The sequence below is a fragment of the Verrucosispora sp. WMMC514 genome (assembly GCF_027497295.1).
Classification (GTDB): domain Bacteria; phylum Actinomycetota; class Actinomycetes; order Mycobacteriales; family Micromonosporaceae; genus Micromonospora; species Micromonospora palythoicola.
Genome location: NZ_CP114906.1, coordinates 1,832,907 through 1,889,775, shown reverse-complemented (window position 1 = coordinate 1,889,775; position 56,869 = coordinate 1,832,907). Strand labels below are relative to the sequence as shown.

At 72.6% G+C, this 56,869-nt stretch carries 52 protein-coding genes, 1 tRNA gene and 1 riboswitch (1 of these 54 running past the window's edge); of the genes, 30 read left to right on the top strand and 23 right to left on the bottom strand.

What is annotated here, in order from left to right; genetic code table 11:
* The 3 genes in view from O7597_RS08645 to O7597_RS08635 are tightly spaced (at most 5 nt apart) and all read left to right on the top strand, a layout consistent with a single transcriptional unit that may run on beyond the window.
* Positions 1-387, top strand: the end of a protein-coding gene (locus tag O7597_RS08645; RefSeq protein ID WP_281582416.1) for a helix-turn-helix transcriptional regulator. The gene continues 426 nt to the left of window position 1, outside the view; only the last 387 of its 813 coding nucleotides appear in the window; the start codon falls outside the window, past its left edge; the stop codon is at positions 385-387.
* Positions 378-566 carry a DUF397 domain-containing protein gene (locus tag O7597_RS08640; RefSeq protein WP_281582415.1) on the top strand — a complete coding sequence of 63 codons (189 nt, stop codon included), beginning with the start codon at positions 378-380 and terminating at the stop codon, positions 564-566. The genes O7597_RS08645 and O7597_RS08640 overlap by 10 nt, the downstream gene beginning before the upstream one ends.
* 5 nt (positions 567-571) lie before the next feature.
* Positions 572-958, top strand: a complete 387-nt coding sequence (locus O7597_RS08635) for a TIGR03618 family F420-dependent PPOX class oxidoreductase (RefSeq protein ID WP_269738509.1) — start codon at positions 572-574, stop codon at positions 956-958.
* Between the two features lie 124 nt (positions 959-1,082).
* Here the strand turns inward: O7597_RS08635 and O7597_RS08630 are convergent, their stop codons facing one another.
* Complete coding sequence (locus O7597_RS08630; RefSeq protein WP_269738748.1) at positions 1,083-1,628, bottom strand: CGNR zinc finger domain-containing protein; 546 nt, start codon at positions 1,626-1,628, stop codon at positions 1,083-1,085.
* A gap of 83 nt (positions 1,629-1,711) precedes the next feature.
* Between O7597_RS08630 and O7597_RS08625 the strand changes: the two genes are divergently transcribed.
* Positions 1,712-2,674: an EamA family transporter gene (locus tag O7597_RS08625; protein ID WP_269738508.1), complete on the top strand. Its 963-nt coding sequence runs from the start codon at positions 1,712-1,714 to the stop codon at positions 2,672-2,674.
* Between the two features lie 193 nt (positions 2,675-2,867).
* Positions 2,868-4,508: a vanadium-dependent haloperoxidase gene (locus O7597_RS08620; protein WP_269738507.1), complete on the top strand. Its 1,641-nt coding sequence runs from the start codon at positions 2,868-2,870 to the stop codon at positions 4,506-4,508.
* On the opposite strand, the gene O7597_RS08615 is transcribed toward O7597_RS08620, so the two are convergent.
* Positions 4,470-5,423: an AfsR/SARP family transcriptional regulator gene (locus O7597_RS08615; protein ID WP_281582414.1), complete on the bottom strand. Its 954-nt coding sequence runs from the start codon at positions 5,421-5,423 to the stop codon at positions 4,470-4,472. The genes O7597_RS08620 and O7597_RS08615 overlap by 39 nt on opposite strands.
* Before the next feature lie 171 nt (positions 5,424-5,594).
* Here O7597_RS08615 and O7597_RS08610 point away from each other — a divergent pair, with 171 nt between their 5' ends.
* Both O7597_RS08610 and O7597_RS08605 read left to right on the top strand, forming a co-directional pair.
* Positions 5,595-6,332 (top strand): HAD family hydrolase, encoded by a 738-nt coding sequence (locus O7597_RS08610; protein ID WP_281582413.1) that lies wholly within the window; start codon positions 5,595-5,597, stop codon positions 6,330-6,332.
* Between the two features lie 35 nt (positions 6,333-6,367).
* A complete protein-coding gene (locus O7597_RS08605) occupies positions 6,368-8,107 on the top strand; it encodes a S8 family serine peptidase (protein WP_269738504.1) in 1,740 nt (579 codons plus the stop codon).
* A gap of 76 nt (positions 8,108-8,183) precedes the next feature.
* On the opposite strand, the gene O7597_RS08600 is transcribed toward O7597_RS08605, so the two are convergent.
* The gene (locus O7597_RS08600) at positions 8,184-8,849 is read right to left on the bottom strand and encodes a helix-turn-helix domain-containing protein (protein WP_281583217.1); all 666 of its coding nucleotides are present in this window, start codon (positions 8,847-8,849) and stop codon (positions 8,184-8,186) included.
* A 177-nt stretch (positions 8,850-9,026) separates the two neighbouring features.
* Between O7597_RS08600 and cysS the strand changes: the two genes are divergently transcribed.
* On the top strand, positions 9,027-10,442 hold the full coding sequence (cysS, locus tag O7597_RS08595) for a cysteine--tRNA ligase (RefSeq protein WP_281582412.1): 1,416 nt from the start codon (positions 9,027-9,029) through the stop codon (positions 10,440-10,442).
* Complete coding sequence (rlmB, locus tag O7597_RS08590) at positions 10,442-11,563, top strand: 23S rRNA (guanosine(2251)-2'-O)-methyltransferase RlmB (protein WP_269738502.1); 1,122 nt, start codon at positions 10,442-10,444, stop codon at positions 11,561-11,563. Before cysS ends, rlmB begins: the two co-directional genes overlap by 1 nt.
* Positions 11,564-11,629: 66 nt before the next feature.
* On the opposite strand, the gene ugpC is transcribed toward rlmB, so the two are convergent.
* On the bottom strand, positions 11,630-12,721 hold the full coding sequence (gene ugpC, locus O7597_RS08585) for a sn-glycerol-3-phosphate ABC transporter ATP-binding protein UgpC (protein WP_269738501.1): 1,092 nt from the start codon (positions 12,719-12,721) through the stop codon (positions 11,630-11,632).
* A gap of 321 nt (positions 12,722-13,042) precedes the next feature.
* Here ugpC and O7597_RS08580 point away from each other — a divergent pair.
* The 3 genes from O7597_RS08580 (at position 13,043) to O7597_RS08570 (ending at position 15,894) form a co-directional block, all read left to right on the top strand.
* Positions 13,043-13,119: transfer RNA gene (locus O7597_RS08580), tRNA-Thr, on the top strand.
* 125 nt (positions 13,120-13,244) lie between these two features.
* Positions 13,245-14,126, top strand: coding sequence for a hypothetical protein (locus O7597_RS08575; protein ID WP_281582411.1), 882 nt, complete (start codon positions 13,245-13,247; stop codon positions 14,124-14,126).
* 73 nt (positions 14,127-14,199) lie between these two features.
* Positions 14,200-15,894, top strand: coding sequence for a hypothetical protein (locus tag O7597_RS08570; protein ID WP_281582410.1), 1,695 nt, complete (start codon positions 14,200-14,202; stop codon positions 15,892-15,894).
* Between the two features lie 99 nt (positions 15,895-15,993).
* Here O7597_RS08570 and O7597_RS08565 read toward each other — a convergent pair whose 3' ends face one another.
* Positions 15,994-17,109 (bottom strand): glycosyltransferase, encoded by a 1,116-nt coding sequence (locus O7597_RS08565; protein WP_281582409.1) that lies wholly within the window; start codon positions 17,107-17,109, stop codon positions 15,994-15,996.
* The gene (locus tag O7597_RS08560) at positions 17,096-18,187 is read right to left on the bottom strand and encodes a glycosyltransferase family 2 protein (protein WP_281582408.1); all 1,092 of its coding nucleotides are present in this window, start codon (positions 18,185-18,187) and stop codon (positions 17,096-17,098) included. Before O7597_RS08560 ends, O7597_RS08565 begins: the two co-directional genes overlap by 14 nt.
* Positions 18,188-18,393: 206 nt before the next feature.
* Here O7597_RS08560 and O7597_RS08555 point away from each other — a divergent pair, with 206 nt between their 5' ends.
* The gene (locus O7597_RS08555) at positions 18,394-19,155 is read left to right on the top strand and encodes an enoyl-CoA hydratase/isomerase family protein (protein ID WP_269738496.1); all 762 of its coding nucleotides are present in this window, start codon (positions 18,394-18,396) and stop codon (positions 19,153-19,155) included.
* Between the two features lie 91 nt (positions 19,156-19,246).
* Here the strand turns inward: O7597_RS08555 and O7597_RS08550 are convergent, their stop codons facing one another.
* From O7597_RS08550 to O7597_RS08540, 3 genes are all read right to left on the bottom strand, one after another.
* Positions 19,247-19,690 carry an HNH endonuclease gene (locus O7597_RS08550; RefSeq protein WP_281582407.1) on the bottom strand — a complete coding sequence of 148 codons (444 nt, stop codon included), beginning with the start codon at positions 19,688-19,690 and terminating at the stop codon, positions 19,247-19,249.
* Positions 19,691-20,008: 318 nt separating this feature from the next.
* Entirely contained in the window at positions 20,009-21,535 is a 1,527-nt protein-coding gene (locus O7597_RS08545) for an FAD-dependent oxidoreductase (protein WP_281582406.1), read from the bottom strand.
* A 30-nt stretch (positions 21,536-21,565) separates the two neighbouring features.
* A complete protein-coding gene (locus O7597_RS08540) occupies positions 21,566-22,048 on the bottom strand; it encodes an MSMEG_6728 family protein (RefSeq protein ID WP_269738492.1) in 483 nt (160 codons plus the stop codon).
* A gap of 91 nt (positions 22,049-22,139) precedes the next feature.
* Here O7597_RS08540 and O7597_RS08535 point away from each other — a divergent pair, with 91 nt between their 5' ends.
* The 3 genes from O7597_RS08535 to O7597_RS08525 are packed head-to-tail and all read left to right on the top strand — an operon-like array spanning position 22,140 to position 24,787.
* The gene (locus O7597_RS08535) at positions 22,140-23,930 is read left to right on the top strand and encodes an NAD-binding protein (RefSeq protein ID WP_269738491.1); all 1,791 of its coding nucleotides are present in this window, start codon (positions 22,140-22,142) and stop codon (positions 23,928-23,930) included.
* A gap of 33 nt (positions 23,931-23,963) precedes the next feature.
* Positions 23,964-24,437: a hypothetical protein gene (locus O7597_RS08530; protein ID WP_269738490.1), complete on the top strand. Its 474-nt coding sequence runs from the start codon at positions 23,964-23,966 to the stop codon at positions 24,435-24,437.
* Positions 24,434-24,787, top strand: a complete 354-nt coding sequence (locus O7597_RS08525) for a hypothetical protein (RefSeq protein WP_281582405.1) — start codon at positions 24,434-24,436, stop codon at positions 24,785-24,787. The genes O7597_RS08530 and O7597_RS08525 overlap by 4 nt, the downstream gene beginning before the upstream one ends.
* Positions 24,788-24,792: 5 nt before the next feature.
* On the opposite strand, the gene O7597_RS08520 is transcribed toward O7597_RS08525, so the two are convergent.
* Positions 24,793-26,025, bottom strand: coding sequence for an APC family permease (locus O7597_RS08520; RefSeq protein ID WP_281582404.1), 1,233 nt, complete (start codon positions 26,023-26,025; stop codon positions 24,793-24,795).
* 9 nt (positions 26,026-26,034) lie between these two features.
* Positions 26,035-26,820, bottom strand: coding sequence for a phosphatase PAP2 family protein (locus O7597_RS08515; RefSeq protein ID WP_281582403.1), 786 nt, complete (start codon positions 26,818-26,820; stop codon positions 26,035-26,037).
* A gap of 79 nt (positions 26,821-26,899) precedes the next feature.
* Between O7597_RS08515 and O7597_RS08510 the strand changes: the two genes are divergently transcribed.
* Positions 26,900-28,108, top strand: a complete 1,209-nt coding sequence (locus O7597_RS08510; protein ID WP_269738486.1) for a DUF4032 domain-containing protein — start codon at positions 26,900-26,902, stop codon at positions 28,106-28,108.
* 16 nt (positions 28,109-28,124) lie between these two features.
* Here the strand turns inward: O7597_RS08510 and nagA are convergent, their stop codons facing one another.
* From nagA to O7597_RS08495, 3 genes are read right to left on the bottom strand one after another with little or no spacing between them, the layout of a single operon-like run.
* Entirely contained in the window at positions 28,125-29,234 is a 1,110-nt protein-coding gene (gene nagA / locus O7597_RS08505) for an N-acetylglucosamine-6-phosphate deacetylase (protein ID WP_269738485.1), read from the bottom strand.
* Positions 29,231-30,244 (bottom strand): ROK family protein, encoded by a 1,014-nt coding sequence (locus O7597_RS08500; RefSeq protein ID WP_269738484.1) that lies wholly within the window; start codon positions 30,242-30,244, stop codon positions 29,231-29,233. Before O7597_RS08500 ends, nagA begins: the two co-directional genes overlap by 4 nt.
* A complete protein-coding gene (locus O7597_RS08495; RefSeq protein ID WP_281582402.1) occupies positions 30,241-31,170 on the bottom strand; it encodes a sugar isomerase in 930 nt (309 codons plus the stop codon). The genes O7597_RS08500 and O7597_RS08495 overlap by 4 nt, the downstream gene beginning before the upstream one ends.
* Positions 31,171-31,365: 195 nt before the next feature.
* Between O7597_RS08495 and O7597_RS08490 the strand changes: the two genes are divergently transcribed.
* The 6 genes from O7597_RS08490 (at position 31,366) to O7597_RS08465 (ending at position 36,548) form a co-directional block, all read left to right on the top strand.
* Entirely contained in the window at positions 31,366-32,151 is a 786-nt protein-coding gene (locus tag O7597_RS08490) for a DeoR/GlpR family DNA-binding transcription regulator (RefSeq protein ID WP_269738482.1), read from the top strand.
* Positions 32,152-32,303: 152 nt separating this feature from the next.
* Positions 32,304-33,314 (top strand): ATP-binding cassette domain-containing protein, encoded by a 1,011-nt coding sequence (locus O7597_RS08485; RefSeq protein ID WP_281582401.1) that lies wholly within the window; start codon positions 32,304-32,306, stop codon positions 33,312-33,314.
* Positions 33,311-34,324 carry an ABC transporter permease subunit gene (locus O7597_RS08480; RefSeq protein WP_281582400.1) on the top strand — a complete coding sequence of 338 codons (1,014 nt, stop codon included), beginning with the start codon at positions 33,311-33,313 and terminating at the stop codon, positions 34,322-34,324. Before O7597_RS08485 ends, O7597_RS08480 begins: the two co-directional genes overlap by 4 nt.
* Before the next feature lie 160 nt (positions 34,325-34,484).
* On the top strand, positions 34,485-34,919 hold the full coding sequence (locus O7597_RS08475) for a DUF3263 domain-containing protein (RefSeq protein WP_281582399.1): 435 nt from the start codon (positions 34,485-34,487) through the stop codon (positions 34,917-34,919).
* A gap of 115 nt (positions 34,920-35,034) precedes the next feature.
* The gene (locus O7597_RS08470) at positions 35,035-35,937 is read left to right on the top strand and encodes a hypothetical protein (protein ID WP_281582398.1); all 903 of its coding nucleotides are present in this window, start codon (positions 35,035-35,037) and stop codon (positions 35,935-35,937) included.
* A 104-nt stretch (positions 35,938-36,041) separates the two neighbouring features.
* On the top strand, positions 36,042-36,548 hold the full coding sequence (locus O7597_RS08465; RefSeq protein ID WP_269738477.1) for a GNAT family N-acetyltransferase: 507 nt from the start codon (positions 36,042-36,044) through the stop codon (positions 36,546-36,548).
* A 9-nt stretch (positions 36,549-36,557) separates the two neighbouring features.
* On the opposite strand, the gene O7597_RS08460 is transcribed toward O7597_RS08465, so the two are convergent.
* Genes O7597_RS08460 through O7597_RS08430 form a run of 7 tightly spaced genes read right to left on the bottom strand, consistent with a single transcriptional unit; the run spans position 36,558 to position 44,962 of the window.
* Entirely contained in the window at positions 36,558-38,942 is a 2,385-nt protein-coding gene (locus O7597_RS08460; protein ID WP_281582397.1) for an AAA family ATPase, read from the bottom strand.
* 35 nt (positions 38,943-38,977) lie between these two features.
* On the bottom strand, positions 38,978-39,493 hold the full coding sequence (locus O7597_RS08455; protein WP_281582396.1) for a hypothetical protein: 516 nt from the start codon (positions 39,491-39,493) through the stop codon (positions 38,978-38,980).
* A gap of 42 nt (positions 39,494-39,535) precedes the next feature.
* Positions 39,536-40,306, bottom strand: coding sequence for an ATP/GTP-binding protein (locus O7597_RS08450; protein ID WP_269738474.1), 771 nt, complete (start codon positions 40,304-40,306; stop codon positions 39,536-39,538).
* Entirely contained in the window at positions 40,284-40,766 is a 483-nt protein-coding gene (locus O7597_RS08445; protein WP_269738473.1) for a DUF742 domain-containing protein, read from the bottom strand. The genes O7597_RS08450 and O7597_RS08445 overlap by 23 nt, the downstream gene beginning before the upstream one ends.
* Positions 40,763-41,227 (bottom strand): roadblock/LC7 domain-containing protein, encoded by a 465-nt coding sequence (locus tag O7597_RS08440; RefSeq protein WP_164448556.1) that lies wholly within the window; start codon positions 41,225-41,227, stop codon positions 40,763-40,765. The genes O7597_RS08445 and O7597_RS08440 overlap by 4 nt, the downstream gene beginning before the upstream one ends.
* Entirely contained in the window at positions 41,224-43,803 is a 2,580-nt protein-coding gene (locus O7597_RS08435) for a nitrate- and nitrite sensing domain-containing protein (RefSeq protein ID WP_281582395.1), read from the bottom strand. Before O7597_RS08435 ends, O7597_RS08440 begins: the two co-directional genes overlap by 4 nt.
* On the bottom strand, positions 43,790-44,962 hold the full coding sequence (locus tag O7597_RS08430; protein WP_281582394.1) for a hypothetical protein: 1,173 nt from the start codon (positions 44,960-44,962) through the stop codon (positions 43,790-43,792). Before O7597_RS08430 ends, O7597_RS08435 begins: the two co-directional genes overlap by 14 nt.
* Positions 44,963-45,330: 368 nt before the next feature.
* Between O7597_RS08430 and O7597_RS08425 the strand changes: the two genes are divergently transcribed.
* Both O7597_RS08425 and O7597_RS08420 read left to right on the top strand, forming a co-directional pair.
* Positions 45,331-48,198 (top strand): alpha/beta fold hydrolase, encoded by a 2,868-nt coding sequence (locus O7597_RS08425; RefSeq protein WP_281582393.1) that lies wholly within the window; start codon positions 45,331-45,333, stop codon positions 48,196-48,198.
* Positions 48,198-49,097: an ABC transporter permease subunit gene (locus O7597_RS08420; protein ID WP_281582392.1), complete on the top strand. Its 900-nt coding sequence runs from the start codon at positions 48,198-48,200 to the stop codon at positions 49,095-49,097. The genes O7597_RS08425 and O7597_RS08420 overlap by 1 nt, the downstream gene beginning before the upstream one ends.
* A 39-nt stretch (positions 49,098-49,136) precedes the next feature.
* Here O7597_RS08420 and O7597_RS08415 read toward each other — a convergent pair whose 3' ends face one another.
* Positions 49,137-49,889 (bottom strand): DUF4232 domain-containing protein, encoded by a 753-nt coding sequence (locus tag O7597_RS08415; protein WP_281582391.1) that lies wholly within the window; start codon positions 49,887-49,889, stop codon positions 49,137-49,139.
* 204 nt (positions 49,890-50,093) lie between these two features.
* On the opposite strand from O7597_RS08415, the gene O7597_RS08410 reads away from it, so the two are divergent.
* From O7597_RS08410 to paaN, 5 genes are all read left to right on the top strand, one after another.
* Entirely contained in the window at positions 50,094-50,540 is a 447-nt protein-coding gene (locus tag O7597_RS08410; RefSeq protein ID WP_281582390.1) for a DoxX family protein, read from the top strand.
* A gap of 120 nt (positions 50,541-50,660) precedes the next feature.
* Positions 50,661-50,796, top strand: a riboswitch (SAM riboswitch).
* 9 nt (positions 50,797-50,805) lie between these two features.
* Positions 50,806-52,092 carry a threonine synthase gene (thrC, locus tag O7597_RS08405; protein ID WP_269738466.1) on the top strand — a complete coding sequence of 429 codons (1,287 nt, stop codon included), beginning with the start codon at positions 50,806-50,808 and terminating at the stop codon, positions 52,090-52,092.
* A 236-nt stretch (positions 52,093-52,328) separates the two neighbouring features.
* On the top strand, positions 52,329-53,348 hold the full coding sequence (locus O7597_RS08400) for a GNAT family N-acetyltransferase (RefSeq protein WP_281582389.1): 1,020 nt from the start codon (positions 52,329-52,331) through the stop codon (positions 53,346-53,348).
* 52 nt (positions 53,349-53,400) lie between these two features.
* Positions 53,401-54,420: a GNAT family N-acetyltransferase gene (locus tag O7597_RS08395; protein WP_269738464.1), complete on the top strand. Its 1,020-nt coding sequence runs from the start codon at positions 53,401-53,403 to the stop codon at positions 54,418-54,420.
* Between the two features lie 53 nt (positions 54,421-54,473).
* Positions 54,474-56,147, top strand: a complete 1,674-nt coding sequence (gene paaN, locus O7597_RS08390; RefSeq protein WP_281582388.1) for a phenylacetic acid degradation protein PaaN — start codon at positions 54,474-54,476, stop codon at positions 56,145-56,147.
* 62 nt (positions 56,148-56,209) lie between these two features.
* Here paaN and O7597_RS08385 read toward each other — a convergent pair whose 3' ends face one another.
* Positions 56,210-56,740, bottom strand: a complete 531-nt coding sequence (locus O7597_RS08385; protein WP_281582387.1) for a GNAT family N-acetyltransferase — start codon at positions 56,738-56,740, stop codon at positions 56,210-56,212.
* Positions 56,741-56,869 lie beyond the last annotated feature (129 nt).

Below are 56,869 nucleotides of genomic sequence, written 5' to 3'. Positions count from 1 at the left end.
CAGGAAGTGCTCTACGCCGAGAGATCGCCCCGAATCGCGGCTGTGGTGGACGAGTCGGTCTTACGACGACGGGTCGGTGGCCGGAAAGTCATGCGTGAGCAACTTCTGCACCTCGTCCGCCTCGCTGTCGAGCACCCACACTCTCGGATCCACGTCGTGCCCACGTCCGCGGAGGAGTATCCGGGCCTGAACGGCCCGTTCATACTCGCCAGCCTGGCTGACGGTGTGGAGGTTGCCTTCCTCGGGGGCCAGATCGGCGGGCAGGAGCTGGACCGAGCAGCCGATCTCATGCGACTGCAACGGACCTGGGAGGCTACTCTCGCCGTGGCGTTGCCCCCACAGGAATCGATCGAGCTGCTCAAGGAACTGGCGGAATCATGGAGTTGACCGGCGCACGCTGGCGAAAAAGCCGCCGTAGCGGGTCCAACGACCAGTGTGTCGAGGTGGCGACGAATCTGCCTGGGGTGGTGGGGGTGCGGGACAGCAAGGATCCGGCTGGGCCGGTGCTGAGCTTTGACGCGTACACCTGGCGGGCCTTTGTCGCGGCGCCGCCGCGCCGCACGTGACCGCCGTGCCCGACACGGAGGTGCTGGAGCGGCTGGCGCGGGAGCGGGTGGTCTGGTTCTGCACGCTGCGGCCGGACGGCTCGCCGCATCTGACGCCGGTCTGGTTCCACTATGTCGAGGGTGAATGGTGGATCGGCACCGGCGAGCGCAACCGGAAGGTACGCAACGTCGCCGCCGACCCTCGGGTGTCGCTGGCGCTGCCCGACGGGGATGCGCCGGTCGTGGCCGAGGGTGTGGCGAGCATCGTCCGCCGGCCGTTCCCATCCGAGGTGGTCGAGGCGCTTCGTGACCGGTACGGCGGCTGGGACGTCACGGTGGACGGCCCGGACGGCCGCTACGTGCTGCTCCGGGTCGTGGTGACCCGCTGGCTGATGGCCGGCCGCGCTCGCTGACTGGCGTCGGTCGTTCGAAACGAAGACGTGGGTACATCTGTTGTCGTTCCAGCGACAAGAAATGTACCCACAGTCGGCTTCCGCAGGCAGGCGCTTCGCGCCCGGCCTTGCCGCACACCGGCGTTCAGGAGCGGGCGGCGGCCCGGCGGGCCCGGTAGGCGCTGACGGCGGCCCGGTTGCCGCAGCCGGCCTCGCAGAACCGGCGGGAGCGGTTCTTGGACAGGTCGACAAGCACGTTGTCGCAGTCCGGGTGCTCGCAGATGCGCAGCCGGCGCAGCTCGCCACCGCGTACCACGTCCGCGATCGCCATCGCCGCCTCGACCGCGATCCGGGTGGCCAGCGGGGCGTCCCGGGGTACGGCGTGCAGGTGGTACGGCTCGGCGTCGTGCGTGATGAGCTGGGGCAGCGCCCGGTGCTCGCGGAGCAGGGCGTTGACGATCGACACGATCTCGTCGACCTCGGCGCGCCAGATCCGGCGGAGGCGGGGGCGCAGCGCGCGTACCGCACGGAGCTCGGCCTCGGTGTGCTCGTGCCGGCCGCTGTAGGAGTGGCGGGTGTAGAAGGCGTCCAGGGCGGCGACGTCCGGTAGCCCTTCGCCGTCGGAGCCAGCGGTGTTCACCAGCGCGGCGGCGGCGATCAGCGAACACTCGGTGTCATGGGCGAAAAGCAACTTGACTCCTGTCGTGGCCCCGTCTAGCGTCATCGGCATAATCTATTTTGCCCATGGCGGGCGGTCGTGCCAAGGAGAGCCACATGCGTCAACCGCCCGCCGCGGGTGCCGGTCTCGCACTCGCGCTGCTCTCCGCGATCACCTTCGCCACCTCAGGCACCTTCGCCCGATCCCTGATCGACGCCGGCTGGTCGGCCGAGGCGGTCGTCATCGCCCGGGTCGGCATCGCCGCGCTGATCCTGATGGTGCCGGCCGTGCTCGTGCTGCGGGGACGATGGCCGGTGCTGCGTCGCAACCTCACCTCGATCGGCGTCTTCGGGCTACTCGGGGTAGCGGTCGCCCAGGCGTGCTTCTTCAACGCCGTGCGTTACCTGCCGGTCGGCGTCGCCCTGCTGCTGGAATACCTCGGCATCGTCCTCGTCGTCGGATGGACCTGGCTGGTGCAGGGGCAGCGCCCTCGGCGGCTGACCGTCGCCGGTTCGGTGGCGGCCGTGGCCGGGCTGGTCTTCGTGCTGGACCTGACCGGGGCGGGTCGGCTCGACGTGGTCGGCGTCCTCTGGGGACTGGGTGCGGCGGTCGGGCTGGCCGGGTACTTCGTGCTCGCCGGCCGGGTCGACCCGGCCCTGCCGTCGATGGTCATGGCCAGCGGCGGGATGGCCGCCGGTGCCGGAGTGCTGCTGCTGCTCGGCCTGACCGGCGCGCTGCCGCTGCGGGCCACCTTCGACACCGTGCAGTTCGCCGGCGCGCAGACCAGTTGGCTGGTGCCGATCGTCGGTCTGACGCTGGTGGCCGCGGTCGTCGCCTACCTGGCCGGGATCGCCGCGGTGCGGGTGCTCGGTTCCCGGCTGGCCTCGTTCGTCGGGCTGACCGAGGTGATGTTCGCGGTCCTGATCGCCTGGCTGGTCCTGGGGGAGCTGCCGACGATCGTGCAACTGCTCGGCGGGTTGCTGATCGTCGCGGGTGTGGCGCTGGTCCGCCTCGACGAGATGCGGGCGGCCGCCGCGCCGCCCGTGGTCGGCGAACCATTGCTGGCCGTCGACAGGTGACATCCCGGCTCCGCACGCGATGTGTCGTCGCCGGCCGCTACCGCTGCTTCTGCAGTGCGGTAGCGGCGGCGTAGTGGTGCCGTAGCCGCCCCACCGAGGATCTCGGTGGCCGTGGATCGCCACGGCCGATCAGTTCGCTGACCGAGGAGTCTCATTGGGCTGGCTGCGTACGTCCTCCCGCCGGTGGAGCGCAATGGCGCTCACGGCCGTCAGTCTCGGCACCGTCGCCGCGGTGGCACCCGCCGTGCCCGCGTCGGCCGCCGGTCCCGCCGACCACGTCCTCTACTGGAACGACGTCCTGCTCCGGACCTACCGGCAGGAGGGCGGGGCACCCGGGCCGCTGGCCAGGGCCGGCGCGATGGTGCACGGCGCGATCTACGATGCCGCCAACTCGGCGCTGTGTGCGACGGGTGCCGACCGGTGCCTGGGCCAGCAGTACCGGATCAAGGTCACTCCCACGCCTGGCGTGACGCCGGATCTGGCCACCGCGATCGACTACGCGGCGTACGACGTGCTGCGCAGCGTTTATCCGCAGCGGAACTTCAGCGCCGACCTTGCCGCGGCACAGGAGGGCATCGCCAGCTCTCCCGCCCGGACCGACGGGCAGCGTATCGGCTCAGCCAGCGCCCAGGCGATGATCAGTTTCCGCGTCGACGACGGTGCCCCGGACTTCTCGACCTATACGGACGGCACCGTTCCGGGACAGTGGCGTCGCACCGGCTCCGGCGCGCCGGCCACGCCGAGTTGGGGACTGGTCAGGCCGTTCGCCATGACCTCGAACACCCAGTTCCGGCCCGGCCCGCCGGCCGGTCACTCCAGCTACGCGACGCTGCTGGCGAGCCAGGCGTACGCGGATCAGCTCAACGAGGTGAAGGGACTGGGCCGTTACGACAGCTCGACCCGGACCAACGACCAGACCCAGGCCGCCTGGTTCTGGGCCAACGACCTGGACGGCACCTACAAACCGCCGGGTCAGTTGTTCGCCCACACCCAGATCGTCGCGAAGGCGGCCAAGCTCACACAGGCCGGTAACGCGCGGCTCTTCGGTCTGGTCGGCATCGCCATGGGAGACGCGGCGATCGTGGCCTGGGACGCGAAGTACCAGACCGACGTGGACCTGTGGCGGCCGGAGACCGCGATCCAGCGGGCCAACGAGGACGCTCGCAGCGACACGGTCGCCGACCCGGCCTGGCTGCCCCTGTCGGCCGACCGGAACAACGTGCGCTTCTCTCCGGCATTCCCCGCCTACACGTCCGGACACGCCACCTTCGGCGCCGCGTGGGCCGGGGCGATGAGGGGCTTCTTCGGCGCGGATGCCTTCTCGTTCGCCGCCACCACCGAGGATCCGCACGCGGTCGGGGTCGTCCGCAACTTCTCCACCTTCAGCGCCGCGGCGACGGAGAACGCCCGCAGTCGCATCTGGCTCGGCGTCCACTACCAGTTCGACGCGGACAGCGGAATCTCGTCCGGTACCGCCCTGGCGAATCACGTCACCGCCAGCGTCCTTCGCCCGACCGCCTCCTACACGTTCGACGGCTTCTACGAAAACGGTGCGAAGGTGGGTACCTCGATCCCGGACGCCGCCGCGCCGTCGTCCTTCACGGTCGGCTTCAAGCTGACCGCAGGCAGTACTCCGGTCACCGATCCGGGGGCCGTCGTCGGTGCCTCCTGGAACGGACAGCCCGCCACGGCGGGCGCGGTCACCTTTGCCAACGGCCGGTACGACATCGCCGTCTCGGTGCCGAAATCCTGTGCCGGGCGGACCTGGACCTTCACGGTGCTGCTCCGCGACGGCTCACGCCGCGATCTCGGGGTTCGGTGCTCCACCGTCTGACCTGAGGTGGGTGATCGGCGGCGTGGTCGGATCCTTCGACCGCGCCGCCGATGGCGCCCACCCCAGCAGCAGTCGGCGGATGTCCCCGAGCGCCTGTTCGACCTCGTTGAGTCGGACCAGAGCGTCCGAGAGGTCGACGTCCTGCCCGCCCGTCACCGGGTCGGCGTGGAGCAGGTTCCGGTACGCGGAGGTGAGTTCCGCACCTGGGTCCAACCCCAACTCTTCGCGGAGGAGCATCCGGGCGCGGTGAAAGGCCGCCATCGCCTCGCTGCGTCGGCCGGCACCGTGCAGGGCGATCACCAGATGCCGCCACATCGACTCGCGTAGCGGATGCTCCTCCACAAGTGCGGTGAGCTTCGGGATCAGCTCCTGGTGCCGTCCCTCACTCAGCTCGAGCCCGATCAACTCGGTCAGCACGGTGAGCCGCTCCTCCTCGAGCCGGGCGACCGCCGCCGGGACGAACGGTGCGTCGACGTCACCGAGAGGTGGGCCGGTGTGCAGTCGAAGCGCCTCCCGGAAGGCCTCCGCCGCTGCCTGCGGCCGTCCGAGAGCGACCAGGGCCCGTCCTCGTTGGGCCCGGTGCCGGAACTCGGTGACGTCGATGTCGTTCACGTCGGCCCGGAGCAGGTAGCCGGTCGCGAGCGTGTGCAACTCGACGTCGGGTACCCCACGGAGGAAGCGTCGCAGCAGCGAGATCTGCCCGTGCACCTGGGTACGGACCGTCCGTGGCGGGTCCATACCCCAAACCTCGTCCACGATCTGGTTCATCGGAACCAGCGCGTTGGCATGCAGCAGGAGCAGTGCCAGCAGTGACCGCGCCCGCTTACCGTCGGGCCGTCTCGCACCCGTCTCGCCGCGCACGGTGAGCGGGCCGAGCAGGTAGATCTTCACAGTGCCCGCCAGGCGTCCGGGCATCCGAACGGAACAGCTCCCACATGTCCTCCAGCCCCCGTGTCGAGGAGAACGTCAAGCTGCTGCAACCATAGAAGTTGCATGATGCAGTGGCAATGACACGTTCAGTCAGTACGCGCCGGTGAACCCTCGCCGGGGGTGGCAGCGCGGGAGGTCGGTCGGGACAATGCCCCGGTGGTTACCACTGTGGTGTTCGACGCCGACGAGACCCTGGTCGACCTGCGCCCCGCGGTGACCGGTGGGCTGATCGCCGTACTTGAGGAGATGGGCAGACTGAACCCGGCGGCCCGGATCTCGCTCGCCGACCTGGAGTCGGACTGGCACCTGGCCCTCGGCGCGAACGCCGCAGCACCGGTGTGGGAAGTCCGGAAGGCCGCGCTGGCCCGGTCGTTGAATCGGGCAGGGCTCGGTGCCCACCTCGACGAGATCAGCGCGCTCTTCTTCGCCCGCCGCTTCGCGCTGACCCGGCCGTTCGCCGACACGCTGCCGGCGCTGGCCGTGCTGCGCCAACGCTGGACGCTGGGCTTCGCCACCAACGGCAACAGCCGCGCCGAACGCTGCGGCCTCGTCGGCGAGTTCGCCTTCGCGGTGTACGCGCACTGCGACGGCGTGCCGAAGAAACCGGCCCCGGATTTCTACGCGGCGGTGTGTGCTGCCGCCGGAGCGGACCCGGCACAGGTGGTGCACGTCGGCGACAACCCGGCTCACGACGTGGTCGGGGCACAGCGGGCCGGCCTGCGGACCGTGTGGCTGAATCGCCGAGGCGAGCGGTTGCCGGCGAATGTGGTGCCGGACGCCGTGATCACCACGTTGACCGAGCTGCCCAGCGTGCTGGCTGATCTTTCCGGCGAAGCGGATCTTCCGCCGTTTATCCGGCAGTGCTCTGGCGGAACCTCAAGCATTGATGTCTGATGACGCCACGTCCCTCAACGAGAGGATTCGATGTGGTGAGCAAGCGCTTCACCGTCGGTGCCGTCGCGACCGCGACGGCACTGACACTCACGGTCACGGGTCTGGGAGTGCCCGCCAGCGCCGAACCGGCGGACCTGCGGACCTTCACCGTGGTCGCCGAGGACGGCGTCTCCACCGACGCGGCGCTCGCCGCGATCCGCGCCGCGGGCGGCACGGTGGTTGACCGAGCCGACGAGGTCGGCATCTACCGGGTGGTCAGCGATCGGACCGACTTCCCGCGCCAGGTCCTCGCCGCCGGAACACTTGTCGGTGCCACCGAGCAGCGGGCCATCGGCCGCAAGCCGAAGGCGGACCCGGTCGAGCAGGAAGGCCCGGCCCCGGCCGCTGCGGCCCGTGCCTCCGCCGCCAAGGCTGGTGGCGCCGCGACGAGCCGGGCGCGGGGGAAGAAGATGGACCCCCTCGACGAGAAGCTGTGGGGCCTGGACATGATCCGGGCCGACGACTCCCGCAAGGTCGAACCCGGCGACCGGCGAGTGCTCGTCGGTGTGTTGGACACCGGCGTCGACGCCAGTCACCCGGACCTCGCACCGAACTTCGACTGGCGCCTGTCCCGCAACTTCGCACCGGACATGACCGACGTCGACGGTCCCTGCGAGGTACCCAGCTGCCTCGACCCGGTGGGCACCGACGACAACGGACACGGCACCCACGTCGCGGGCACGATCGGCGCGGCGGCGAACGGCATGGGTGTGTCGGGTGTCGCTCCCAAGGTCTCGATCGTCCAGCTCAAGGGTGGGCAGGACTCCGGGTACTTCTTCCTGGAGCCGGTCGTCAGGTCGCTGGTGCACGCCGGCAAGTCGGGCCTCGACGTGGTGAACATGTCCTTCTACGTCGATCCGTGGCTCTACAACTGCCGGGCCAACCCGGCCGACTCGCCCGAGGCCCAGGCCGAGCAGCGAGCCATCATCAAGGCGATGAAGCGAGCGTTGACCTTCGCGCACAACCGGGGCGTCACGTTGGTCGGCGCACTTGGCAACAACCACGAGGATCTCGGAGCGCCGCGGACCGACACGTCCAGCCCTGACTACGGGCCGATCCCCGCGTACCCACGGGAGATCGACAATGACAGCTGCTGGGACCTGCCGGTCGAGGGCCCACACGTCATCGGGGTGTCCTCCGTCGGCCCGTCGGAGCGCAAGGCGCACTTCTCGAACTACGGCACGGAGCAGATCTCGGTGGCCGCGCCGGGCGGTTTCTCGCTGGACGGATTCGGCACGCCGACCTTCGGCGCCCAGGCCAATCGGATCCTCTCGACCTACCCCAAGCACGTTCTCCAGCAGCAGCCGATCTCGGCGACGATCCCGGACCCGATCGTCGACGCGGACGGCAACATCGACGCGCGGGTGGCGGACCGGGTCTTCAAGGACTGCAAGAGCAACGGTGACTGCGGCTACTACCGCTACCTGCAGGGCACCTCGATGGCGGCGCCGCACGCGTCGGGCGTCGCCGCGCTGATCGTCAGCCGCTACGGCAAGCAGCAGGGTCGGGCCGGCTACGGCATGCACCCGGACCTGGTCGAGCAGCACCTGTACCGGACGGCCGCGGAGCGTCCCTGCCCGCAGCCGAGGCTCCAGCAGTACCGCGACGAGGGCCTCGACGAGACCTACGACGCGTTCTGCGCGGGTGGGCTCAACTTCAACGGCTTCTACGGGTACGGCATCGTCGACGCGTACGCGGCGGTGACCACTCCGCTCAAGCCGAACGCCCGGCCGTAAGGGCCCGGGCGAGCGGTAGGGCCCCGTCGACCGTCGGGTCGGCGGGGCCCTCGCCGATCACCGGGCCGACCCTGGATCAGCGGAGGGCGGCCGCGACAGCCGTCGCCGCCGCGAGGACCTCGGCGCCGACGGCGTCGGCGTCCAGCGGGGCCAGGGCCACCACCCCGACGCTCGCTTCCAGGCCGGGTACCCCGAGCACCGGGGCGGCCACCCCGTACGCGCCCGGTTGCAGCTCACCCTCGGTGCTCACCGGCCCGGCGTCGCCTGACCGGCCGGCCAGGATCGCCCGTCCGGCGGCACCCCGCTCCAGCGGGTGCCGAGCCCCGGTCCGGTACGCGACGTGGAACGACGTCCAACTCGGCTCGACCACCGCCAGCGCGACCCCCTCGCCACCCTCCACCACCGTGAGGTGCGCGGTGGCTCCGGCCTGTTCGGCCAGCCGCCGCAGCGCGGGCAACGCACCCTCGGCGAGCAGCGGCTGGGCACGCCGAGCCAGGTGCAGCACCCCGGCACCCAGGCGCAGCCGGCCGGCGGCGTCACGCCGCAGCATGCCGTGCCCGGCCAGTGGCCCGACCAGCCGGTAGACGGCGGCCCGACCGATGCCCAACCGGCTCGCGGCCTCGCTGACGGTCAAGCCGCCCGGAACCTCCGCCACCAGGTGCAGCAGCCGCAGCCCCCGATCCAGAGTCTGGGAGGTCTCGCCGCCCGCCGCCGATCCGCCCGGCACCGACCCGGCTGGCATCGACCCGGCTGGCACCGAACCGTCCGGCACCGCCGGCCGTGGGGCCGGACCGGGCGTCGCTGGAGTGCTCACGACCAGCAGCGTACGGCCAGCGGGGGCGGCATCGGCAGGCGTGCAGCGGCCGGGCGCTACCAGGCTCGGGCCGAGCGGGCAACAGCGGACGGCTACCCTTGTACGGTGACGCTACGCCTGTATGACACCGCCACCCGATCGGTGCGGGACTTCGTCCCGCGGGAAGCCGGCAAGGTGGGGGTCTACCTGTGTGGTCTCACCCTCCAGGCACCGCCGCACATCGGTCATCTTCGCTCCGGCGTCAACTACGACGTGTTGCGTCGCTGGCTGTCGGCGGCCGGTTTCCAGGTCACCTTCATCCGCAACGTGACCGACATCGACGACAAGGTCCTGGTCAAGGCGCAGGAGCAGGAGCGCCCGTTCTGGTCGATCGCGTACGCCAACGAGTTGAAGCTCGCCGAGGCGTACCGGGCGTTGAACGTGCTGCCGCCCACCTACGAGCCACGCGCCACCGGTCACATCCCCGAGATGCACGATCTGATCGCGTTGCTGATCGAGCGGGGGCACGCCTACCCGGCCACCGACGGCTCGGGCGACGTGTACTTCGACGTGTGCTCGTGGCCGTCGTACGGTGCGTTGTCCAACCAGTCGCCCGACGACATGCAGTCCGCCGGTGACGCACCGGACCGGGGCAAGCGCGACCCGCGCGACTTCGCGCTCTGGAAGGGCGCCAAGCCGGACGAGCCGGCGGACGCCTACTGGCCGTCGCCGTGGGGGCGGGGCCGACCCGGCTGGCACATCGAGTGCTCGGCGATGTGCTGGCGCTACCTGGGCGCGGAGTTCGACATCCACGGCGGCGGGCTCGACCTGACCTTCCCGCACCACGAGAACGAGCTGGCCCAGTCTCAGGCCGCCGGCCTGCCCTTCGCCCGGTACTGGGTGCACCACGGCCTGCTCGGCATCGGCGGGACCAAGATGGGCAAGTCGCTGGGCAACGCCCTCGACCTCGACTACGTCGCCAGCCTCGGGGTCCGCCCGGTCGAGCTGCGCTACTACTACGTGGCCGCCCACTACCGTTCGCGGATCGACTACTCGGAGGAGGCGCTGCGCGAGGCGGCCGTCGCGTACCGGCGGATCGAGGGCTTCGTGACGCGGGCCGTGGAACGGGTCGGCGCGGGTGCGCCCGGCGAGTTGCCGGCCGCGTTCGCCGCGGCGATGGACGACGACCTGAACACCTCGGCCGCGCTGGCGGCGCTGCACGAGGTCCTGCGGGACGGCAACAACGCGCTGGCCGGCGGGGACGATGTGACCGTGCGCACCACGCTCGCCAGCGTGCGCGCGATGCTGGATATCCTCGGGGTCGACCCCCTCGACCCGGCCTGGACCGGCGGAGCCCGGGCGAGCGACCTCCGTGGTGTGGTGGACTCCCTGATCGCCCTGGCTCTGGAACAGCGCGCGCAGGCCCGGGTCCGCAAGGACTGGGCCGCCGCGGACGCGCTGCGGGATCAACTCAAGCAGGCCGGAGTGGTGGTCGAGGACACCCCACAGGGGCCGCGTTGGACTATTGGAGAGCAGGACTGATGGCCGGCAATTCGCAGCGCCGTGGTCGCCGGGTGGCGTCGAAGGCCAGTGCCCCGAAGGGGTCCGGCGGCAAGAACCGGGACTCCCTCGCCGGGCGTGGCCGGACGTTGCCGGCCGACGAGCGTCCCTGGCACAAGGCGTACTCGGGCACCGAGAAGCTGCCGCAGCGCACCGCGTGGAAGCAGGAGAAGGAGCGCCGGGCGGCGGCCGAGGAGGGGCGGGCCCCGAAGATCGGCCAGCCCGGCAGCAAGGACACCACCTGGGGCAAGGGTGGTGGCCGGGGCACGGCCAACGCCAAGCCGGCGCGCGGTAAGCAGCCCGCTGGGCGCAGCGGCCCCCGGGTCGCGCCGGGGCGCAAGTCCAACCCGGCGAAGGACTCCCCGGAACTGTTGGTGGGCCGCAACCCGGTGCTGGAGGCGCTGCGTACCCAGGTGCCGGCGACCGCGCTCTACACCGCGCTGGGCATCGACCTCGACGACCGGGTCAAGGAGATCGTCCGGACCGCCGCCGACCGGGGTATCGCGATCCTGGAGGTCAGCCGGGCCGAGCTGGACCGGATGACCGGGGGCGTGCTGCACCAGGGCGTCGGTCTCCAGGTGCCGCCATTCGCGTACGAGCCGTTCGAGGACCTGGTCGCTGCCGCGCTGGAACAGCCGGCACCGCTGCTGGTGGCGCTGGACGGGGTGACCGATCCGCGTAACCTCGGCGCGGTCATCCGCTCCGCCGCCGCGTTCGGCGCGCAGGGTGTCTTCGTACCCGAGCGGCGGGCGGCCGGCATCACCGCGACCGCCTGGCGGACCAGCGCGGGCGCGGCGGCCCGGGTGCCGGTGGCCCAGGTGACCAACCTCACCCGGTCGCTGAAGGCCTGCCGGGACGCCGGGTTCGTGGTGGTCGGCCTGGACGCCGACGGGGAGACGGACCTGTACGACCTGGAGGCCGCCGTCGGCCCGCTGGTCGTGGTGGTCGGCTCGGAGGGACGGGGGCTGTCCCGCCTGGTCGGGCAGACCTGCGACCTCACCGTCAGCATTCCGATGATTTCCGAGGTGGAGTCGCTGAACGCCAGCGTGGCCGCCGCGGTCACGCTGGCCGAGGTGGCGCGCCGCCGGGCCGTCGAGGGCTGAGAACCGCAGCGCGTACGCGAAAGGGGCGGCCCGCCATCGGCGGACCGCCCCTTCGCTGTTGCTACGTCAGATGCGCTTCCCGGTGGCGGAGTGGAAGACGTGGCTCTGGCCGGTACGCGGCCTCACGAAGATCGTGTCGCCGAGCTTCGGCATCTGCCGACGGTCGGTGCGGACCACGAACCGCTCGGAGGCGCCGTCGAGCGCGGCGTGGCCGTAGACGTTGGCGTCGGAGCCCAGGTCCTCGACCAGCTCGACCACGACCGGCATGCCGCCCTCGGTCGGGCTGACGATGTCGCAGTCCTCCGGACGGAAGCCCACGGTCACCTTGCCGTTGCCGCCCTCGGCGCTCGCCGCCTCGACCTGCTCGCGGGTCAGCGGCACGGACATCTCCGCGAACGACGCGCCCTGCTCGCTGAACGGGACGGTCTTGATGTTCATGGCGGGCGAGCCGATGAAGCCGGCGACGAAGACGTTGGCCGGGGTGTCGTAGAGCGTCCGCGGGGTGTCGACCTGCTGGAGCACGCCGTCGAGCATGACCGCGACCCGGTGGCCCATGGTCATGGCCTCGACCTGGTCGTGGGTCACGTAGACGGTGGTGATGCCGAGCTTGGCCTGCAGCGACGCGATCTGCGTACGGGTCTGCACCCGCAGCTTGGCGTCGAGGTTCGACAGCGGCTCGTCCATCAGGAAGACCTGCGGCTCCCGGACGATGGCCCGGCCCATCGCGACCCGCTGGCGCTGACCGCCGGAGAGCGCCTTCGGCTTGCGGCTGAGGTACTCCTCCAGCTGGAGCAGCGCCGCCGCCTCCTTGACCCGCCGGTCGATCTCGGACTTGGAGGTCTTGCGCAGCTTGAGCGCGAACGCCATGTTCTCGTACACCGTCATGTGCGGGTAGAGGGCGTAGTTCTGGAAGACCATCGCGATGTCGCGGGCCTTCGGCGGCAGGTGGGTGACGTCCCGGTCGTCGATGTAGATCGCGCCGTCGTCGACGTCCTCCAGGCCGGCGAGCATGCGCAGGCTGGTGGACTTACCACAGCCGGAGGGGCCGACGAGGACGAGGAACTCGCCGTCGCCGATCTGGAGGTCGAGCTGGTTGACCGCGGGGCGTTCGGTGCCCGGGTAGATCCGGGACGCCTTCGCGTAGGTGACCGTAGCCATGAGGGGGGACGCTTCCTTTCACCGGCAGGAACGTGCCGGACGATCCGAGTGAAGGAGCGACCGGCACGGGTGCCCGTACCGGCGCCACGGCCAGCGCGGGGCGAACCCGTGTCGGCCGTGTCACTGCACGGTAAACGGCTTTCGCCGCAATGCCAAGGTCCACCGTCGACCGGTACTTCCGAAGCATTCGCATTCCGGTCACTCGGGCACGGTCGGACACGAATCGACGTCCACGGGTCGGGATGTTGACGTTTCCCATGCTCGGGACCCCTGCCGAGCAGGAAAACCGGACGTCGGTCGCTATGCTGGCCACGACACAACGCCCCTGTAGCTCAGCTGGCCAGAGCACCCGCCTTGTAAGCGGGATGTCGCCGGTTCGATCCCGGCCGGGGGCTCCATCCGTATCACGCATGGCACACCGGGCGGACATCTCGGCGTGGCCGGGTGTTCAGACGGGCCGGTTAGGCTCCGCCTCCACCCGTCACGCCGTGACCCGTCACCACGACCAGGGGCGCCCGCCACCGTGCACCATGCCAACCACTACTACGGGCACTCCCACGTGCTGGCCCGCTACTGCGGGCTCGACGACCGGGATCCGCCCCGCGTCCACGGCTACCTCCAGCACGGCTGGAACATCGGCGACGGCATGGCGTACGACCACGAGTTCGTACCCGGCGTACCGCTGTTCCTGTGGTCGGAGCGGACCCGGCGGCGGGCCTGGTCCCTGGGGCGCCGACAGACGTACGTGGTCGGCGCTCCGTGGGCGTACCTGCTGGCGATGGAGCCGGACGACCCGCGACGGCGGGAGGGCACCATCTGGTACCCCTTCCACGGCTGGGAGGGGCAGCGGGTCGTCGGTGACCACGACCGGCTGGTCGACGAGATCCGGGCCGTCGAACCGGGGCCGGTGACGGTCTGCCTCTACTGGCAGGAGTACCGATCCACCCGGGTACGCCAGCACTACGAGCGGGCCGGCTTCCGGGTGATCTGCCACGGCTACCGGGGTGGTCGGTGGCGTGACCTCGACCCGGGTTTCCTGCACCGGCAACTGGCCGAGCTGCGCCGGCATCGTCGGGTCGCCTCGAACCGGCTGTGCAGCGCGGTCTTCTACGGCATCCTGGCCGGCTGTGAGCCGGCCGTCTACGGCGATCCGATGCAGCTGGCCGGTGAGGTGCCGATCTGGGGTGGTCAGCCGCGGATCCGGCGCCAGTGGGCGAGCCTGCATGGCCCGCAGGTCGACCCGGACGCCGCCCGTGCCCTGGCCGTCGCCGAGTTGGGAGCCGACCGGCTGCTGGCACCGGCCGAGCTGCGCCGGCTGTTCCGCTGGCCCGAGCCCACCGGGCGGCACCAGGCCCCCACGGTCCGATCCGTCGACGAGCACCAGGGCACGGAGGTTGGCCGATGAGCGAGCGCAGCGAGCGAATCATTCAGCGCGGCGGGGTGGCTCGTCGTGACGCCGAGCGCAGCGAGGTGGCGCGATGAGTGAGGTGCACCTGCTCGGTGGCGAGATGCTCGGCTGGTCTGATCTCGACGGCGCGCACGGCCCCGGCCCGGTACGCGGTCCGGGGCTGGCGGCCCTGTTGTCCGTCGCGTCCGGCCGCACGCTGGTGGTCGGGCCACACGACCCCGAGCTGCTCGACGCGCTGCCCTCGGCCGACCTGACCGTGCTGGTCCGAGGACTGCCCGACGCCGAGGCGCTGGCTGCCCGCTACGCCGGATCGACCGGGGTGCGGGTGTGCTGTGGCGGCCCGGAGAAGCTCGCCGGCACCGCCGCGTACGACAGCGTGGTCGCCCTGGACGGGCTGGCGCGCCTCGGTTCGGTCGAGGGGACGCAGCTGTCCTGGGGCGAGGCGTTCGACCTGCTGGTGTCGGTGCTGCGGCCCGGCGGTCGGCTGCTGCTCGGGGCCGAGAACCCGCTCGGGCTGCACCGGTTGCTGGCGTCGCCACCGCCGAGCACCGACTCCGACTGGGGGTCGTTCGACGAGTACGACGACACCCGCCCGGCCGGCCCGGCCCGGCTGCGGGCCCGGCTGACGGCGTCGGGCCTGCGGATCGGCGGTGCCTGGGCGGCCTTCCCGTCGCCGGTCGCGCCGGCCGCTCTGCTCGACCCGGAACTGCTGGCCGACCCGGACCTGACCGGCTTCCTCCAGGCCGTGCTCGGCGACCCGGCCGTGTTCGGTGACCCGGCCGTGTTCGGTGACCCGGCCGTGCTCGGCAATCGGGCCGTCCCCGGCGACCAGCCCCTGCTCGGCAATCAGGCCGTCCCCGGCGACCTGGCCGAACTCGGCGACGGCGACGGCGGAACGCGTGACCGCGGCACCGGAGGTGGTGGCCCGGTGCCGGCCGCACCGCCGCTGGCCGACCCGGCTCGGCTGGCCGGATCCGCCGTCCGGAACGGGATCGCCGTCGAACTCGCGCCGGCCTGGGTGCTGCTCGGCGAACGCCTGCCGGGTCCGTCGACCCCGGCGGATCAGCCCGCCGCGCGCGCCCAGCCTGAGGCTGACCGAGCCGGGGCGGTGCCGCCCGCGGCGCTGCTGGTGCTGGACGGTCGGCTCCGGGAGGTGCGCCGCGATCCGGCGGGCGGGTGGCGGTTCGCCGACGACGGGACCGTCCCGTCGGGGCGTACCGTCGAGGATCTGGTGGTGGCCGCGACGTTGCGCCGGGACCTGCCGGCGGTGCGGGCGCTGCTCACCGCCTGGCAGCGCGGTGCGGCGGCGGGGATGCCCGCGGACGCCGTGGTCGTCACCCCGGCCGGCACCTGGCACCGATCTACCGAGGCCGCCGAGCCGCTGGTGGTGCTGCGGCGGCTGGCGTCCCGGCTGGTCGACGCCGGACTGGCGGACCTCTGGCCGGCCGGTGAGCTGGCCGCCATGCTGACCACGATGTCCGGTCGGGAGCCGGGGACGTCGGTGGACCAGGTGGTGGGCGCGGCTGCCGGCGGCTGGCGGGAACTGCTGACGGACCGGGACCGGCTGGCCCGCGAGCTGTCCGAGGCGCGCGCGCTTCAGGAGTGGTACGAACGGACCTTGACCGAGTGCGACGACGAGGTCAAACGGCTGCGCCGGATCGTCGCACTGCTGCACGGCACCCCCACCGCGCGGGCCGGACGGCTCCTGCTGGCCGGTGCCCGCACCGCCCGGTCCGCCGTCCGCCGCCTCCGACCCACCGACTGACGGTCCTACCCCTGACCGCGATCATGCAGTTGTGGCAGCGACAAATGGGGGTGAGAGTGGTGAAAAGACGACCACAACTGCATGATCGGCGGGGCTAGGTCAGGGTGGGGGCAGCAGGGAGTCGTAGAGGGATTCGAGGCGGCGGGTCTGCTGGTGCAGGTCGAAGTCGGTCTCGGCGCGGTGGCGGGCGGCCTTGCCGAGGTGGTCGCGCAGTGGAGCGTCGGTGAGCAGGCGGCGGAGGTTGGCGGCGAGGGCGGGCCGGTCGCCTTCCGCGCAGAGCAGGCCGTTGGCCTCGTGGGTGACCGCCTCGGGGATACCACTGTGGTAGGTCGAGACGACCGGCACGCCGAGACTGAACGCCTCCAGGATGGTGGTGGGCAGGCCCTCGGTGTCGCCGTCCGACGCGGTGCGCGACGGTGCCGCGAGCAGCCGGGCCTCGGCGATGTGCCGCATCACCTCGGGCGGTGGCAGCGCGCCGGCAAACGTCGCGTCCACGCCCAACTGTGCGGCGCGGGCGCGTACCCGCTCGTGCAGCGGCCCGGTGCCGACCAGCAGCACCCGGGGCCGCAGTTCGGAGAGCATGCCCAGCGCCTCGACGAGATCCTCGATCCCCTTCTTCTCCACGAACCGGCCGACGAACACGACGTCCCACCGCTTCGGTCCGGCGGCCGGCTCCGGTGGCACCGGCACCCCGGTGTGGTGCACGCGGATCTTGTGCGGATCCGCTCCCAGCGCCACCGCCCGGTCCCGGATCGCCCCGGAGACGGCCAGGATCAGCGCGGCCCGACCGAACATGGTCCGCAGGTTCCGCCGGTGCCGAGCGCCGCGCGGACCGGGCGCCGCCGCCTGCCGGGTGACGTCGAGGCCGTGCAGGGTGACGACCAGCGGAATGCCCAGCTGTTCGGCGGCCCGGCTGACCAACCAGCCGTCGCCGCCGAAGTGCGCGTGCACCACCCCGGGGCGCAGCCGGGCCAGCAGCCGCCGTAGCCGGGGTGACCCGCCGGTCAACCGCAACCGCAGCCACTCGCGGCGGCCACGCGGCGTGTCCGGGCACAGCACCACGTCGCTGTCCCGGGACAGCGGTGAGACCACCCGGACGGCACCCAGGTAGACCGGACGCCAGGTGGGCAGCGCGTCGGCCTGGTTGCGGACGAACGTCTCCGAGCCCGGTAGCAGGCAGCTGCGCCAGATCACGGCGACCCTATCGCCGGACATCGGCCCCGATCCCCGGCGTCCCAGCCGTTCCCGTCGTCGTGCCGGCGGCGGTCCCCGCCGCGTCGGTCGCCGCGCCACCTGGCGCTCGCCGGCCGGCATCGGGCTCGGTGCTGGCGGGCTGTCCCGGCGAGGGCGGACCGCCGCGCCGGCCAGAGCCGAGGATCCGGTCGCGTACCCGGTGCCGCAGCTGCGGCGGAAGCACCCAGATCTGCAGGAACGTCAGGTAGTCGACGAGGCCGGGCCGCCCGTGCCGGCGCGCCTCGGCGAGCAGCAGCCGGAAGACCCGGAAGCTGCGGGTGGGCGCGGCCATCGAGCTGATGATGCTCATCGTGATCGCCGCGTACGCCCGTGGGGTGATCAGTGGTCGGATCCCGCGGAGCCACTCGAGCTGGGCCTCCCACGGCGAGCTGAGACTGATCCGTGGCCGGTCCTCGTCCTGGTGCCAGAGCACCAGCGGCTCGGCGGCGACCAGCAGCTCGACGTCCGGGTGGCTCATCGCGCGTACGGTCCAGTCCAGTTCCTGCTGCCGGCGCAGCCCGACGGTGAACGGCACCCGGCGCAGCAGCTCGGTCGGCGCCATGATGGTCGAGGTCTGGATGAACCCGTCGCCGTGGAACAGTCCGCGCCGCAGCGTGAGGTACTCGCAGATCGGCTCGCCCGGCTCCGGCAGCCGCCGGGGCATCACGAACTGCGCCCGGGGCGTTTTGTTGATCAGCCGGCTGGCGATGATCGGGCTGCCGACCGTGGCGCTGCGGGCCAGCTCCAGCTGCGCGGCGAGCTTGGTGGGCAGCCACTCGTCGTCGTCGTCGAGCAGGGCGGTCCAGGGGGCACGCGCCTCACGTACGCCGGTGTTGCGGGCGTTGGGCGCGCCGCCCTTGCCAGGCAGGTCGACCACGCGCAGCCGGGGGTCGCCGATCTCGGCGAGGGCCTTGCCGGTGTCCTCGTCCGGACCGTCGACCACGACGATCACCTCGATGTCGGTGACGGTCTGCGCGAGCGCGCTGCGCACCGCGCGGCTCACCAACGCCGGGCGGGCGAAGGTGGGGATGACCACGCTGACCGTGGGTGTGGATGGCATGACCACCTGCTCACTCGTGCCGGCTACGACGTGCGCGCACGGTGACGTTAGGTGGCGCGGGCGGCCCCGAGGTGAATGCCGGGCTGCGCTCAGGCGTACAGCGGTGGTCGTCGGCCGGACCGACCCATCCGGCCCGGCGGGGAGCAGACGTCGCTAAGGTCGCCGCAGGTGGCGTACGGCGTGGTGCGGCGAGGGGATGGTGGGCGGTGACGGACGCGAACCTGGTGGTCGAGGTCGCGGATGCGGTGGCCACGGTGGTGATCCGCAATCCGGGCCGGCGTAACGCGATGACCCCCGCCATGTGGCGACGGCTGCCGACGCTGCTCGACGGACTGGAGGCCGACCCGGCGGTCCGCGTCGTGGTGCTCACCGGTGCCGACGGCACCTTCTGCGCCGGTGCGGATCTCAGCGACCTGGACGAGCTGCTGGCGGCCGGCGACGGCAGCATCGCCGTGGTGGCCGAGGAACGGCTGGCCAGCTTCGCCAAGCCGACGGTGGCCGCCGTCCACGGTGCCTGCGTCGGTGGCGGCTGCCAGTTGGCGGTCGCCTGTGACCTGCGGATAGCCGCGGCCGACGCCCGTTTCGGCGTACCGCCGGCCCGGCTGGGGCTGGTCTACCCGGCGCCCACCACCCACCGGCTGGCCCGGCTGATCGGTCCGGCGGCGGCAAAGTACCTGCTGTTCACCGGCGAGTTGGTGGACGCCGACCGGGCGCTGCGGATCGGGCTGGTCGACGAGGTGCTGCCCGGCGTCGACCTGGCCGCCCGGGTCGACAGCCTCACCGGCGTGATCGCCGAGCGTTCGCAGCTCAGCGTCGCCGCCGCCAAGGAGATCGTCGACGGGCGGGCGGACGAGGATCGGATGGCCTGGTGGCACGGGCAGGTGCGGGCCAGTGACGAGGCTCGGGAGGGCGTGGCGGCCTTCCACGAGCGCCGCGGACCGCGATTCGGTTGGACACCGCCGGCCTGAGACCGGGCCACCCGGACCGACAGGCCGGGGGCCGGCGGGCGCCGCGCCGGGCGAAACCCGACGCCGCCCCCTGTGCCCGCCGGCCGGCCCGTCACCGCCCGGCCAGCGCCGTCCAGCTCGGTACGACAGGTACGCGCCGCAGCGGCATGCCCGCCTCGGCCGGCGTACGGTCCCCCTTGCGCTGGTTGCAGGCGTAGCAGGCGGCCGTCGTGTTCTTCCAGGTGTTCCGGCCGCCGCGCGAGCGGGGCAGCACGTGGTCGATGGTGTCGGCCGGCCCGTCGCAGTACGCGCAGCACCTGCCGTCGCGGCGTAACACCCCGGCCCGGGACCATGCCGGGCCGGCACGCATCCGCCAGCGGGTCACCACGTAACGCACCAGCCGGACCACCCGGGGCACCGGGAACACCCCGATGACCCGGTCCGGTACGGCCTCGTGGATCTCGGCGACCCGGCGGCAGAGCATCCGGATCGCGTGCTGGACGGTGACCCGGTGCAGCGGGCCGAGGTCGGCGTTGATGACGAGGACGGCGTCCACCGGTGTCTCCCTCCACGAACGGTGACGGACGTAGGGGCGGACGGCGGCGAGCGCCCGACCCCGGGCACGGGTGGGCGGCTCGGCGGGCGGCGGTACGCGTCAGCCGGAGCGGTCACCCTGGGGGCGTTCGGTGCGCCAACCGCCGGGCATCCGCGAGCCCGGCCGTCCCGCCGACACGGCGGTGGTGGCGGCGTACGGCCTTGACATGAGGTACTCCCGGATCGGCGGTTGACCTTGCGCGATCACGGTAGGTGCGGCCGAGGTGAGGCGGCAACGCATTTCGATGGCCCGGTCGGCGGTGAGCGCCGCTCCTGGAGGTCAGCGTCGGGCGAGCAGACCACGCGGCCGGATCGAGTGCAGCGGTTCGGCGGCACCACCCTCGGCGCGCAGGATGTGGTTCGCCGCGAGGATGCCGGTGGCCGCCGCCCGCTCCATCAGGGCGCTGGGAAAGTCGGTGCTGATGCCGTCGCCGGCCAGGTAGAGGCCGGTCGCGTCGGTGCGGACCCCCGGACGCCAGGCGTGGCTGCCCGGCGTGAAGGCGGGCGCCTTCGCCTCGACCCGGGCCCGCACTTCGCGTACCCGCAGCCGGGCCGTCTCCGGCCAGAGCACCGCCAGTTCGGCACGCATCCGCTCGGCCAGCTCGGTGGCGGGCACGTCCGGCTCGCAGGCGTACGCGTGCAGCTCGATCACCGAGCCGCCGGCGCGCTCGGCCCAGCGGCGGGACTCGCGCTCCAGCCGGTGGTACAGCGTGACCGAGTCCAACGTGGCCTGTCGGGACACCCCGCTGAAGATCGCCCGATGGGGATCGACGTCGCCGTCGCACCAGTAGCGGGCGACCGCGTACGGCGGGCCGGGCCGACCGTACGCGGGCATCGCCGCCGCCAGCGCCGGGGCCTGCTCGACAAGCGACGGCGAGTCCGCGACCAGGGCGGCGAGTGCGGGCGGGTCGACGGCGAGCACGACGTGCCCGGCCCGGTACGTGCCGTGCGTGCTGTGCACCTGCCAGCCGTCGGGATCGCGATGCAGACCGGTGACCGGCTCGCCGGTGCGGATCCGGCCGCCCTGCCGCTCGACGTGCCGGGTCAGCGGCTCCCAGATCGACCTGGCGTAGTCCTCGTCTGGGCAGTCGAAGGCGAGCCCTTCCGGGTTGCCGAGCAGGTAGAAGTGGAACTGCGCGATCATCTCGGCGGCCGACATCTCCGCCTCGTGATTGAAGAACGAGTGGGAGAAGACCTCGAAGAGCATCGCCCGGGCCCGGTCGGGCAGCCGCAGCGAGTCGAGCAGGTCGTCGGCGGTGGTGTGGTCGAACTCGGCGTAGGTGCGTACCGGGTCGTACGTCAGCAGCGGCAGGGCCGCGTCCCGATCCATCCGGCGCAGGTCGCGCAGGCGCAGGCTGGGGCTACGGGCGAGCAGGGTGAGCAGGTTCGCCGGCGGCGCGGGGGGTAGCCGGCCGAACTCCTCGGTCGGCCACTCGGCGCTGAGCACCGGATAGCCGGGGACGGCCCGCAGGAACCGCAGCGCCGGATCGACCCGGCGCAGGATGTTGCGCCAGTTGTAGTACTGCCGGAAGAAGGCGTGGAAGCCGTGCTCGTTGACCTGATCGGTCCCGTCGGCGAGGGTTTCCGGCCAGGCACCGAGCCGGCCGCCCAGGGTGGGTGCGGCCTCCAGCACGGTCACCTCGACGCCGCGTTCGGCGAGCACCACCGCCGCGGACATGCCGGCGATGCCACCGCCGACGACCACGGCGTCGACCGGACCCGGCACGCGGGGGGCGCCACCCCCGCCGGGGTCGACCCGGTGCCGACGTACGCCGATGAACCGTCCGGCCAACTGCGACAGCGTCATCTGACCTCCCGGCCCAGTGTGCTCCTCAGGTCAGGACAGGCAGCGGCGGGGGCGGTCGGAGGTCGGCCAGACGTACTCCAGGTCGTCGGGAACGTCGTCGCCGAAGATGGGCCGGTAGTGCGTCGGGTCCTTGCGCAGCAGCGACGAGCGGTGGCTCAGGTGCACCTCGGTTCGGCCGAGCCACGGCGGCAGTTCCCCGGCGACGGCGAGTTCCTGCTGGGTGCGGACCTGCTCGACGCCGCACGCGGCGGCCAGGTCGACCGTCAACGTGGTGGCGCAGGTGTCGGCCCGGCCGGCCGCGCACCAGACCGAGCAGATGTCCAGCCCGTACCGGGTCAGGGCCTCCTCGTACCCGGCCCACATCTTCACCGCCGGGTGGTTGCGCCAGCCGTACGTCGGCCAGGTCAGCCCGCGTAGCACCTGGATCGCCTCCACCCGCTGCTTGCCGAGCCGTCGTTGGTCCAGCGCCCGGGCGCTGGCCAGAAAGTCCGGGTACGGCAGGAAGGTCTGCATGCCGCTGCCCTACCCGTCGCCGACCGGGACATGCCGCGACGCGGCGGCCACGATCATGACGGACTGCGCGGGCCGCGACCGACTGACTACCATGCGGGGCATGGCGGAGCCGCTGCTCGATCGGGCCCTGCGGGCCAGCCGCCGGTTGCGGGTCAACGGGGAGTCCCGGGCGCACTACGTGATCTGCGGGCAGGACCCGCTCGCCTACTGGGTGGTGCGGACCATGCTGGCCGGCGAGACACAGTCCGGCCGGGTGAGGATCACCCTGATCGTGCCGGAGCGTCGGCGTTCTCCCGGCCCGGACGGCCGTGACCTGCCGGGCATCGAGGTGATCCGGGCCGACCGGCTGGACGAGGTCACGTTCCGCCGGGCCGGGCTGGTCGACGCCGCCGGGCTGGCCCTGCTGCACCAGGACGACGTGGGAAACATGCACGCGGCGCTCTGCGCGCAGGAGGTGGAGCCCCGGCTGCGCCTGGTGGTGCGGATGTTCAACACCGGCCTGGCCAACGGTGTCCGGCAGATCTTCCCCGACTCGGCGGTGCTCTCCGACGCCTCGATGGCCGCGCCGGCCTTCGTGGCCGCCGCGCTCGGCGAGGTCGCGCCGACGCACTTCCGGCACGGCGGACGCACCCTCTACGTGGCTCGGCGCGACGACGTACGCCCCAGTGAGATCGTCTGCGGGGTGGCCGACACCCGCGACGCCCAGCAGGACCTGGTGCTCCCGGCCGACGACCGGGCCGCCGACGTGGTGCTCGCCGAGGCGGTCGGTCGGCCCGCCGGGACCGAGCTGGCCGCGCGGCGGCTGGTCCGGGCGCGGCGTCGGCGGCGGCCGGTGGCGGTGGTGCTCCGGGCGATCCGCAGCTTCGCCACCCGGAAGATCGGGATCGCGGTGCTGGTGCTGCTCGCCATGGTGGCCGCCCTGGGCGGGCTGTACGCCAACGCGGCGCACGTCGGCTGGGGCGACGCGCTCTACCTGACGCTCGTCACCACCCTCACCGGGCAGGATCCGGACCCCGCCAAGTCGGCCGCCGAGCAGGTCATGCAGGTGGTGCTGAACCTCGCCGGGCTGGCGCTGATCCCGCTGATCACGGCGGTGGTGGTGGACGGGGTGGTGAACGCCCGACTGGCCCTGCACACCGGTCGGATCCTGCCGGAGCGTTCCGGGCATGTGGTGGTGGTCGGGCTCGGCAACATCGGCACCCGGGTGATGGCCCAGCTCAACGACTTCGGCGTCGAGGTGGTGGCGATCGACAAGAGCGCGGACGCGCGCGGTGCCGGGCTGGCCCGGCGGCTCGGCGTACCGCTGGTGGTGGGTGACGCCGCGCAGGAGGAGACGCTGCGGGCCGCCTCGGTGGCGACCTGCCAGGCGTTGGTGGTGGTCTCCACGGATGACGGGGCGAACCTGCGCGCCGCGCTCAACGCCCGGGCCCTCGACGACCAGCTCCGGGTGGTGCTGCGGCTGTTCGACGGCGATTTCGCCGAACGGGTGCAGCGGGCCTTCGGCATCGGCACCTCGCGCAGCGTCTCCTACCTGGCGGCACCGTCGTTCGCCGCCGCCCTGCTGGACCGGGCGGTGATCGCCACCATCCCGGTGGGCCGGCACGCTTTGCTGGTCACCGAGGTCCCGGTGGCCGCCGGCTCGGACCTCGACGGTCGTACGCTCGCCACCGTCGGCCGGGCCGGCAGCGTCCGCCTGCTCGCCCACGCCCGGGCGGGGCAGCGCCTGGACTGGTCGCCGGACCCGCGCATGGTGATCGTGGCCGGTGACCGGCTGACCGTGGTGGCCCGCCGGGCCGGCCTGAACGCGTTGCTGCGCGAGGTCGCGCCACCGGAGCCGGCACCGCCGTCCGGGGCGCCGGTACCGCGCGAGGCGACGGAATGACGACCAGCCGACCTCCACGGTAGTGTGGAAGTCGTGGCCGCAGTCTACGAAGAGCTTCCGTTCAGCGAGTTCCTGCACCGTCCCGCCGCCGCCGCCGAGCGGCTCGGTGAGGTGCGGGCGCTACGGCTGCGCCGACGGGGCGCGGATGATCTGGCCCTGACGTCCGCCGATCAGATGGAACGGGACGCCGTGGTCATCGACTTCACCGCCCGACTGCTGGCTGGCCTCGTCCGGTCGGAGTCGACCGAGGTCGTACGGCGGGTGCTCGGCGAGGCACTGCCGTGGGTCGCCTTCCTGCCGCCCGAGGACGTCACGGAGCTGCTGAACGACCTGATCACGGTTGCCCAGGGCGCGGCATCGCTGGAGAATCTGTCGCCGGTCGCCGTCCTGTTGACGCAGTGGCGGCACACTGCGGAAATCTACGCCGACCCGGTCCTGCTGGAGCGGGTGACCCGGGAACCGGCCGGTGACCTCGGGCCGGTGCCGGCCCCAGAGTCGGTCCGGTGAGCCCGAAGCGAGGCGACCGCGCCGCACCTCCCGCCCTGGCGGGTGAGTTCGACCTCCGCTTCGCGGATTCGGCGGCGGCCGACGGTTGGGAACACCTTGCTCGACAGGCACCAGGAAATCTGCGGCGGGCCTTCGAGACCCTCCGGGGCGCGCCACGTTCGCGTACCGCACCGGAACGTCAGCACCGCCTCAAGGGGACGCTCGCTTCGGCCAGCTGGAAGGGTCAAGAGCTGGAGCGCTGGCAGTACGAGGTGACCGGCGGGGGCCGCATCTGGTACCTCGTCGACGACGAGCGCCGCACGATCTGGTTGACCTACGTCGGCACCGGTCACCCCCGGGAGACAGAGTGACCCGGTCAGCGGTGGGCTGACCGGATCGCGTACCAGGCGGCGCCGAGGGCGAGCACGCCGAAGCCGGCGAGCACGCTGGACAGCGGCAGGTTGACGGCGAGCAGCACGCAGCCGACCAGTCCCGCCACGGCGAGTGCCTGCACCGGCAGCTTCCGCTCCGGCTCCCGTCCCAGGGTCAACGCCGCGGCGTTGGTGATGGCGTAGTAGACGAGCACCGTGCAGGCGGAGAAGCCGATCGCCCCGCGCACGTCGCCGAGCACCACGACCAGGATCACCACGGCGGCCACCGCCAGCTCGGCCCGGTGCGGCACCCGGTGCCGGGGGTGCACCGCGGCCAGCCCGGCCGGCAGGTCCCGCCGACGGGCCATTGCCAGCGCGGTGCGGCCCACCCCGGCCAGCAGGGAGAGCAGCACCCCGGTCACCGCGACGGTCGCGCCGGCCCGGACCACCCACTCCAGGCCGGGCAGTCCGGCCGCGCCCACCACGTCGGCCAGGGGAGCGGCGGAGGCGGCCAGCCGGTCCGCGCCGAGCACGCCGACGGCGACCACCCCCAGGATCAGGTAGATCACCAGCACCAGACCGAGCGCCAACGGCACCGCCCGGGGAATGGTGCGCTGCGGATCGCGTACCTCCTCGCCGAGGGTGGCGATCCGGGCGTATCCGGCGAAGGCGAAGAAGAGCAGCCCGGCAGCGGTCAACACACCCCGGACGGTGCCGCCGGGCTGGTCGATCCGGTCGACGGAGATGCTCGTCGCGCCGGCCACCGCGACGAGCGCGAGCACGGCGAGCACCAGGACCACCAGGATCCGGGTGGCGGCGGCGGTCTTGCCGATGCCGCGCAGGTTCACCGCCGTCACCGCGACCACCGCCAGCACCGCGACGAGCCGGGCCTGCCCCGGCCAGAGGTACGCCCCGACGGTCAGTGCCATCGCCGCGCAGCTGGCCGTCTTGCCGATCACGAAACCCCAGCCGGCGAGGAACCCGGCGAACGGATTCAGCCGCTCCCGACCGTAGACGTAGGTGCCGCCGGACTCGGGATAGCGGGCGGCCAGCCGGGCGGAGCTTGTCGCGTTGCAGAACGCGATGAACCCGGCCAGGGCCAGGGCGACTAGCAGGCCGGTGCCACCGGCCGCCGCCGCGGCGGGAGCGAAGACCACGAAGATGCCCGCGCCGAGCATCGAACCGAGACCGATGACGACGGCGTCCGGCACGCCCAGCCGGCGCGTGAGTCGGTCCACGGCGGCACCCTACCGGTACCGGATGAACGGCCCGTCCCACTGCCGGAGGCGGCCGGGTAGCGGCAGGTCGTCCCAGGGCACCCGGTGCAGCAGCCGGTCCAGCAGCAGCCCCAGCAGCAGGGCGGCCAGCCCGTCGGTGAGCCAGTGGAAGTTGAGGTAGGTGGTGGTGACCAGCAGGATCCCCGGCGGCGCGTACCGCACCAGCCGGTACAGGCCGGCCGGCAGCCGACCGACGGTCAGCGACACCAGCAGCAGGGCGATCACGCCGTACCAGACGATCGCGTTGGCCACGTGTCCGGACGGGTAGGACATCGAGTAGGCGCCGGCCGGCAGGTGGTTGAAGACCTGCACGGCCTCCTCGGGAGGCAGGAACGGTTCCTTGACCGAGGCAGTGGGTGCCGCCCGGTCGGTCCAGAGCTTGAGCGGACCGATGGTCACCATGGTGACCAGGAGGGCACCCGCGACCAGCAGGAACGGCCGGATCGTCCGTCGCCGCCAGGCCACCGCCACCGCCAGCGCGCCGGAGAGCGGCAGCAGCAGGCCGCCGCCCTGACCGAGCAGGTTGAACGCCCGGGCGGTCCAGTACAGCGGGGCCGGGTCGTGGGTGAAGGCCCACTCGCTGACGGCGAGGTCGAGATCGAGCAGTTGGCCGCGGGCGAGCGCGGCGGTCAGCGCCCCGAACCCCGCCAGCAGGACGGCGTCGAACCACCAGCCGGCCGGGCGTACCGGTGCCAGGCCGATGCTCCGGCGTACCGGTGTCGTCTCCCGCACCCCGATCACGCTACCGGCCCGCACGGTGCTCCCGACGGCCGGCGACTGTGGGCCGAGCCACGAAGGGAGGCGTTCCGGCGGCGGAAACGTCAAACTTGACGCCGTGCGGATCACCTCGGCCCTCGTCGACCCGGCGTTGCTCGACCTGCCCTGGTCGACCCCGTTGGAGCAGTGGCCGGCCGAGCACCTGGTCGCGCTGCCCCAGGGCATCTCTCGGCACGTGGTGCGGTTCGTGCAGTTGGGCGGGCACGTCTACGCGGTCAAGGAGACCGGCGAGCGGGTGGCCGAGCGGGAGTACGACCTGCTGCGTGCCCTGGAACGGATCGACTTCCCGTCGGTCAAGGCGGTGGCGATCGTCGCCGACCGGGAGTCCGACGCGGGTGAGCCGCTGGACCCGGTGCTGATCACCCGCCACCTCCAGTTCTCCCTGCCGTACCGCGCGCTGTTCTCCCACACGCTGCGGCCACCGACGATGGGGCGGCTGCTCGACGCGCTCGCCGCGCTGCTGGTCCGGATGCATCTGACCGGCTTCTTCTGGGGCGACTGCTCGCTGTCGAACACGCTGTTCCGGCGGGACGCGGGTGCCTTCGCCGCGTACCTGGTCGACGCCGAGACCGGCGCGCTGCGCAGCGTGCTCTCCAACGGTCAGCGTGGCGAGGACCTGGAGATCGCCCGGGTCAACATCTTCGGCGAGGCGCTCGACCTTCAGGCGGCCGGCCTGCTGCACGACTCGATCGACCCGGAGGTGGTCTGCGAGGAGGTGGTGCAGCGCTACGAGCGGCTCTGGCACGAGATCACCTATGAGCAGCAGGTCGAGCGCGCGGCCCGGCACGACATAGAGGGGCGCATCCGCCGGCTCAACGAGCTGGGCTTCGATGTGGCGGAGGTGGCCATGTCGAGCATCGACAACGGTCGTTACCTCATCCGGCCGAAGGTCGTCGACGCCGGGTACCACCACCGTCGGCTGCTCCGCCTCACCGGGCTGGACGCCGAGGAGAACCAGGCCCGCAAGCTGCTCAACGACCTCGACGCGTACCGGGCGGAGAGCGACCTGACCGACGAGCAGCAGGCCGCGCACCGTTGGCTGACCGAGGTCTTCGAGCCGGTGGTCCGGGCGGTACCCGCGCACCTGCGGCGCAAGCTGGAGCCGCAGGAGCTGTTCGCCCAGATCATCGAGCACAAGTGGCTGCTCTCCGAGCAGGCCGGCCGGGACGTGGGGATGCGCCACGCGGTGCAGTCGTTCCTGTCGGACGTGCTGGTGCACCGCCCCGACGAACAGGCCGTTCTCGGCGTGGAGATCTCGACGGGCTGACCCGGCGGCTGCCGGGTCACTCCACCCAGGTGCCGGCCCGCATCACCCGGACGATCTCCAGGTCGTCGTTGAGCACCACCAGGTCGGCGCGGAGCCCGGCCTGGAGGGTGCCCACCTGGTCGCCGAGGCCGAGGGCCAGGGCCGGCGTGGTGGACGCCATGCGCACCGCGTCGGGAACCGAGGCACCCGCGGCGACCGCGCTGCGCAGCGCCACGTCCATGGTCAGCGTGCTCCCCGCGATCGCCCCGTCCCGGGCGAGCCGGGCCACCCCGTCGGCCACGGTGACCGCCTGGCCGCCCAGCTCGTACTCGCCGTCCGGCATGCCGGCGGCGGCCATCGCGTCGGTGACCAGGGCGCAGCGTTCCGGTCCGGCGTTCGAGGTGGCGAAGGTGAGCGTTCCCTCGTGCAGGTGCACCCCGTCGGCGATCAGCTCGCAGATCACGTTCGGCGCGGTCAGCAGCGCCACCACGGGACCGGGCTCGCGGTGGTGCACCGGTCGCATCCCGTTGAACAGGTGGGTGCCGACTGTCGCGCCTGCCGCCACGGCGGCGCGGGTCTGCTCGTACGTGCCGTCGGTGTGTCCGACGGCGACGACCACCCCGTGCCGGGTGAGCAGTTCCACCGCCTCCAGCGCGCCCGGCCGCTCGGGGGCGAGGGTGACCATCCGGAGCGCGCCGTCACCGATCTTGATGAGCTCGGTCAGCTCGTCGGTGGCGGGATCCCGCAGGAACTCCGGGTTCTGTGCGCCGCACCGGGCGGCGGACAGGTACGGTCCCTCGAAGTGGATGCCGGCCAGCACGCCCTCGCGCACCAGCGGCGCGAAGGCGGCGGTGGCCGAGCGCATCAGCTCGAACGGTGAGCTGACCAGGCTGGCCACCAGGCTGGTGGTGCCGTGCCCCAGGTGGAACGCGGCCGCGGCCCGGGCCTGATCGGCGTCGCCGGTGGTGAAGGTGTGCCCGCCGCCGCCATGACTGTGGATGTCCACGAAGCCGGGCACGATCCAGTGCCCGTCGCGCACCGACGGGTACTCCGCGACCGCACTGATCCGGTCGCCCTTGACCTCGACGCAGCCCTGCGAGATCACCCCGCCGGGGGTCACCACCTTGCCGTTCACCCGTACGGTCATGGCGTCTCCATCTGGTCGAGGGCGAGCAGGGCGGCACCGAGGCAGCCCGCCTCGTCGCCGAGGACGGCCGGGACCAGTCGCGGCTCCCGGTGGAAGGTGAGCCGGTCCCGCAGCGCGGCACGCAGCGGGTCGAACAGCCCGGCGCCGGCCTGGGCGAGGCCGCCGCCCAGGACGATGGTCGCCACGTCGAACAGGGCCTGGGCGGTGGCGAGGCCGTCGGCCAGTGCCTCGACCGTCTCCCGCCAGACCTGGGCGGCCACCTTCTCGCCGGCGTCCGCCCGGGCGGCCACCTCGGCGGCGGTCACCATGGTCCGTCCCCGGCCCGACCCGGCGGCGGACCCGTCGTCCGACGCGCTGCCGGTGCGCCGGGTCGTGGCCGTGCCGGTGTCGCCGGCCGTGCCGGTCCCGGTGAGTTCGGCGTAGCGACGGGCGACAGCCGACGCGGAGGCGACGGCCTCCAGGCAGCCTGGCCGTCCGCAGCCGCAGACCGGTCCGTCGGGACGGACCAGGATGTGACCGAGTTCCCCGGCGGCGCCGTGTGCACCGGTGACGGCCCTGCCGGCCACCACGTGCGCGGCGGCGATACCGGTGCCGATCGCGACGAAGAGCACGTGCCCGGTGTCCCGGCCGGCGCCCAACCGGGCCTCGGCGAGGCCACCGGCACGTACGTCGTGGCCGAGCGCCGTGGGCAGGCCGAGCCGCGCGGCCGCCAGATCGCGCAGGGGTACGTCCCGGAAGCCGACGTTGGCTGACCAGACCGCCACGCCGCGTGCCTCGTCCACGACCCCCGGCACCACGATGCCGAGCGCGGTCGGCGTGAGCCCGTCCGCGTACGCCTTGCCGGCGAGTCCCTCGGCCACCGACAGGATCGTCTCGACCACGGCGTCGGGACCGCGCCCGGCGTCGGTGGGGTGTCGTTCGGCGTGCCGCACGACCCCGTCCACGCCGACCAACGCGCACTTCATCCCGGTGCCACCCACGTCGAGCGCGACGGCAACCTCTTCGGTCACGTGAGTACCACGGAGCGACTCAGGTGCCGGGGCGCGTCGGGGTCGAGGCCGCGACTGGTGGCCAGCGCGACGGCGAAGCGCTGCGCCAGGATCAGGTCGGCCATCGGGTCGACCGGGGTACGCCCGGCGGCCCACCGGCCGAGCACCGTGCGGTAGCCGTGGGTGCGGCTGTGTGCGAAGGACGCGCCGGTGGCGGCGACGTCCTCCGGCAGCCCGTCGGGCAGCTCGCCGAAGGCCCAGACCAGCCGGCCGGGGGCGGCCACCGAGATGGGGCCGTGCCGGTAGTCCATCGCGGGGTACGCCTCGGCCCAGAAGGTGGCCGCCTCGCGGCACTTCAACGCGGCCTCCTGGGCCAGCCCGATGGTCCAGCCGCGACCGAGGAAGGTGACCTGTTCGATCAGGCTCGGATCGATCGGCAGCGGGGCCCGGACGGCGACCTCCGCGTCGGCGGCGAGGGCGTCCATGTTGTCGCCGAGGTGGGCGCGGAGCAGCGCCAACGCGGTGGTGGCGAAGCGGGTCTGCACCACTGAGCGTTCGTCGGCGAACGGCATGGTGACGGCGGCGTCGGCGGTCTCCACCACCGGTGAGTCGGGGTCGCCCACCAGGACCGTGGTCGGGATCCGGCCGCGCAGCGCGGCGATCAGCTCCAGCACCTCGGTGGTGGTGCCGGAGCGGGTGATCGCCAACAACCGGTCGTAGTGGCGGCCGACGGGGAACTCGCTGGCCTGGAAGGCGTCGGTCTCGCCCTGGCCGGCGGCCTCGCGGCGGGCCGCGTACGCCATGGCCATGAACCAGGACGTGCCGCAACCGACGACGGCGACCCGCTCACCGGGGCGCGGGAGGCGGTCGAGCATCGCCGGAGCCAGTTCGCTCGCCTGGCGCCAGCAGTCCGGCTGGCTCGCGATCTCCGCGTGGACGTACGCCATGAGAACTCCTCGCAGGCCGGAGCCTTGCGCATTACGGCTCGCTAATCCCGTCTTTCGCGCGTCATTCTGCGTGAAACCCATCGGAAATGGCAACCGGGGACGCGATCGAGCAGAGCTGGTTTTTGCGTCTTCGTAGTTTCGAGCACTAGTGTGCACGCAACCAAGCACCGATCGTGCAGACACGGGAGGCCCGGGGTGGACCGCTACGCGAGATGGAACGCCCTGCTCGAAATGCTCACCGACTCGGGCCGGGTCACCGTGGAGGAGGCCGCCGAGCGGCTGGACGTCTCCCAGGCGACCATCCGCCGGGACTTCGACCAACTCGCGCAGCAGCAGATGATCACGCGTACCCGGGGTGGTGCGGTCGCCAACGGCGTCTCGTACGACCTGCCACTGCGCTACAAGACGGCCAAGCACTCGGCGGAGAAGCAGCGGATCGGCGCGGCGGCGGCGGCGCTGGTCTCCCCGGGCACGGTGGTCGGCCTCAACGGCGGCACCACGAGTACCGAGGTGGCCCGGGCGCTGGCGGTGCGCCCGGATCTCAACACCAACGCCGACGGTGCCCAGTTGACCGTGGTCACCAACGCGCTGAACATCGCCAACGAGTTGCTCGTCCGGTCCCGGATGAAGGTCGTGGTGGCCGGCGGCGTGGTGCGGCCGAAGTCCTTCGAACTGGTCGGCCCGCTCGGCGGGGCGCTGCTGCGTGAGGTCACGCTGGACGTGGCGCTGCTCGGGGTGGACGCCATCGATCCGCTCCTCGGTGCCGCCGCCCACCACGAGGGCGAGGCGGCGATGAACAACCTCATGGTGGCGCGGGCCAAGCGGGTGGTGATCATCGCGGACTCGTCCAAGCTCGGCGGTCACGCCTTCGCCCGGATCTGCCCGGTCGACCGGGTCGAGACGCTGGTCACCGACTCCGGGGCCGCCGCCGAGGTGGTCGACGCCTTCCGGGCGGCCGGGGTGCACGTCATCTGCGCCTGAGCGTCCCGGACGGCTGACGTCGCGTCGCGCCGTCGACGCTCACGGTATCGAAATCCCTGTTCTCGGCGTGGCGCTGCATACCGGGTATTGCCTGCGGCTGCATACCGCGTATGGTGTCGTCGTCGCCCACACACCAACGGGGGAGGTGCAGCTTGCCAGCTGTCCTGGAAATCGAAGGTCTACGAAAGACGTACCGAAGTCGACGCCGTGGCACCCGCAACGCCCTGGACGGCTTCGACATGCGGGTCGAGGCGGGCCAGGTACACGGCTTCCTCGGCCCCAACGGGTCGGGCAAGACCACCACGCTGCGTACGCTGCTCGGCCTGATCCGGCCGGACGGCGGCCGGATGGCGATCCTCGGTCACGAGGTGCCCGACCGGCTGGACCAGGTCGCACCGCAGGTCGGCGCGATCGTGGAGAGCCCGCAGTTCTTTCCGCACTTCACCGCACGGGACACGCTGTCGCTGCTGGCCGGCGCCGGTGACCTGCCCGAGCAGCGGGTGGACGAGGTGCTGGAGCTGGTCGGCCTGCGCGACCGGGCCGGTGAGCGGGTCAAGACGTACTCGCTCGGCATGAAGCAACGGTTGGCGGTCGCCTCGGCGCTGCTCAAGAACCCGCGACTGCTGATCCTGGACGAGCCGGCCAACGGCCTCGACCCGGGCGGCATCCGGGAGATGCGCACGCTCATGCGCAACCTCTCCGAGGCCGGCATGACGGTGGTCCTGTCCAGCCACATCCTCGGCGAGATCCAACTGATCTGCGACTCGGTCACCATCATCTCGTTGGGTCGGCGGGTCGCCTTCGGCCCGGTCGACGAGGTGCTGGCCCAGCACTCGTCCGGCGCGGTCCGGGTGCGGCTGGAGGCGGTCACCGACCTTCCGGTCGCCGCCACCGCACTGACCCGCTCCGGGGTACGGGTCACCGCCAACGACGATCATCTGATGCTCGGCGGGGTGGACAAGCCCGCCACGGTCACCCGAATCCTGGCCGAGCAGGGTCTCTACGTCAGCGAACTCGCACCGATCGCGGTCGACCTGGAGAGCGTCTTCCTCGAACTGACCGCCACCGCGCCGGTACCCGGCCAGCACCGGCAGGTCGACCAGTCCGTACGAGTCGACGGGACGGCGCCGTCCGCACCCGCCGGAGGAGGTTGGGGCGCGTGAGTCTCTTCCGTACCGAACTACGCCGGCTGGCCAAGCGGCGCTTCGCCCGCTGGATGACCGCCGGTGGCCTGCTGGTGCTGGTCCTGGTGGCGGTGGGCATGTTCCTGAGCAACCAGAAGATCGGCCCGGACCAGTTCGCCGAGGCGCGGCAGGCCGCCGACCGGCAGCATCAGGAGCAGGTGCGCTGGGCCGAGCAGGAACGTGCGAACTGCGAGCGGGCGAAGGCGGCGGGTGAGAACGTCGACTACTACCCGGCCGACTGCGCCGAGATCACGCCACCGCCTCGGGAGTCGATCGAGGAACAGTGGTTCCTGCCCTCGACCTTCGACTTCCGGAAGAGCTTCGGCGAGATGCTGATCCCGCTCGCCGGGATCCTGGGAATGGTCGGGTTCGTGGTCGGTGCCTCGTTCGTGGGCGCCGAGTGGAACACCGGCGGGATGATGAACCTGTTGCTCTGGCGGCCGAAGCGGCTGACCGTCCTGCTGACCAAGTTGGGCGCACTGCTCACCGGGCTGCTCGCGCTGGCGCTGCCCGCCACGGCGGCCTGGTTCGGCAGCATGTGGCTGGTCGCCAACCTGCGCGGCACCACCGAGGGGATGACCTCGGGGACCTGGCAGTCGTTCCTCATCGGTGGTTTGCGTGGCATCGTGCTGACACTGGTCGCGGCGACGGTGGGCTTCGCCCTGGCCTCGCTCGGCCGGCACACCGCGATGGCGCTCGGCGGGGCGATCGCGGTCATGGTGGTCGGCCAGATCGGGCTCGGCATCCTGCTCTCCATGGCGCAGGTGCGTTTCCCCGAGGCCTGGCTGCTGCCCACCTACGCCATCGCCTGGATGACCAAGAAGGTCACGCTCCAGGACTGGCAGGCGTGCAACGCCACCTACACCGGCGAGTGCCAGCCGGCCACGCTGGTCATCACCTGGCAGCACTCGTCGGTGCTGTTCACCGTCGGGATCGTGCTGTTCCTCGGCGCGGCGCTGTGGACGATGCGGCGACGCGACATCACCTGAGTCGGTCGGTGGCGGACCGACCTCGCCGGGGGCGGTCCGCCACTGCCCCTCCTTGTCGCGATGGCCCACGGGTCGGTGGGATGCGGCAGGTGGTGGCCGTCGTTAGGCTGATGGGCCAGGTTGGCCCAGCCGTGCCGGCCGCCCCCGGATGAGGAGCACGATGCAGCCCGCCGACGCCACCCCGGCAGCGCAGACCGGTCCGGACGCCGTCACGGTGCCACCGCCGAGGTCCGCCCCCGAGGTCGAGTCGACGTCGCAGGACCACCCCTGCGACCCCGCGTCGTCCCAGGCCGCCGCGTCGACGGACGCCGAGGAACCACCGACGAGGTCGGATGCGGATGCGGGCGGAGCAGCGTCCCCGGCTGGCGGGCTCGACGAACGCGAACTGGAGATGCTCGCCTTCGAGCGGCAGTGGTGGCGGCATGCCGGTGCCAAGGAGCAGGCCATCCGGGACCGGTTCGGGCTCTCGGCCACCCGCTACTACCAGCTGTTGAACGCGTTGCTGGACAACCCGGCGGCGCTGGCCGCCGACCCGGTGCTGGTGGGCCGGCTGGTGCGGTTGCGCGCCTCCCGGGCCCGCAACCGCCGCCGTTAGGCCTGCGATCTCGACGTGTCGTCCGGTGCTCGACGGGTAGCCGGGGCGCGGGGGGTGGCGAATGAGCGGCGGGGGGCCCAGGCAGCCGGGACGAACGGCGCGTCCGGAGACCGGCGTGCCCGAAGCGGCCTCGGACGAGCGCCGCCGGGGTGCGGTGGTCGGTACCGCCCCCGACATGCGGGTGCGATCCGCGTCCGCCCCGCCACCCGGTCGGGCGGTCAACGAGGACCTGGTGTTCCGGTTCGGGCCGCTGGTGGGGGTGCTCGACGGGGCCACCGTGCCGGAGGGCTTCGACACCGGCTGCGTGCACGGGCCGCAGTGGTACGTCCGGCACCTGGCCGCCCGGCTCGGCCTGGCGGAGGCAGCCCGTCCGGCCGCGACGCTGGTGAGCAACCTGGCGGCGGCGATCCTCGCGGTCCGTGCCGACCATGGCGAGCAGTGCGACCTCGACCACCCCGGCACCCCGTCGAGCACGGTGTGCCTGCTCCGCGACGGCGGCGACCAGGTCGACTACCTGGTGCTCTGTGACAGTCCGCTGGTGCTCGACACCGGCGGTCGCGTCGACGTGGTGGTCGACGACCGACTGGCCAACTCGGCGGCCGACCTACGGAAAAACGCCGACCTGCTGCCCGATTCGACCGACTGGGCCACCCGCTTCCGGCGTGCCGTCATCGCGCAGCGGGAGCGGATGAACCGCACCCACGGCTACTGGGTCGCCGCCGCCGATCCCGACGCCGCCTACCACGCGGTGGTGGGCACGGTGCCCCGGCACGGGCCCGCGGCGTTGCGTCGCGCCGTGCTGCTCTCCGACGGTGCCTCCGCCGTCGTCGAGGAATTCGGGCTGCTCGACTGGTCCGGCCTCCTGGACGTGGTGGCGGTGGAGGGCCCGGACGGGCTGATCGACCGGGTCCGCGCCGCCGAACGGGACCATCCCGACCGACGGCGCCGGCACAAGGCCGCCGACGACGCCTCCGCCGTGTACTGCGAGTTCGCCCGGCCGGACGATCGCGGAGCGTGACCCGGGAGGTGATTCGACCCGACCGGTCGGTCCGCTCCGCCAGAGGGACCGGTCGTCTCCGAACCGGGTGGACGCGCGGCGCCGGGCGCGGAAGACTGCGGCACGTGACTGGTGCGGTCCGGTTGGAGCCGGTGGACGAGCGGAACCTCGAACCGTTGCTCTCGGTGGCGGTGGCCGAGGCGGAGCCGGCCGACGTGATGCCGCCGGTGGAGGCGCCGGCCGGCTGGTCGAACGCGCGACGGGAGGCGTTCCGGGAGTTCCACCGGGCCAGCTTCGGTGGGCTGGACGCGCCCACCCGTAGCGCGATGTACGCGATCGTGGCGGGTGGCGAGGTGGTCGGCATGATCCGGATGAGCCGACGGGACGAGCCCGGTGTCGCCGAGGTCGGCATGTGGCTCGGCCGGTCGGCCCGTGGCCAGGGCATCGGCGCGGCAGCGTTGCGGGAACTGCTGCACCTTGCCGCGGCGGCCGGCATGCGGACCGTGGTGGCGGACACCGCGCCGGAGAACCGTGGCGCGCTATCCGTGCTGGAGAAGTGCGGCGCGAAGCTGCGCGAGGCCGACGACCGGGTGTACGCCGAGATCTCGCTGGACGACGCCGCCGCCTGCTGACCGACGTGCTCAGCCGCGCTGTTCGGCGTAAGCGGCGAGCCAGGCGACCTGGGCCGGGTCCAAAGACGGGCGGACCCGCGACCGGGCCGCCGCGACGTGCTCGGCGGTGACCGTGGAGGCGGTCAGCGACTCCCGCATCGCGGCCAGCGCGGCCTCGCGGACCAGCGCCGCGCAGTCGGCGGCCGAGAACCCGTCCAGCTCCGTGCCGAGGGCGGGCAGGTCGACGCCCTCGGCGAGCGGCACGTTGCGCGCGGCGGCCCGCAGGATCTCCGCCCGCCCCTCGGCGTCCGGCGGCGGCACGTACACCAGCCGTTCCAGCCGACCCGGACGCAACAGCGCCGGGTCGACCAGGTCGGGACGGTTCGTCGCACCGACCACCACGACGTTGCGCAGCGCCTCCACCCCGTCCAGCTCGGTGAGCAGGGCGGCCACCACCCGGTCGGCGGTGCCGCCGTCGGTGGCCTGGCCGCGTACCGGGGCGAGGGCGTCCACCTCGTCGAGGAAGACCAGCGTCGGGGCGGCCTCCCGGGCCCGGCGGAACAGCTCCCGTACCGCGCGTTCGCTTTCCCCGACCCACTTGGACAGCAGCTCCGCGCCCTTGACCGACAGCACGTTCGCCCGGCCGGTCCCGGCCAGCGCGGTCACCAGATAGGTCTTGCCACAGCCCGGCGGACCGTAGAGCAGCACCCCACGTGGCGGTTGCACGCCGAGCCGGGCGAAGGTGTCCGGGTAGGTCAACGGCCACAGCACCGACTCGGTGAGCGTCTGCTTGACCTCCGCCAGATCACCGACGTCGTCCAGGGTGACCCGGGCCAGTTCGAGGGTGGCGGCGGCCATGCTGGTCGGCCGCACCACCTCCAGGGCGGCGGTGAAGTCCGCCATCAGCACCGTGGGCGTCTGCGCCGACTTCTGCCGCAGCGCCGCGCGTACGCCGGCCTCACGGACCAGCGCGGCCAGGTCGGCGGCGACGAAACCGGGGGTACGCGCGGCGACCTCGTCCAGCCGTACGTCGTCGGCGAGCGGCACCGGGCGGGTCAGCACGGTCAGCTGCTCCCGGCGCAGGGCGGCGTCGGGCAGCGGCACGTCGATCCGCAACGAGAGCAGGTCGGGCGAGCGCAGGGCCGGGTCGACCGCCTCCGGCCGGCTGCTGGTGCCGACCACCGCCGCGCCGGCTTGTACGAGCTGGGCCACGCACCGCCGGAACACGGTCGCCACCGGTCCGGGCGCCTCCGCCGGGGCCAGCGCCTCCACGTCGGTGACCAGCAGCACGGCCGGCCCGCCGGCCAGCGCCTCGGCCGTCAGCGCCCGCAGCCGGGCCGCCGCCGAGTCGTTCGTCAACGCCGCGACCTCCGGTGCCCAGAGCGGATGCACCCGGGCACCGACCTGGGCGGCCACCGCCCGGACCAGGGCCGCCTTGCCGGAGCCGGCCGGACCACTCACCAGCACCCCGAGCGACACGGTGGTGCCCAGCCGGCCGAGCACCTCCCGATGGTGGAAACCGAGATCGAGCAGCTCGGTCAGTTCCTCGGCCTGGGCGCGCAGGCCCGGCAGCTCGTCCACCGACGGCACGTCCAGGTCGTCCGTCCGGGCGGTTCCGGCTCGCCCGCCGCTGTCGGTCTGCCGTCCGGCCTCGCCGGCACGCCCGGCGGTCCACGCACTGCTGCCGTCGGGACCGGCCGCGCTCCCGCCGCCGGCCACCGTCCCGGTGCCCGTCGGCCGGCCGCCCGCGGTCCCGGTGACCCCGGTCCCGCCGAAGCCCGGTCGGTTCGTTCCGGCCGGGCTGGGAGCGACCGAGCCGGTACCGGCGCCACCGTGGGTCTGCGGGCCGTGCTCCCAGCCGACGAGGGTGTCCATGGTGACCAGCGCGCCCGGATCCGGCTCGGCGGCCAGCACCCGCAGCAGGGTGCTGGTCCAGGCGTAGCCGACCCGGGTGGCGAGACTGCGCCGGGCCGCCTCGACCAGGGTGCGGGTCGAGGCGTCCGGCAGCACGTCCTGAGGCAGCAGGGAGACGTCGTCGCCGGTGGTCAGCACCTTGCCGAGCAGCGCCAGCCGCAGCATCTCCGGGGAGACCACCGCGACGACCTCGGCCGGCCCGGTGAGCAGCACCCGGCGGGCCGGGGCGACCGGAGCCGGGCTGAGTCGCACCTGACCGCCGTCACGTACGCCGAGGTTGCCCAGCATCAGGTCGTCGGCGAGCAGCAGCGCCGCGCTGGCCGTGCCGTCGGCCGCCGCGACCAGGCCGGCGGTGACCCGTCGGCCGGCCAGCCGGACCGGGTCACCCGGGCGCAGTGCGAGGGCGGTGAGCGCCTCCGGGTGCAGCCGGACGATGCCCCGCCGGGCGTCCAGTGCGGCCGGCCGCAGGCTCGCGATCAGGGTCAGCTCGGGTTCGCCCACCGCCCGACCCTAGCGCCTGCTCACCCGTCGTCCGGTCAGCCCGCCGGCTCCTCCCCGGTGAGCAGGGACGGATCCCGGCGGATCAGCTCGGCCAGCCGGGCCGCCGGGTCGTCGCTGAGCCCGTCCTGCGCGGCGGACCAGCCGGGCACGGTCTTCACCGACAGCGGCCAGGACGGTGGCGGCGCGGCGGGCTGTCCGCTGACCGTGACCTCCCGGTCGACCCAGGCCACCCGCAGGTCGTACGCCTGCCCGTCGTGCTCGACCCGAGCGGCGACGGACGCCCCCGGGTGCGCGGCGACGGCCGCGCGCAGCGCCTCGGCCACGTCCTCCACCGGATGCCGTGGCGGTGCCTCGTGGGCCGGTTCGTGCAGACCCGCCCAGCCGGGCCCCGCGTTGCGGCTGTCGGTCCGGCCCCAACCGGGGCCGGAATCGTGGCCCGGCTCCGGGCCGGGCTGTTCGTCGGCCGGCACGGTCGGATCCGCGGCCCGTCGGCGCAGCGCCTCCTCACGTCGACGCATCCGGGCCAGAGTCTCGTCCAGTCCGCCTCTCATCCGCCTCACCCCTTCCCACGAGGGGCCTGCGAGCCGGTCGGCTCAGGCCCGTTTCTCCCGGGTGGCCCGGTCCAGCGCGCGGTCCAGGACGACCAGCAGGGCGTCCCGGACCGAGAGCCGGTCCCGCGCGTCGAACTGCACCAGGGGTACATGTTCGCCGATCGCCAGGGCCCACCGGATCGCACCGAGGTCGTGCGCCAACCGCCCGTCGAAGGCGTTCACCCCGACCACGAACGGCAGCCCCGCCCGCTCGAAGAAGTCGACCGCCGGGTAGCAGTCGTCGAGCCGGGCACTGTCGACCACCACCAGCGCGCCGAGCGCACCCCGGGCCAGGTCGTCCCACATGAAGCCGAAACGGGTCTGGCCCGGCGTACCGAACAGGTAGAGCTTCAGGCTTCGATCGATGGTGACACAACCGAAGTCCATCGCCACCGTGGTGGTGGTCTTCCCGGAGCGCTGACCAGGGTCGTCGACCCCGATCCCGGCGGTGGTCATCTCCGCCTCGGTGGTCAGCGGGGCGATCTCCGAGATCGATCCCACGGTGGTGGTCTTGCCGACCCCGAAACCACCGGCCACCAGGATCTTCACCGGGATCGGCGGGGTCGCCCGGTGAGTACCCGGTGCGGCGGGCGTCGCGGCGGGCGGCCGGTACGGCGGCGGTGCCGTGGCGGCGTGCGGCGGTGGCGGTGGCGCGGTGGCCCGACCGATCGGCGGCGGGGTCGGTACGGCACCGCCGTAGCGGGCCGCGGCGCTGTTGGCGGCGAGCGCGCCCGGCGGTGCGGCGGGCCAGTCAGGAGATTGCACGGAGTCCATCAATCACTCGCAGGATGACGTCGGGGTCGAGGGCGTCGTCGGCGTCGGTCACGTGTACGTCCAGGTGGCCGGCGGCGCGCAGGTCGCCCACCAGCACCCGGGTCACGCCGAAGTGCAACCGGGTCTTGGCGGAGATCTCGGCCACCGAGATCGGTTCACCGCAGAGCGCCACGATCGCCTGGAGTTCCGGGCTGAGCCGGGCGGCCGTGACGCTCCAGGGTTCGGTTGTCGGTCGGGCGGTCACCTGGGTCTCCAGGCCGATCGTGGGGTCGGCGCCGGCCACCCGGCCGGCGGTCAGCACGAAGGGGCGCGGGCCGCTCGGCCCGACCTCCTCCGCCTCCGGTCCGATCGCCGCCGGTGCGCCCGCCGGGCCGGCGGGGCCGGCCGGGGAGGACTCGCGCAGGTAGGGCCGGATGCGTATCACCGGCTCCTGTTCGGCACCGGCGGCGTCGGGATTCATTGCTGTACGGAGTTCTTCAGTTCGGCGATCAGACGCGGGGTGAGCGCCCCGCCGGCCCGACCGGCGAAGAGGGTCATCTCGTAGGCGACGGTGCCCAGGTTCGCCGACCGGTCGGCGACCACGCCGAGCACCGAACCACTGCTGATCGCGCTGATCAGCAGGTAGCCCTCGGCCATGTCCACCACGACCCGGTTCAGGCCGCCCAACGCGTACCAGCTGGCGGCACCGCCGGCCAGGCTGGTCATGCCGGAGACGACCGCGGCGAGACGCTCCGCGTTGGACCGGTCCTTGATCGCGGACATGGCCATCAGCAGGCCGTCGGACGACACGGCGATCGCCTCCAGCACCCCCGCCGTTCCGGAGGTGAAGGAATCCAGCAGCCAGTTGAAGGTGCGGGCCTCGGGGCTGAGGTCGCCGTGGCTCTGGTGGTCGAGGTTCTCGTGCACGTGCGGGCTGGTCAACGTGGCGTTCCTTCGTCGTCGCTGCGGTGGTTACGGACATCGCGCAGAGCCCGGGCGACGCCCGTCTCGAACGCGGTCATGCGATCGCGGACCTCGGCCGGGTCGCCCGGGTCCTGAGTGAGCGGTTGCTGTGGCAGTTGCTCGATCAGGTTGGCGCCGGGCACCCTGCGGGACAGCTGGGACAGCCCGGGGGGAGCCGGCGGCGCGACCGGCTGTGGCAGGGCGTCGGCCTGGCTCTGCTCGGCCCGGCGTACCCCCGACTCGAACGCCTCGACGGCGGCGCGGGCGGCGCTCGGATCGACGCCACCGGCGTCGACCGGGCCCACCCTCGGTGCCGTCCTGGGCAGGCTGGCACCCGGTACCCGCTGCCGGACGCCGGGCATCGGGGTCGGCGGAGCCGCCGACACCGGTGCGACCTGCGGCACCGTCACGGTCTCCGGGTCGAGCTCGGCCGGCTCCGCGCCGGACTTGCCGGCGGACTCCGGGCCGGTGGCGAACGCGTCCCAGGACTCGGACAGCTCCATGCTCTCGGACGCCCGGCTCAACAGCGTGGGGTTGAACCCGGACGGAGCCGCCGCCGGTTCCGTCGATGCGCCGACCAGGTCCACCGCCGCCGGGGCGTCCCGGTGTGGTGGCACCGGTTCGAGCTGGTGGCGGGCCGGCAGTGCGGCCACCGGGGCGGCCCGGCCGATCGGCGGGGTGGGAAGGCCGGCCGGCTCGGGCGTCCCGACGACAAGCGACGTACGCGGAATCTGCAGGGTGGCGGTGACACCGCCGCCCGGGGTGGCGGACAGACCGACCGCCCAGTGGTGCCGGCGGGCCAACCGACCCACCACGAACAGCCCGAGCACCTCGGTCGGCGCGAGGTCCAGCCGCTCCCGGCGGGTGAGCCGGGCGTTCTCGGCGGCCAGCCGTGCCTCGGTCATGCCGATGCCGTGGTCCACCACGGTGAGCTGTACGCCGTTCTCGGTGAGTTCGCCGCTGACCAGCACCCTGGTGTGCGGTGGCGAGAAGACCGTGGCGTTCTCCATCAGTTCGGCGAGCGCCAGCACCAGGTCACCGACGATCGCCGGTGCCGCCGCGGCCTCCGTCGGCACCTGGACGTCCACCCGGGTGTAGTCCTCGATCTCACCGAGGGCGAGGCGGGCCACGTTGGCCAGCGGAACCGGCGCGACGTGCGCGACGTCGCCCACCGCACCGGAGAGCACCACCAGGTTGCCCGCGTTGCGCCGCAGCCGGCTGGAGATGTGGTCGAGCCGGTACAGGTTCTCCAGCCGTCCCGGATCGGTCTCCTGCTGCTCCAACCGGTCGATCAGGGCGATCTGCCGACCGACCAGGTTCTGGGTACGGCGGCCGACGTGACCGAACATCTGGGCGACGTTGCGCCGGCTCGCCGCCTGCCGCTCCACCAGCCTGGCGGCGGTGTTCTGCACCCGTTCGAAGGCGCGGGCCAGGTCGCCGACCTCGTCCCGGGCGCGGACGTCGACGGGATCGAGGCGGACGGGTTGGGCGTTGTCGGTCTCGTCGTCGGCCACCCGGACCAGTTCGGACTCGGCTACCCGGGCGACCCGGTCGGCGGAGCGGGTCAGCCGGGTCAGCGGCCCGGTCACCGTGCGGCCGATGGCCAGGGCGAGCAGCACCACGCCGACCAGGATCACCGCGACCAGCGCGGTCACCCAGTACGCGCCGGCAAGCGCCGCCTGCCGTTGGGCGCGTACCTCGGCGGTCACGTCGGCGACCAGCTTCTTCTCGACGAACTGACCCAACGTGATCAGTGAGGAGACCGTCGGGAAGAGGGCCTGGATGGGGATGCCCGCCACCGCTGCCACCGGGTCGAGCGCGCTCTGTTGCAGGAACTCCGGACTGGTCCGGGCGTCCACGGCGGTCTGCTCGATGTTCACGAGCGCCTGCTGTTCCGGGGTGAGCAGGCCGAGCATCTTGTTGCTCTCCGACTGGAGCGTGGCCATGTTGGCCACGAACGCGGTGGCGAACCGTGGGTCCGGTGCGGCGGCGACCAGGACGATCAGGGCGCCACCGCCGCTGAGTCCCTCGCTCTTGCGCAGGATGCTGTCCAGCGCCAGCGTCTGCCGTCCGGCCGAGGTCCGGGTGTCCACGTCGTGCGGCAGCCGCAACGAGTCGATCAGGGCCACGTGGACCGGCCCGTACGCGCCGACCACCTGTGGCGGTGCCGCCTCGCCGGCCAGTACGGCAGTGCGTATCCCGGCCAGTTGCGCGACGCCGTCGAGCGCCCGACCCACCTCGGCCGGAAGCTCGTCGTCGAAGTCGACCCGGAGGTCGACGATTCGGTCGTCCACCTCCGCGATCTCCTGCACCAGCGTGCTGCGCTCGACCTGCCCGAGCAGGAGGCCGATGGCGAGCATGCGTTCCCGCTGCAGGTGCTGGAGCACGGTGCCGACCCGGCCGGCAAGCTGGACGGTCTGGTCGATCTCGCCGGCGCGCTGGGCCACCCCGGCTCGTTCCAGGACCACCGGCAGGGTCAGCCCCAGCATGCAGAGCAGGGGAATGGTCACCAGCAGGCTGAGCTTGCCCCGGATCCGGAGCCTACCGAGCAGCATCGAAGGGCCTCCACCGATCCGGCTCGTGGACCTGGCCGACCGGCTGCAGCGCCGGTGGCGGTTCGACGGGGCGGGCCCCGGCGGTGTCCCACCGGACACCGGGCGGCGGTGCCGGCGCGTCGCCGGCCGCCGGCGCGGCGGAAGTGTCTCGCGGACGGGACATCCAGGTATTGACCGCGAGCCCGACCAGCAGCAGTGCGGCAAGGCCGCCCGCGCCGAGAATCAGCAGGCGGTCCCGGTCCAGCCCGTCGAGCCGCTCCACCAGCAACCGGTCGATCTCGTCGAGCAGGACCGGTTGGAGCTGCTTCGCGGCCTGTTGGGCCTCGTTGCGGGCCGCGAGGAGCCGGGTCGTGTCCACCGTGCCGGCCCGGTCGACCGGCTGGGAGTGCAGGGCCATCGTCTCGACGGCCCGCTGGTACGCGTCGAAGGGGGTGAGCACGTTCGCGCCCAGGTCGGCGCTCTCCGTGTTCTCCACCACCGCCCGCAGGTTGTTGGCCAGGTCGTTGGCGGGTTGCAGGGCGGCGGCCCGGAGGGTGGCCAGCTGGCTGAGCGACTGGAGCCGTTCGGCATCGGACCGTCGGTTCATCAGCACGGCCAGGTCGGTGAGGCGGCCGGCGGCGACCATCGCCTCCGGCATCTCCTCCGCGACGCCGTCCTGGAGGAAGTACGCGTCGACGCCGGTGTCCCGGATCAGGCCGGAGGTCTCCCGGACCTTGTTGTGCAGGGCCAGCAACAGGTCGGTCACCTCGCCGTACACGGTGAAGGCGGCCTCCCGGTCGGTCAGCGCGCGTTCGGGTAGCGCCTCCAACTTCGCGCGGAGTCCGGCCCACCGCTCGCTGGTGCTCAACTCGCCGCCGATCCGCGCGTCGACCGTGGCGGCCCGCTCGACCGCCTGGTCGAGGGTGTCCCGCCGCAGTGGCCGGCCGGTGACGGCGGCGCTCTGCGCGTCGACGAGCGCGTCGGTCACCGGCCCCAGGGCGCGGAGGTACTCGACGCCGAGCCGCTCCCGGGCGACGACGTCGCGGTCGGTGTCGACGAGTTCGTGTGCCTGTCCGACCAGGAACGCCACCGGCAGCAGCAGCGCGGTGGTGATTAGCAGCGGCAACAGCCGGCCCGGTGTCCGGGGCCGGCGACGGACCCGCGGAGCGGGAACGGTCATGGTTGTCTCCTCCGGCGTGGCGCAGGTTGTCCGACGGCGTCGACGAGCCGGTCCCGTGCGCCGGACCGGAAAACTAATCGAAGCGTGCTGACTTGGCCCCGGTCGGCGAGGGTCAGCTTTGCGTCACTTCGAGCGATGTGACTCACGGCGATCATTTCGCTCACGGTGGGTGCCGTTCCGCTGGAGATAGGCGTACTTAAGTATAGATTCGAGTGAAAGGCAGGAATTTCCGCGATGCGAAGTCGTCCCAAAGGTTCGCCGACTGGACGGTGTGCGGATGACCTTCGTCGGATGACGAACGGGCTACCAGAACGGACGTACGGCGGATCTCAGCTAATACTCAGGTTTCGGGCCGTACCGTGTGCCCAATGAGATCGCCGTTCTCGGCCGCGCGGCTCCGACGTGCCCTGCCCACCGGCCGCCGGGCCGTCGCCGCCACGGCTGCTGTCGTCCTGCTGGCGGTGGCCGTGCTCTGGGCGGTCTGGCCGGACCGGCCGGGCTTCCGTACCGAGTCCGCGATGCTCACCGTCCGGTCCGGACCGAGCGGTGACGAGCCGGTCGACCTGGACACCACGTTGTACCTTCCGCGAGACGCCGCGGCCGGCCGCACGGTGCCCGCGGTACTGCTCGCCCACGGCTTCGGCGGCACCAAGGAGTCGGTCCGCACCGACGCCGAGGAGCTGGCCGACCGCGGCTACGCCGTACTGACCTGGACCGCGCGTGGCTTCGGTCGCAGTGGCGGGCAGATTCACCTGGACAGTCCCGACCACGAGGTACGCGACGCCCAACGGCTGCTGGACTGGCTCGCCGCGCGCCCCGAGATCCGTACCGACGCCGCCGGTGACCCCCGGGTGGGCGTGGTCGGCGGCTCCTACGGAGGGGCGCTGTCCCTGCTGCTCGCGGCCCAGGACCAGCGGGTCGACGCGATCGTTCCCATGATCACCTGGAATGACCTGTCCCGGGCCTTCCTGCCGGAGAGCACCGGCGGCGAGCCGACCGAGGGCGTGTTCAAGTCGGGCTGGGCCGGCATCTTCTTCGGCGGCGGCGGAAACGTCGGCTCCGGCCCGGCCGGGATCTCCGGCACCGGCGCCGAGACGCCGGAGGGCGCGCCGGGTGCCGGGCCGCCCAGCCCCGCCCCGGGCCAGGGGCCCGGTACCGCACCTGGCGCGCCGACCGCCGGCGCTCTGCCCGATCCCTCCTGCGGACGGTTCGCCGCCGACGTCTGCGCCGCGTACCTGCGCATCGCCGCCACCGGCCGGGCCGACCAGGCCGCCGTCGACCTGCTGCGACGGTCCAGCCCGGCGGGGGTGCTGAACCGCGTCACGGCGCCCACCCTGCTGGTGCAGGGCGCGGCGGACACCCTCTTCCCGCTGGCCGAGGCCGACGCCAACGCCCGGGGGATCGCCGCGAACGGGACCCCGGTCCGGGTCGCCTGGTTCACCGGCGGCCACGATGGCGGCGCGGGACCACAGACCGACTCCGACCGGGTCAAGTTCCTCACCGCGCAGTGGCTCGACCACTATGTCGCCGGCGACGGTGCGGCACCGGGCGACACCTTCACCTTCTCCCGGATCGCCGGCTTCGACGCCATGGACCGTGGGCTGGTCGCCACCGGCTACCGCTCCGACGACTACCCCGGACTCGGTGGCGACTCCCGCGTCGAGGTGGCCGTGGCCGGCCCGGTCCAGCCGGTGGCCAACCCGCCCCGCGGCAACCCCGCCGCGATCTCCTCGGTGCCGTTCGCCGGCTCGTTGAGCTCGCTGCTCAGCGGGGTGGCCGGCGACATACCCGGGCAGCACGCCCGGTTCGAGTCCGAGCCGCTGACCGAGGCGGTCGACATCGTCGGTGCGCCGACCGTGTCGCTGCGCGCCGCGTCGAGCAGCGGCGAGGCCGTTCTCTTCGCCAAGCTCTACGTGGTCGACCCGGAAGGGGCGGCCACCCTGCCCAGCGGGCTGATCGCGCCGATCCGGCTCACCGGCCTGCCGGCGAGCGTCGACGCCGCCACGCCGGTCACCGTGACCCTGCCCGCGATCGTGCACCGGGTCGAGGCCGGTCACCGGCTCCGGCTGGTGGTGGCCACCTCGGACCAGGCCTACACGACCCCGATCGAGCCGGCCGTCCACGCGGTCGCGCTCGGCGACACCCCGGTCAGCCTGCCGACGGTCGACGCCGACCCGATCCCCACCGAGGCGGCGATCTGGCGCTGGATCCTGGTCGGGCTGCTCACCGCGATCGTGGTCGGGCTCGTCGTGCTCGTGGCCGTGCTACGCCGCCGGCACCGCCGCCAGGACACCTCGGTGCACCCGGAGTACGCGGACACCCCGTTGGCGGTACGCCGGCTGCGCAAGGAGTACGCCGACGGCTTCGTCGCGGTCTCCGAGGTGGACTTCGAGGTGCACCCCGGTCAGGTGGTCGGCCTGCTCGGACCCAACGGTGCCGGCAAGACGACCACGCTGCGGGTGCTGATGGGGCTGACCCAGCCGACCGCGGGTGAGATCTACGTCTTCGGGCACCGGCTGGTGCCCGGCTCGCCCGTGCTGTCGCGGATCGGTGCGCTGGTGGAAGGGCCGGGGTTCCTGCCGCACCTGTCCGGCCTGGAGAACCTGAGGGCGTACTGGCGGGCGACCGGCCGGCCGGAGACCGACGCCCACTTCGAACAGGCCCTGCAGATCGCCGGCCTGGGCTCCTCGGTGCACCGGCGGGTGCGCAAGTACAGCCACGGCATGCGGCAGCGCCTCGCCATCGCCCAGGCCATGCTCGGGCTGCCGGAACTGCTGGTGCTCGACGAACCGACGGACGGGTTGGACCCACCGCAGATCGCCGAGATGCGCCGGGTGCTCCAGCGCTACGCCACCGACGGCCGGGCGGTGCTGGTCTCCAGCCACCTGCTCGCCGAGGTGGAGCAGACCTGCACCCACGCGGTGGTGGTGAACAAGGGCCGGATCGTGGCCTCCGGCCCGGTCGAGGAGATCGTCGGCGACTCGCCGAGCGTGCTGTTCGAGGTGAGTGACCCGAGCGCGGCCCGGACCGTACTCGACGGCCTCGGTGGCGTACGGATCCTCGACGACGCCGACGGGCAGTTGGTGGTCGACACCAACGGCACCGCCCGCAGCGAGGTGGTCGCGGAGCTGGTCCGGGCCGGGATCGCGGTGGACCGGGTGGTGCCCCGGCGTCGCCTGGAGGATGCCTTCCTCGCCCTGGTGGGCGAGAACTCTCGGGGAAGCGGGGACCGGTGATGGCGGGATCGACTGTCGAGCCGACGCGGGACACGACGACCGTTGCCGCCTCGGGTGCGGCGGCCGGTTACCGGCCCGCCCGGACGCTGCCGTTCGGCGCGGAGTTCCGCCGGCAGGCGTCGCGCCGGCGTACCCAGTTGGCGCTGGGCTTCATGGTGCTGTTGCCACTGATCATCCTGATCGCGTTCCAGTTCGACTCGAACGACGACGACAACGGCGGCGGAGAGTTCGGCAGCCTGATCGATCTCGCCACCTCCGGCGGGCTGAACTTCACCCTCTTCACCATCTTCGTGTCGGCCTCGTTCCTGCTGGTCGTGGTGGTCGCGTTGTTCTGCGGTGACACGGTGGCGAGCGAGGCGAGCTGGGGCAGCCTGCGCTATCTGCTGGCGATTCCGGTGCCCCGGGCCCGGCTGCTCACGGTGAAGCTGCTGGTCGCGCTCGCGTACTCGGCGCTGGCGCTGGTGCTGCTCGCCGGCACGGCACTGGCCATCGGCACCCTGCGCTACGGCTGGTCGCCGCTGCGCAGCACGGTCGCCGCCCAACTGGAGCCGGGCGAGGGGCTGCTGCGGCTGCTCGCGGTGCTCGGCTACCTGGCGATCGTCCTGCTGGTGGTCGCGGGGCTGGCGTTCCTGCTGTCGGTGACCACCGACGCGGCGCTGGGCGCGGTCGGTGGTGCGGTGCTGCTGTGGATCCTCTCCAGCATCCTGGACCAGATCACCGCGCTCGGCGTCATCCGGTCGTTCCTGCCGACGCACTACAGCACCGCGTGGTTGGGGCTGCTCTCCACGCCCGTGCAGACCGACGACATCGTGCGGGGCACGGTCTCGGCGATCTGCTATGCCACCGCGTTCTGGGGTCTGGCCTTCTGGCGCTTCACCCGCAAGGACATCACCAGCTGAGCGCGCTGCCCGCGACCGCTCGGCCACAGCCGGGACAGCTCAGAGCAGCGGGACCGGTGTGGTGGGTGGCGGGTTCGGGGTCGACGGCGTCGGGTCCGGCGTGCTCGGCGTCCGCTTCCGCCAGGCGCTGACCCCGAGCCGGTCGGTGTTGCCCAGGTCGATCCGCCCCTCCATGACGACCTGTTGGGCGGGTCGGCCGCGCAGCGGGGCGACCTCGAGGTGCTCGGCGTTCGTCGCCACCACGGTCGGGTTGTCGACCAGGTTGCGCCAGAGCAGGGCGGCGCCGGCCGCCTCACCGGGGGCCAGCACCAACGACCGGGGTGGATCGTCGAAGCCGGAGGTGATCCCTTTCGCGCCCCGGATCACCCTGACCGGGATGACCTTGCCGTCGGCGTCCCGCAGGCTCGGCTCCGGATACCCACGCAGCTGGTAGGTGCGGTCGCCGCAGTTGACCAGTTCCAGGCCCATCGCCCGTAGCCCCATCGCGGCGCTGACGCCGCGGTAGGTGATCCGGACGCCGGAGTCGGGGCATTCGGACGTCGGGGCGGTGCTCCCCCCGAGATCGCCGTCGCGGGCGGGCAGGCGGTCGAGACCGCCGTCGCTGGGCGGCGTGGTGCCGGAGCTGTTGGTACCCGGTCCACTGGAGCCCGGGACCGGACCGGGTGGCGCCGCCACGATGTCGCCGGCCGGTGCACACCCGGCAAGCAGGCCGAACGCCGCCGCGATCGAGATCGGCACGATGCTGAGCCGACGACCACCGGGAGCCGACCCGCGGACCGTTGTGCGTGGCATCGGAGCATCGTCGCACCCGGCAGCGGCGGCCGGTGGTCCCGCCCCTCGCGTAAGCGGGCGGTAAGGAATTCCTCGTGGTGCTGCTCGCCGGAAGTTTCGGCCGCTAGACTGATTTTGGGAGCGTTCCCACCAAGAGAGATTGCATCGACAACTATCTATCAAGTCCGCATGCTGGTACCACCACCCCATTCGTAGGAGGTACCAATGCGCACTGACCGGTTCGGCGGGCCGGCCCTGTCCCTGTTCCGCATCGTCATCGGGTTGTTGTTCCTCATTCACGGCATGTCATCGGTCTTCGGCGTCTTCGGCGGCAACCGGGGCAGCGGCGAGGCGGTGCCGCTCGGTCAGTGGCCGGGCTGGTACGCCGCGGTGATCCAGCTGGTCTGCGGCGCCCTCGTGCTCCTCGGCCTGTTCACCCGGCCGGCGGCCCTGCTGGCATCGGGCTCGATGGCCTACGCGTACTTCGTCGTCCACCAGCCCGAGGCGCTGCTGCCGCTGCGGAACAACGGCGAACTTTCCGTCCTCTTCTGCTGGGCGTTCTTCCTGGTGGCGGTGCTCGGCCCGGGCGCCTGGGCGGTGGACAACCTGTGGCGCCGGGAGGCGGCGACGGTCACCGTGGATCAGGCTGAACCGCGGTCCGTGCCGGCCTGACGGCGATGCTCAGCGGCGCCGGAGGGCGCGGCAACGGCGCCGCTGAGGTTTCGCTCACAGGCTGGGATTGACAGGCGACGGCCGCGTCCGGATTGCCTAGACTCGGCGACACAACTGCATACCTCATCCAGAGGGGCTGAGGGATACGGCCCGACGACGCCCCGGCAACCACCTCGCGCGCTCACCGGTGAGCGTCCGGCGGGGCAGGTGCCAATTCCGTCCCCGCCGCAGGGTGCGATGCGGGGAAAGATGAGAGGACTTCGACATGACGTCGACGCTCGCCCCGTCCGGCATCGACACCGCCGCCAGCCCCGCTCGTGCCCTGGTCTGCCGGGCCTGTTCGGCCCGCTACCCGCTCGCCGCCCAGCACGCCTGTTACGAGTGTTTCGGCCCGCTGGAGGTCGACTACGATCCGGCCGTCCTCGCCACCGTCACCCGCGAGCAGATCGAGGCCGGCCCCCGCAACCTCTGGCGGTACGCCGCCCTGCTCCCCGCCGGCCAGGACCCGGCCACCAGGGTCACCCTGGACCCCGGGTTCACCCCGCTGGTGGCCGCCGACCGGCTCGCCGCCGAGTTGGGCATCACCGCTGCACTGTGGGTCAAGGACGACAGCGCCAATCCCACCCACTCGTTCAAGGACCGGGTGGTCTCGGTGGCGCTCACCGCCGCCCGCGCGCTCGGCTTCTCCAGGTTCGCCTGCGCCTCCACCGGCAACCTGGCCAACTCCGTCGCCGCGCACGCCGCCCGGGTGGGTACGCCGTCCGTGGTCTTCATCCCGGGCGACCTGGAGCAGGGCAAGGTCGTCACGACCGCCGTCTACGGCGGTGACCTCGTCGCCATCGACGGGTCGTACGACGACGTGAACCGGCTCTGCGGTGAGCTGGTCGAGACCGACGAGTTCGAGGACACCGCCTTCGTCAACGTCAACGTGCGGCCGTACTACGCGGAGGGGTCCAAGACGCTCGGCTACGAGGTGGCCGAGCAACTCGGTTGGCGGATCCCCGCCCAGGTGGTCATCCCGATGGCCTCCGGTGAGCTGCTCACCAAAATCGACAAGGCGTTCAGCGAGCTGGTCGAGATCGGGCTGGTCGAGGCCCCGGCCGGCGGCTGGAAGGTCTTCGGCGCGCAGTCGGCCGGCTGCAACCCGATCGCCACCGCACTGCACGCGGGCACCGACACCATCACCCCGGTCAAGCCGACCGGGATCGCCAAGTCGCTGAACATCGGCGACCCGGCGGCCGGGCTGTACGCCCTGGAGGCGGTGCGCCGCACCGGTGGCTGGATGGACCACGCCGACGACGACGAGATCCGGGCGGCGGTACGCCTGCTGGCGCGCACCACCGGGGTCTTCGCCGAGACGGCCGGCGGGGTGACCGTGGCGGTGCTGCGCAAGCTCGTCGAGTCGGGCCGGCTGGACCCGACCGCCGAGACGGTCGTGTTCAACACCGGCGAGGGGCTGAAGACCCTCGACGCGGTCGCCGGTGAGGTCGGTCCCACCCACCGGATCAAGCCTTCGTTGCGGGCCGCCCGGGACGCGGGCCTGTTGAGCTGACGAACGGATGAGTGAGCGGCATTTCGCAGGGAGTGAGCGAAACACGCCGCCAGGGACTTGACGACCGCAAACGGACGGCGCAAGATGCTCCGTGCGGGAGGGCGCTTCGCCGTAGACTTTCAGTCTTTACGACCCAGCGCCGGAGGCGTTGTGCGATCGTCCCTCCCGACCAACGTTCCGAGCGGGCCAGCGAAATTCGCTGGCCCGCTCGTCTGTCGCTGGCGCAGTCTGCCGGCATGACCATCACCGTCACCCCCTTCGGTCCCGCCGACGAGCAGGCGATCGAGCAGGCGTACCGGATCGGCACGGCCTACGTCGCCGCCGACCTGCCCGACTTTCCGCCCTTCTGTCGACGGCGGTTCACGGCGATGGTGCGCCAGCCGATGCCGGGCAATGCACCGGTCAACCTGCTGGCACACCTCGACGGTGAGCCGGCCGGTCACCTCGTGCTGGATCTGCCGCAACTGGACAACACCGAGAACGCCTCCGCCGACCTGGTCGTGCACCCGGCATACCGGCGCCGGGGGGTGGGTCGGGCGCTGGTCCAGCACGGCCTCGCCGTGCTGCGCGAGCACGGACGCAAGCGGGTCAGCGCGATGAGCATGGCGCACCCGCCCGGGGAACCCGACCGCCCCTCGGCGGCCGCTGCCTTCGCCACATCCTTCGGCGCGGTCGACGCCCTGACCGACGTCCGGCGGCGCCTGACCGTCGCCGACCTGGACCAGGTGCGGCTGGACACGCTGCTGGCCGAGGCCCGGAGCCGGGCGGCCGGCTACGCGGTGTTGCGCTGGCGCGGGCGTACTCCCGACGACCTGGCGGCGGACGTGGCGTACCTCGACGGACGGCTGCTGGCCGACGCGCCAATGGGCGACCTGGCCTGGGAGCCGGAGCGGGTCGACGCCGAGCGGCTACGCGGCACCGAGTCGGCGCTGGATGCGCGCGGCCGGCGGCGCTACCACGTCGGCCTGCGCCACGAGGCGTCCGGTCGGCTGGTCGCGTGGACGATGCTGGACGTCGGGGCGTCCGCGGACTGGCACTCGTTCCAGCAGATCACCATCGTCGACCCGGAGCACCGGGGCCATCGGCTCGGCCTGCTGTCCAAGATCGAAAATCTGCGGCACCTGCTCGCTCACGAGCCCGCCGTGCGGGTCGTCGACACGTTCAACGCGGCCAGCAACGACCACATGATCACCATCAACGAACAGCTCGGGTTCCGGGTGCGGGACCGGTGGAGCAACTGGCAACTCGACGTGTGACCGGCGGGAAATCCGGTGGCGGTGCCCGCCGGTCGGTGGGCAGGCTCGCGCCATGGCCGTCACCGTCACGCCGTACGACTCCACCGACGCGGCCGCGCTCGACGCGGCGCACCGCGTCGTCGCGGCGGCGCAGGCCGTCGACCTGCCCGACCTGCCGGTGGGGGACCGGGCCGAGTTCGGGCTCCTGGTCGCCCATCCGCCGCACGGCAACGTGATCCACCAGGCGCTGGCCCGGCGGGACGGCGAGGTGGCCGGCCACCTGCGGATGCGGCTGCCGCAATTGGAGAACACCGGCATCGCCACCGTCGAGCTGACGGTGGACCCGGCGCGGCGGCGGCAGGGGGTGGGGCGGGCGCTGCTGGCGTACGCCCGGAAGGTGGCCGCCGAGCACGGCCGGCAGCGATTGATCGGTGAGACCCCGGGGCCACTGCCCGGCGGACCGGAGCGGGCGGCGCCCGGTGCGGCCTTCGCGGCGGCGGCCGGAGCGCAGGCCGCGCTGGCCGAGGTACGGCGTCGGCTGGACACCACGCGGCTCGACCAGGCGGCCCTGGCCGCGCTGCACGATTCTGCCCGCGCCCGCGCCGCCGGCTACCGGACGGTGGCCTGGCGAGGACCGGTGGCCGAGGAGTACGTGGTCGACGTCGCGCGGCTGGAGAGCCGGCTGCTCATCGACGCGCCGACGGGCGACCTCGCGATCGAGGCGGAGCGGGTGGACGCCGCGCGGTTCCGGGAGATCGAGCGGATCCAGCGGCTGCGGGGCCGACGGCGCTACCACGTCGGCGCGGTGCACGAGGCGACCGGCCGGATGGTCGCCTGGACGATGATCGACAGGGGTCCGTCCACGCCATGGCACGCCTGGCAGGAGATCACCATCGTCGACCCCGCACACCGGGGACACCGTCTGGGCCTGCTCGTCAAGGTGGAGAACCTTCGGCACGCGCTTGCCCACGAGCCGGACCTGGCCGCGATCGACACCTGGAACGCGGCGGTCAACGATCACATGATCGGCATCAACGAGCAGCTCGGCTTCCGCCCGGTCGACGCCTGGACCGACTGGCAGCTGACCATCTGAAGTTGTGACACGCCCCTACTGATCTGAGGGCTTCGTGTTGCATGATGGCGGGCATGACGGAGACCCCGCACCCCCTCTACGCCAGGCACGCCGAGACCCTCAACCGCGCGCTGACCGCGATCGCGGAGCGGGGGTACTGGTCCGCCTACCCGGAATCACCGAGCCCACGGGTGTACGGCGAGACCGCCGCCGCCGACGGCAAGGCCGCCTTCGAGGCGTACCTGGGTGCGGACTTCCCGCTCGACCAGCCGAGCGACGGCGACCGGGTCGCCACCGAGCACAGCCCGTTCGGCGTCCCGCTGAACGTGCGGTACCCGCACGCCGACGCCGACCAGCTGGTCGCCGCCGCGTCCGCCGCGCTGCCGGCCTGGCGGGACGCCGGCCCGCAGGCCCGGGTGGGTGTCTGCCTGGAGATCCTCGACCGGCTGCACCGGAACGTCTTCGAACTGGCCAACGCGGTGCAGTTCACCAGCGGTCAGGCGTTCGTGATGGCCTTCCAGGCCGGTGGCGCGCACGCCCTGGACCGCGCGCTCGAGGCGCTGGCCTACGCGTACGCGGAGATGACCCGACACCCGGGCACCGCCGGCTGGGAGAAGGCCGCCGGCAAGGGCGACCCGCTGCGGATGTCCAAGACCTTCCACGTGGTGCCCCGGGGCGTGGCCCTGGTCATCGGCTGCAACACCTTCCCGACCTGGAACTCGTACCCGGGGCTGTTCGCCTCGCTGGTCACCGGCAACCCGGTCGTGGTCAAGCCGCACCCGCGCGCCGTGCTGCCGCTGGCCGTCACCGTCCGGTACGCCCGCCAGGTGCTCGCCGAGGCCGGCTTCGACCCGAACCTGGTGCTGCTGGCGCCCGAGGCCCCGGACGAGAAGCTCGCCTCGACGCTGGCCCTGCACCCGGCGGTCCGGATCGTCGACTTCACCGGCTCCACCGAGTACGGCGACTGGCTGGAGGCCAACGCCCGCCAGGCGGCGGTGTACACCGAGAAGGCGGGGCTGAACACGGTGGTGATCGACTCCACCGACGACTTCGCCGGGATGTGCCGCAACCTGGGCTTCACGCTGACGCTCTACAGCGGGCAGATGTGCACCACCTCGCAGAACATCCTCATCCCGCGGGACGGCATCGACACCGACCAGGGCCACAAGAGCTTCGACGAGGTGGCCGGCGGAATCGCCGCGGCGGTCGGCAAGCTCACCGGCGATCCGGCCCGGGGAGTGGAGCTGACCGGGGCGATCGTCAACGACGGGGTGCTGGAGCGGCTGGACGAGGTAGCCAAGGTGGGTTCACCGGTGCTGGAGTCGCGTACCGTCGAGCACCCGTCGTTCCCGGACGCCGTGGTGCGTACGCCGACGATCGTGAAGCTGGACGCGGGCGACACCGCGACCTACTCGCGGGAGTGGTTCGGGCCGATCTCCTTCGCCATCGCCACCGACTCCACCGCGCACAGCCTGGAGATCCTGCGCTCGACCGTGGGTGAGCAGGGTGCGCTCACCGCGGCGGTCTACTCCACCGACGACGCGGTGCTGGACGCCACCGAGGCGGCGGCGATCGAGGTCGGGGTGCACCTGTCGGCCAACCTGACCGGCGGCGTCTTCGTGAACCAGTCGGCGGCGTTCTCCGACTTCCACGGCAGCGGCGCGAACGCGGCGGCCAACTCGGCGTTGACCGACGGGGCGTACGTGGCGAACCGGTTCCGGATCGTGCAGAGCCGCCGGCACGTCTGAGGTGTTGCGACGGTGGCTCCGGGGATGCCTCGGAGCCACCAGGCGGACGACCGACGTCGGGGCTACGCGGCCCGGCGCATCTGGAGTTCGCGCAGGGCGGGGATGGTCGGGTGCGGTACGCGGACACCGGTGTCGACGAATCCCAGCCGCTGGTAGGCCCGGTAGGCGCGGTCGTTGCCGACCACCACCTCGAGCATCAGCTCGGGGCGTCCGCAGGCCCGGGACCAGCCCGCCACCCCACTCACCAACTCCGCCAGCAGGCCGGTGCGCCGCCAGCCCGGAGTGACGTAGACGGCGTAGAGCACGGTCAACCCCGGCTCGGTCGGGTGCGCCATCCCGCCGACGTGCCCGACCAGCCGGCCGCCCGGATCCGCCACGAACTGCGCCGTGTCCGGGCCGGCGGAGACCCGGGTGACCCGGGCGGCGTACTCGGCGTGCGGTCGGGCCGCGGCCTCGGCGATCGTCTCCAGGAACGCCAGCGGCGCGTCCGCGAGCATCTCCAGCCGCAGCGCGCGCATCCGAGCGGCGTCCGCTGGTTCGACCCGGCGGATGACGGCCCGGCGCACTCCGGTTCCGTCGGTGACGTTCGTCATGCCCGCATGCTTATCACAATGACGTACGACGATACGGGTGACTGTAATACGCCCGATTTGTGGTCGTGCGCCGTCGTCACTCCTCGTGTAGCGTGCGATTTCGGTCACCCGTTTCAGTGGTCGTCGCGG

What these genes read in the sequence shown, in the direction of transcription:
- O7597_RS08640 (WP_281582415.1), top strand. Translation starts at nt 378, where the DNA reads ATGGAGTTGACCGGCGCACGCTGGCGAAAAAGCCGCCGTAGCGGGTCC.
- O7597_RS08625 (WP_269738508.1), top strand. Translation starts at nt 1,712, where the DNA reads ATGCGTCAACCGCCCGCCGCGGGTGCCGGTCTCGCACTCGCGCTGCTC.
- O7597_RS08620 (WP_269738507.1), top strand. Translation starts at nt 2,868, where the DNA reads ATGGCGCTCACGGCCGTCAGTCTCGGCACCGTCGCCGCGGTGGCACCC.
- O7597_RS08615 (WP_281582414.1), bottom strand. Translation starts at nt 5,423, where the DNA reads ATGCCCGGACGCCTGGCGGGCACTGTGAAGATCTACCTGCTCGGCCCG.
- O7597_RS08600 (WP_281583217.1), bottom strand. Translation starts at nt 8,849, where the DNA reads ATGCCAGCCGGGTCGGTGCCGGGCGGATCGGCGGCGGGCGGCGAGACC.
- rlmB (WP_269738502.1), top strand. Translation starts at nt 10,442, where the DNA reads ATGGCCGGCAATTCGCAGCGCCGTGGTCGCCGGGTGGCGTCGAAGGCC.
- ugpC (WP_269738501.1), bottom strand. Translation starts at nt 12,721, where the DNA reads ATGGCTACGGTCACCTACGCGAAGGCGTCCCGGATCTACCCGGGCACC.
- O7597_RS08570 (WP_281582410.1), top strand. Translation starts at nt 14,200, where the DNA reads ATGAGTGAGGTGCACCTGCTCGGTGGCGAGATGCTCGGCTGGTCTGAT.
- O7597_RS08565 (WP_281582409.1), bottom strand. Translation starts at nt 17,109, where the DNA reads ATGTCCGGCGATAGGGTCGCCGTGATCTGGCGCAGCTGCCTGCTACCG.
- O7597_RS08560 (WP_281582408.1), bottom strand. Translation starts at nt 18,187, where the DNA reads ATGCCATCCACACCCACGGTCAGCGTGGTCATCCCCACCTTCGCCCGC.
- O7597_RS08545 (WP_281582406.1), bottom strand. Translation starts at nt 21,535, where the DNA reads ATGACGCTGTCGCAGTTGGCCGGACGGTTCATCGGCGTACGTCGGCAC.
- O7597_RS08540 (WP_269738492.1), bottom strand. Translation starts at nt 22,048, where the DNA reads ATGCAGACCTTCCTGCCGTACCCGGACTTTCTGGCCAGCGCCCGGGCG.
- O7597_RS08535 (WP_269738491.1), top strand. Translation starts at nt 22,140, where the DNA reads ATGCGGGGCATGGCGGAGCCGCTGCTCGATCGGGCCCTGCGGGCCAGC.
- nagA (WP_269738485.1), bottom strand. Translation starts at nt 29,234, where the DNA reads ATGACCGTACGGGTGAACGGCAAGGTGGTGACCCCCGGCGGGGTGATC.
- O7597_RS08495 (WP_281582402.1), bottom strand. Translation starts at nt 31,170, where the DNA reads ATGGCGTACGTCCACGCGGAGATCGCGAGCCAGCCGGACTGCTGGCGC.
- O7597_RS08475 (WP_281582399.1), top strand. Translation starts at nt 34,485, where the DNA reads ATGCAGCCCGCCGACGCCACCCCGGCAGCGCAGACCGGTCCGGACGCC.
- O7597_RS08455 (WP_281582396.1), bottom strand. Translation starts at nt 39,493, where the DNA reads ATGAGAGGCGGACTGGACGAGACTCTGGCCCGGATGCGTCGACGTGAG.
- O7597_RS08450 (WP_269738474.1), bottom strand. Translation starts at nt 40,306, where the DNA reads ATGGACTCCGTGCAATCTCCTGACTGGCCCGCCGCACCGCCGGGCGCG.
- O7597_RS08445 (WP_269738473.1), bottom strand. Translation starts at nt 40,766, where the DNA reads ATGAATCCCGACGCCGCCGGTGCCGAACAGGAGCCGGTGATACGCATC.
- O7597_RS08435 (WP_281582395.1), bottom strand. Translation starts at nt 43,803, where the DNA reads ATGCTGCTCGGTAGGCTCCGGATCCGGGGCAAGCTCAGCCTGCTGGTG.
- O7597_RS08430 (WP_281582394.1), bottom strand. Translation starts at nt 44,962, where the DNA reads ATGACCGTTCCCGCTCCGCGGGTCCGTCGCCGGCCCCGGACACCGGGC.
- O7597_RS08425 (WP_281582393.1), top strand. Translation starts at nt 45,331, where the DNA reads ATGAGATCGCCGTTCTCGGCCGCGCGGCTCCGACGTGCCCTGCCCACC.
- O7597_RS08420 (WP_281582392.1), top strand. Translation starts at nt 48,198, where the DNA reads ATGGCGGGATCGACTGTCGAGCCGACGCGGGACACGACGACCGTTGCC.
- O7597_RS08415 (WP_281582391.1), bottom strand. Translation starts at nt 49,889, where the DNA reads ATGCCACGCACAACGGTCCGCGGGTCGGCTCCCGGTGGTCGTCGGCTC.
- O7597_RS08410 (WP_281582390.1), top strand. Translation starts at nt 50,094, where the DNA reads ATGCGCACTGACCGGTTCGGCGGGCCGGCCCTGTCCCTGTTCCGCATC.
- thrC (WP_269738466.1), top strand. Translation starts at nt 50,806, where the DNA reads ATGACGTCGACGCTCGCCCCGTCCGGCATCGACACCGCCGCCAGCCCC.
- O7597_RS08400 (WP_281582389.1), top strand. Translation starts at nt 52,329, where the DNA reads ATGACCATCACCGTCACCCCCTTCGGTCCCGCCGACGAGCAGGCGATC.
- O7597_RS08395 (WP_269738464.1), top strand. Translation starts at nt 53,401, where the DNA reads ATGGCCGTCACCGTCACGCCGTACGACTCCACCGACGCGGCCGCGCTC.
- paaN (WP_281582388.1), top strand. Translation starts at nt 54,474, where the DNA reads ATGACGGAGACCCCGCACCCCCTCTACGCCAGGCACGCCGAGACCCTC.
- O7597_RS08385 (WP_281582387.1), bottom strand. Translation starts at nt 56,740, where the DNA reads ATGACGAACGTCACCGACGGAACCGGAGTGCGCCGGGCCGTCATCCGC.